This window comes from Corynebacterium sp. LK10, from assembly GCF_008042455.1.
Taxonomy (GTDB): Bacteria; Actinomycetota; Actinomycetes; order Mycobacteriales; family Mycobacteriaceae; genus Corynebacterium; species Corynebacterium jeikeium_D.
The window spans coordinates 1-57,671 of the sequence record NZ_NOVT01000007.1 but is presented as its reverse complement, the minus strand read 5'-3'; the positions used below and the strand labels follow the sequence as shown (position 1 = coordinate 57,671).

Annotated in this window: 47 protein-coding genes, 1 pseudogene and 1 riboswitch (1 of these 49 running past the window's edge); of the genes and pseudogenes, 13 read left to right on the top strand and 35 right to left on the bottom strand. The window is 58.4% G+C overall.

Annotated elements, in window-relative coordinates:
• Together CHU70_RS03160 and radA are read left to right on the top strand one after the other, a co-directional pair.
• Positions 1 to 342, top strand: the final stretch of a protein-coding gene (locus tag CHU70_RS03160; protein ID WP_147719471.1) for a hypothetical protein. Its footprint begins 345 nt before the window's first position; the window shows 342 of its 687 coding nt (coding positions 346–687); its start codon lies off the left edge, out of view; the stop codon is at positions 340 to 342.
• Positions 343 to 631: 289 nt separating this feature from the next.
• Positions 632 to 2,191, top strand: coding sequence for a DNA repair protein RadA (gene radA, locus CHU70_RS03155; protein ID WP_049171872.1), 1,560 nt, complete (start codon positions 632 to 634; stop codon positions 2,189 to 2,191).
• Here the strand turns inward: radA and CHU70_RS03150 are convergent.
• Together CHU70_RS03150 and CHU70_RS03145 are read right to left on the bottom strand one after the other, a co-directional pair.
• Positions 2,188 to 2,907 (bottom strand): hypothetical protein, encoded by a 720-nt coding sequence (locus CHU70_RS03150; RefSeq protein WP_147739755.1) that lies wholly within the window; start codon positions 2,905 to 2,907, stop codon positions 2,188 to 2,190. The genes radA and CHU70_RS03150 overlap by 4 nt on opposite strands.
• Before the next feature lie 4 nt (positions 2,908 to 2,911).
• Positions 2,912 to 3,544 carry a carbonic anhydrase gene (locus CHU70_RS03145; RefSeq protein WP_042388218.1) on the bottom strand — a complete coding sequence of 211 codons (633 nt, stop codon included), beginning with the start codon at positions 3,542 to 3,544 and terminating at the stop codon, positions 2,912 to 2,914.
• A 29-nt stretch (positions 3,545 to 3,573) separates the two neighbouring features.
• Here CHU70_RS03145 and CHU70_RS03140 point away from each other — a divergent pair, with 29 nt between their 5' ends.
• Together CHU70_RS03140 and CHU70_RS03135 are read left to right on the top strand one after the other, a co-directional pair.
• Complete coding sequence (locus CHU70_RS03140; protein WP_049171876.1) at positions 3,574 to 4,506, top strand: A/G-specific adenine glycosylase; 933 nt, start codon at positions 3,574 to 3,576, stop codon at positions 4,504 to 4,506.
• Between the two features lie 137 nt (positions 4,507 to 4,643).
• Entirely contained in the window at positions 4,644 to 5,831 is a 1,188-nt protein-coding gene (locus CHU70_RS03135) for a lipase family protein (RefSeq protein WP_049171879.1), read from the top strand.
• A gap of 60 nt (positions 5,832 to 5,891) precedes the next feature.
• Here the strand turns inward: CHU70_RS03135 and CHU70_RS11200 are convergent, their stop codons facing one another.
• From CHU70_RS11200 to CHU70_RS03125, 3 genes are all read right to left on the bottom strand, one after another.
• The gene (locus CHU70_RS11200; RefSeq protein ID WP_162837151.1) at positions 5,892 to 6,068 is read right to left on the bottom strand and encodes a hypothetical protein; all 177 of its coding nucleotides are present in this window, start codon (positions 6,066 to 6,068) and stop codon (positions 5,892 to 5,894) included.
• The gene (locus tag CHU70_RS03130; protein WP_049194048.1) at positions 6,069 to 8,747 is read right to left on the bottom strand and encodes an ATP-dependent Clp protease ATP-binding subunit; all 2,679 of its coding nucleotides are present in this window, start codon (positions 8,745 to 8,747) and stop codon (positions 6,069 to 6,071) included.
• Positions 8,748 to 9,001: 254 nt separating this feature from the next.
• Entirely contained in the window at positions 9,002 to 9,460 is a 459-nt protein-coding gene (locus CHU70_RS03125) for a hypothetical protein (RefSeq protein ID WP_038626607.1), read from the bottom strand.
• A 231-nt stretch (positions 9,461 to 9,691) separates the two neighbouring features.
• Between CHU70_RS03125 and CHU70_RS03120 the strand changes: the two genes are divergently transcribed.
• Entirely contained in the window at positions 9,692 to 9,886 is a 195-nt protein-coding gene (locus tag CHU70_RS03120; protein WP_016421461.1) for a DUF4236 domain-containing protein, read from the top strand.
• Here the strand turns inward: CHU70_RS03120 and CHU70_RS03115 are convergent.
• The 7 genes from CHU70_RS03115 to CHU70_RS03085 all read right to left on the bottom strand — a co-directional run bounded on the left by CHU70_RS03115 (position 9,883) and on the right by CHU70_RS03085 (position 17,592).
• Entirely contained in the window at positions 9,883 to 10,683 is an 801-nt protein-coding gene (locus CHU70_RS03115) for a hypothetical protein (protein ID WP_224433510.1), read from the bottom strand. The genes CHU70_RS03120 and CHU70_RS03115 overlap by 4 nt on opposite strands.
• Before the next feature lie 46 nt (positions 10,684 to 10,729).
• Positions 10,730 to 12,325, bottom strand: coding sequence for a serine/threonine-protein kinase (locus CHU70_RS03110; RefSeq protein WP_147739754.1), 1,596 nt, complete (start codon positions 12,323 to 12,325; stop codon positions 10,730 to 10,732).
• Positions 12,322 to 12,915, bottom strand: coding sequence for a hypothetical protein (locus CHU70_RS03105; RefSeq protein ID WP_016421464.1), 594 nt, complete (start codon positions 12,913 to 12,915; stop codon positions 12,322 to 12,324). Before CHU70_RS03105 ends, CHU70_RS03110 begins: the two co-directional genes overlap by 4 nt.
• The gene (locus CHU70_RS03100) at positions 12,915 to 14,534 is read right to left on the bottom strand and encodes an Hsp70 family protein (protein WP_016421465.1); all 1,620 of its coding nucleotides are present in this window, start codon (positions 14,532 to 14,534) and stop codon (positions 12,915 to 12,917) included. Before CHU70_RS03100 ends, CHU70_RS03105 begins: the two co-directional genes overlap by 1 nt.
• 115 nt (positions 14,535 to 14,649) lie before the next feature.
• Positions 14,650 to 15,549, bottom strand: a complete 900-nt coding sequence (locus CHU70_RS03095) for a hypothetical protein (protein ID WP_016421466.1) — start codon at positions 15,547 to 15,549, stop codon at positions 14,650 to 14,652.
• Positions 15,536 to 16,837: a hypothetical protein gene (locus tag CHU70_RS03090; RefSeq protein ID WP_049171882.1), complete on the bottom strand. Its 1,302-nt coding sequence runs from the start codon at positions 16,835 to 16,837 to the stop codon at positions 15,536 to 15,538. Before CHU70_RS03090 ends, CHU70_RS03095 begins: the two co-directional genes overlap by 14 nt.
• The gene (locus CHU70_RS03085; protein ID WP_016421468.1) at positions 16,834 to 17,592 is read right to left on the bottom strand and encodes a hypothetical protein; all 759 of its coding nucleotides are present in this window, start codon (positions 17,590 to 17,592) and stop codon (positions 16,834 to 16,836) included. The genes CHU70_RS03090 and CHU70_RS03085 overlap by 4 nt, the downstream gene beginning before the upstream one ends.
• Before the next feature lie 192 nt (positions 17,593 to 17,784).
• Here CHU70_RS03085 and CHU70_RS03080 point away from each other — a divergent pair, with 192 nt between their 5' ends.
• Together CHU70_RS03080 and CHU70_RS03075 are read left to right on the top strand one after the other, a co-directional pair.
• Positions 17,785 to 18,534 (top strand): hypothetical protein, encoded by a 750-nt coding sequence (locus CHU70_RS03080; RefSeq protein ID WP_222865549.1) that lies wholly within the window; start codon positions 17,785 to 17,787, stop codon positions 18,532 to 18,534.
• Positions 18,535 to 18,536: 2 nt separating this feature from the next.
• The gene (locus CHU70_RS03075) at positions 18,537 to 19,250 is read left to right on the top strand and encodes a hypothetical protein (RefSeq protein ID WP_049171884.1); all 714 of its coding nucleotides are present in this window, start codon (positions 18,537 to 18,539) and stop codon (positions 19,248 to 19,250) included.
• 109 nt (positions 19,251 to 19,359) lie between these two features.
• Here the strand turns inward: CHU70_RS03075 and CHU70_RS11195 are convergent, their stop codons facing one another.
• Positions 19,360 to 19,497 carry a hypothetical protein gene (locus CHU70_RS11195; protein WP_160310025.1) on the bottom strand — a complete coding sequence of 46 codons (138 nt, stop codon included), beginning with the start codon at positions 19,495 to 19,497 and terminating at the stop codon, positions 19,360 to 19,362.
• A gap of 373 nt (positions 19,498 to 19,870) precedes the next feature.
• Here CHU70_RS11195 and CHU70_RS03070 point away from each other — a divergent pair, with 373 nt between their 5' ends.
• Positions 19,871 to 21,589, top strand: a complete 1,719-nt coding sequence (locus CHU70_RS03070) for an AMP-binding protein (protein WP_038626623.1) — start codon at positions 19,871 to 19,873, stop codon at positions 21,587 to 21,589.
• Positions 21,590 to 21,701: 112 nt separating this feature from the next.
• Here CHU70_RS03070 and CHU70_RS03065 read toward each other — a convergent pair whose 3' ends face one another.
• The 21 genes and pseudogenes from CHU70_RS03065 to dacB all read right to left on the bottom strand — a co-directional run bounded on the left by CHU70_RS03065 (position 21,702) and on the right by dacB (position 47,328).
• On the bottom strand, positions 21,702 to 22,529 hold the full coding sequence (locus CHU70_RS03065; RefSeq protein WP_038626626.1) for a hypothetical protein: 828 nt from the start codon (positions 22,527 to 22,529) through the stop codon (positions 21,702 to 21,704).
• A 149-nt stretch (positions 22,530 to 22,678) separates the two neighbouring features.
• A complete protein-coding gene (locus tag CHU70_RS03060) occupies positions 22,679 to 24,136 on the bottom strand; it encodes a metallophosphoesterase family protein (protein ID WP_048731772.1) in 1,458 nt (485 codons plus the stop codon).
• Between the two features lie 219 nt (positions 24,137 to 24,355).
• Entirely contained in the window at positions 24,356 to 25,567 is a 1,212-nt protein-coding gene (locus CHU70_RS03055) for an acyl-CoA dehydrogenase family protein (RefSeq protein WP_016421475.1), read from the bottom strand.
• Positions 25,568 to 25,609: 42 nt separating this feature from the next.
• The gene (locus CHU70_RS03050; RefSeq protein WP_048731769.1) at positions 25,610 to 27,016 is read right to left on the bottom strand and encodes an acyl-CoA dehydrogenase family protein; all 1,407 of its coding nucleotides are present in this window, start codon (positions 27,014 to 27,016) and stop codon (positions 25,610 to 25,612) included.
• Between the two features lie 122 nt (positions 27,017 to 27,138).
• Positions 27,139 to 28,632, bottom strand: a complete 1,494-nt coding sequence (locus CHU70_RS03045; protein ID WP_016421477.1) for a metallophosphoesterase — start codon at positions 28,630 to 28,632, stop codon at positions 27,139 to 27,141.
• Positions 28,633 to 28,703: 71 nt separating this feature from the next.
• Entirely contained in the window at positions 28,704 to 30,236 is a 1,533-nt protein-coding gene (gene lysS / locus CHU70_RS03040) for a lysine--tRNA ligase (RefSeq protein ID WP_016421478.1), read from the bottom strand.
• Between the two features lie 50 nt (positions 30,237 to 30,286).
• Entirely contained in the window at positions 30,287 to 32,464 is a 2,178-nt protein-coding gene (locus tag CHU70_RS03035; protein ID WP_147739753.1) for a PhoX family phosphatase, read from the bottom strand.
• Positions 32,465 to 32,711: 247 nt separating this feature from the next.
• Positions 32,712 to 33,134, bottom strand: coding sequence for an aspartate 1-decarboxylase (gene panD, locus CHU70_RS03030; protein ID WP_016421480.1), 423 nt, complete (start codon positions 33,132 to 33,134; stop codon positions 32,712 to 32,714).
• A gap of 314 nt (positions 33,135 to 33,448) precedes the next feature.
• Positions 33,449 to 34,390 (bottom strand): annotated as a pseudogene (gene panC, locus CHU70_RS03025) (pantoate--beta-alanine ligase); the annotation flags it as partial.
• Positions 34,391 to 34,487: 97 nt separating this feature from the next.
• A complete protein-coding gene (locus tag CHU70_RS03020) occupies positions 34,488 to 35,408 on the bottom strand; it encodes a Rossmann-like and DUF2520 domain-containing protein (protein WP_070653291.1) in 921 nt (306 codons plus the stop codon).
• Positions 35,409 to 35,472: 64 nt separating this feature from the next.
• Positions 35,473 to 36,732 (bottom strand): DUF6779 domain-containing protein, encoded by a 1,260-nt coding sequence (locus tag CHU70_RS03015; protein WP_147719468.1) that lies wholly within the window; start codon positions 36,730 to 36,732, stop codon positions 35,473 to 35,475.
• Positions 36,729 to 37,235: a DUF3180 domain-containing protein gene (locus CHU70_RS03010; protein WP_147719467.1), complete on the bottom strand. Its 507-nt coding sequence runs from the start codon at positions 37,233 to 37,235 to the stop codon at positions 36,729 to 36,731. Before CHU70_RS03010 ends, CHU70_RS03015 begins: the two co-directional genes overlap by 4 nt.
• 2 nt (positions 37,236 to 37,237) lie before the next feature.
• The gene (gene folK / locus CHU70_RS03005; protein ID WP_147739752.1) at positions 37,238 to 37,750 is read right to left on the bottom strand and encodes a 2-amino-4-hydroxy-6-hydroxymethyldihydropteridine diphosphokinase; all 513 of its coding nucleotides are present in this window, start codon (positions 37,748 to 37,750) and stop codon (positions 37,238 to 37,240) included.
• Positions 37,747 to 38,151: a dihydroneopterin aldolase gene (gene folB, locus CHU70_RS03000; protein WP_016421486.1), complete on the bottom strand. Its 405-nt coding sequence runs from the start codon at positions 38,149 to 38,151 to the stop codon at positions 37,747 to 37,749. The genes folK and folB overlap by 4 nt, the downstream gene beginning before the upstream one ends.
• Before the next feature lie 5 nt (positions 38,152 to 38,156).
• On the bottom strand, positions 38,157 to 39,098 hold the full coding sequence (folP, locus tag CHU70_RS02995; RefSeq protein ID WP_016421487.1) for a dihydropteroate synthase: 942 nt from the start codon (positions 39,096 to 39,098) through the stop codon (positions 38,157 to 38,159).
• An 86-nt stretch (positions 39,099 to 39,184) separates the two neighbouring features.
• Entirely contained in the window at positions 39,185 to 39,760 is a 576-nt protein-coding gene (gene folE, locus CHU70_RS02990) for a GTP cyclohydrolase I FolE (protein WP_016421488.1), read from the bottom strand.
• A gap of 9 nt (positions 39,761 to 39,769) precedes the next feature.
• Positions 39,770 to 42,454 carry an ATP-dependent zinc metalloprotease FtsH gene (ftsH, locus tag CHU70_RS02985; protein WP_147719465.1) on the bottom strand — a complete coding sequence of 895 codons (2,685 nt, stop codon included), beginning with the start codon at positions 42,452 to 42,454 and terminating at the stop codon, positions 39,770 to 39,772.
• A 269-nt stretch (positions 42,455 to 42,723) separates the two neighbouring features.
• Positions 42,724 to 43,308, bottom strand: a complete 585-nt coding sequence (gene hpt, locus CHU70_RS02980) for a hypoxanthine phosphoribosyltransferase (RefSeq protein ID WP_005510094.1) — start codon at positions 43,306 to 43,308, stop codon at positions 42,724 to 42,726.
• Between the two features lie 122 nt (positions 43,309 to 43,430).
• Complete coding sequence (tilS, locus tag CHU70_RS02975; RefSeq protein ID WP_232250791.1) at positions 43,431 to 44,504, bottom strand: tRNA lysidine(34) synthetase TilS; 1,074 nt, start codon at positions 44,502 to 44,504, stop codon at positions 43,431 to 43,433.
• 10 nt (positions 44,505 to 44,514) lie between these two features.
• Positions 44,515 to 45,795 carry an amidase family protein gene (locus tag CHU70_RS02970; protein ID WP_147719464.1) on the bottom strand — a complete coding sequence of 427 codons (1,281 nt, stop codon included), beginning with the start codon at positions 45,793 to 45,795 and terminating at the stop codon, positions 44,515 to 44,517.
• 48 nt (positions 45,796 to 45,843) lie between these two features.
• A complete protein-coding gene (dacB, locus tag CHU70_RS02965; RefSeq protein ID WP_224433523.1) occupies positions 45,844 to 47,328 on the bottom strand; it encodes a D-alanyl-D-alanine carboxypeptidase/D-alanyl-D-alanine-endopeptidase in 1,485 nt (494 codons plus the stop codon).
• 124 nt (positions 47,329 to 47,452) lie between these two features.
• Here dacB and CHU70_RS02960 point away from each other — a divergent pair, with 124 nt between their 5' ends.
• The 4 genes from CHU70_RS02960 (at position 47,453) to CHU70_RS02945 (ending at position 53,398) form a co-directional block, all read left to right on the top strand.
• Positions 47,453 to 47,926: an inorganic diphosphatase gene (locus CHU70_RS02960; protein WP_005510088.1), complete on the top strand. Its 474-nt coding sequence runs from the start codon at positions 47,453 to 47,455 to the stop codon at positions 47,924 to 47,926.
• A gap of 153 nt (positions 47,927 to 48,079) precedes the next feature.
• Positions 48,080 to 48,376 carry a rhodanese-like domain-containing protein gene (locus CHU70_RS02955; RefSeq protein WP_016421494.1) on the top strand — a complete coding sequence of 99 codons (297 nt, stop codon included), beginning with the start codon at positions 48,080 to 48,082 and terminating at the stop codon, positions 48,374 to 48,376.
• A 157-nt stretch (positions 48,377 to 48,533) separates the two neighbouring features.
• Positions 48,534 to 49,352 (top strand): MarR family winged helix-turn-helix transcriptional regulator, encoded by an 819-nt coding sequence (locus CHU70_RS02950; protein WP_070437796.1) that lies wholly within the window; start codon positions 48,534 to 48,536, stop codon positions 49,350 to 49,352.
• Complete coding sequence (locus CHU70_RS02945; RefSeq protein WP_147719463.1) at positions 49,349 to 53,398, top strand: Pls/PosA family non-ribosomal peptide synthetase; 4,050 nt, start codon at positions 49,349 to 49,351, stop codon at positions 53,396 to 53,398. Before CHU70_RS02950 ends, CHU70_RS02945 begins: the two co-directional genes overlap by 4 nt.
• Before the next feature lie 301 nt (positions 53,399 to 53,699).
• Here CHU70_RS02945 and metE read toward each other — a convergent pair whose 3' ends face one another.
• Entirely contained in the window at positions 53,700 to 56,009 is a 2,310-nt protein-coding gene (metE, locus tag CHU70_RS02940; RefSeq protein WP_147719462.1) for a 5-methyltetrahydropteroyltriglutamate--homocysteine S-methyltransferase, read from the bottom strand.
• 38 nt (positions 56,010 to 56,047) lie between these two features.
• Positions 56,048 to 56,231: riboswitch (cobalamin riboswitch) on the bottom strand.
• Positions 56,232 to 56,440: 209 nt separating this feature from the next.
• Between metE and CHU70_RS02935 the strand changes: the two genes are divergently transcribed.
• Complete coding sequence (locus tag CHU70_RS02935; RefSeq protein ID WP_049190646.1) at positions 56,441 to 57,562, top strand: Dyp-type peroxidase; 1,122 nt, start codon at positions 56,441 to 56,443, stop codon at positions 57,560 to 57,562.
• The last annotated feature ends 109 nt before the right edge of the window (positions 57,563 to 57,671 follow it).

The following is a 57,671-nucleotide window of genomic DNA, read 5'->3' as shown; positions in this document are numbered from 1 at the left end:
AAGGTCGCTGAGACTCCTTCCTTCGCTAAGGCTGCCAAGGGCGAGAACTCCTTGCCGCGCGAGTGCCAGATTGTTGCCGGCCCGAAGTCCGTCATCGATCCGCTGGCTAAGACCGCTAAGGACAACACCGGCTGCATCGCGTACTACACCAATGAGCTGGACCCGGCCACCCTGGTTGGCGACAAGAGCAGCGCTGCTGGCCAGAACCGCGAGGCCACCTTCGAGTTCACTGACCCGCAGGGCAACACCAACACCTACGACCTGGACATCACCGTCTCCGCTGACATTCTGGAAGCTGGCGCACCGAACCGCGGTGCTGACGGCATGATTGAAACCAAGTAAGCGCAGTACAGCGCGTTCCCTGCGCTGTTCGTGCGCAGCGCACTATCAGCGCTGGTACAGCGCAGTCCTGTCCCGCAAATAACGCGAGGAGCTTCATCGAGCGGGCATGGGCGATTGGTCGCTTGATACGGGCCACGGCGGTACAGTCAGTCCTTGACACATGTCATTGACTCTGCCCTGGCCCGTTCTCGCGTATCTGGGGCAATTTTTTAGCGACATTTCCCGCACATCCCGCACCAAACGTTGTCGGGTCTGTCGCCCCCTCGTTTGAAGCAAAGGTGGTTGCACCGTGGCCAAGACCAAAGACGAAGCCTACGAATGCTCGGCATGCGGTTGGCAGGTGTCAAAATGGGTCGGCCAATGTCCCAACTGCAAAGAGTGGGGCACGCTGGAGAAGGTCACTATCCGCTCCAGCAGCGGGAAGTCCGGCTCCACCCTTGAGGACAAAATCGCCGCCCGGGCAGCCAAGCAACGTCGCCGGAGTGCTGCCGCAACGGAGCCCGGCACGCGGGGCGGTCGTCGTAAAGCATCTTCCACTTCCGTCGCGGCTGAGAGCCAGCGTTTAGCACAGCGCGCGCTTGACGACGAGGCGGAGGAACGTTTCCTCGCCGAGACATCCGCAACAGATCGAATCCCCACTTCTTCTTCTGAGCTGACGGCCATTACCGGGATTTCCGCCAAGGCTGCGCACGCGGTGCGCACGGGCATCGGTGAGCTGGATCGGGTGCTCGGTTCGGGTATTGTGCCGGGTTCGTTGGTGCTCTTGGCCGGCGAGCCGGGGGTTGGTAAGTCGACGTTGCTGCTGGAAGTGGCCTATCGCTGCGCGGAAGGCGATTTGGGGCCGACACTTTACGTCACAGGTGAGGAGTCGGTCGGTCAGGTGCGGCTGCGTGCCGAACGCACTGGCGCGCTGTCGGACTCGCTGTACCTGTCGGCGGTGTCGAATATCGAGGACGTCATCGATCTGACGCTAGAGCTCTCCCCCGGTCTGCTCATTGTGGACTCCGTGCAGACGATGCGTGCCGACGTCGAAGGTGCTCGCGGTGGCGTTGCTCAGGCCCGCGCCGTAACCTCTGCCCTGGCGGCGTTGGCAAAGGAGACCGGGACTGCGATTTTCTTAGTAGGGCACGTGACCAAGGACGGCAATGTGGCCGGCCCGCGCACGATGGAGCACCTGGTTGATGTGGTGCTCAACTTCGAAGGCGATAGACACTCGGGGCTACGCTTCTTGCGGGGTCTGAAAAACCGCTTCGGCAGCACCGATGAGGTGGGCTGCTTCGAGCAGACCGCGGGCGGTATTGCGGAAGTTGAGGATCCCTCGGGGCTGTTTTTGCATCACCGAACGCCGACCTCGGGAACTGCAATTACCGTGGCCATGGATGGCCGCAGACCGCTGCTGGCGGAGGTGCAGGGCCTGGTAATCAACACTGAGGCACATAATCCACGACGCAATGTCTCTGGTCTCGACCCGAGGCGCGTGCCGATGGTCGCGGCCGTGCTGACTGAACACGGTAACTTCAAGCAATTAGCCCGCATGGAGATGTACGTGTCCACCGTCGGCGGAATGACGCTGTCGGAGCCTGCCGCGGACCTGGCGATTGCGCTGGCACTGGCCTCATCCATGACTAAGCGGACCTTCCAGGACAAAACCATTGCACTCGGCGAACTGGGGTTGGCCGGCGAAGTGCGGCGAGTGACCGATTTGGAGTGGCGCCTTAAGGAAGCTCATCGAATGGGCTTCGACACGGCAATTGTGCCCAGAGGCGCAAAAGGCCCGGCAGGGATGCAACTGCTGGAAGCAGGCACCGTTGCCGAGGCCATTGAGCTTGGGTTAGGAGCTAAGCGCTAGCGCATGTTGAACGTGTAGGCGTCAGAGTTGTTGTCACCAATCACGCCGTAGAAGATGTACGACCCGGAGGGAACTGGGACCCGGTCTTCTTCGGAGCACTTGTTCGGCGCCGAGGTCAGACGCGACCAGGTGGCGGCATAGTTGACTTCCTCGCCCGGTGCCAATACCAGTTCACCGTGGCCTTCGGAGTCATTGCAGTCCACATCCGACCAGACTCGCTCATACGTTGCCAGGTCGTACACCTCGAAGCGCAACTGCTGCTCATCAAGGTTCACGCGGCATTCACCGCCGGTGGGATTGTGGACGGTAATCGCCAGAGTCGGCTGCTCATCGCCGTAGTTCGGCTGATCCGAGGTGGCCGTCACCTGCAGATCTGCAAGGGTACAGTCCTTTTTGCTCGCAAGCGCCGCCTGAGCGTTATCCTTCGCGGAGTCTTCGCCTTCCTTGTCGCCCTTCTTGGCGTCCTTGTCAGACTTGTCAGACTTGTCGTTCTCCGAGTCCTTGTCAGACTTAAGCGCGTAAGGTTCCTTGGGCTGTTCCGGAGGAGCCACCTCTTTCCCGTCATCCCTGGTGACATTCACCGGTTCAGAATCCTCGCTGTCCCGGTTTACCAGTGCGGAAATACCCCAGCCCAGGAGAACGAGGATGATAACGAGCAACACCGCCGCGGCGATACGCCGACGCCGGTAGATTTCTGGAGGCAGCTTATTGGTCACACATTTAGGTTAGCGGGTTCTCGCTGACTCCATGGGTAACGACGGTCTCAGCGCGTCCGTCCTCCAAGCGGTACCGCATACCGACAACGCCTACCTCGCCGGTCACCAAGCGCGACGAAATCTCCGGAGAGCGATCAATAATGTGATTAACAATCTCGCGCACGTGGCGACGCTCAAATTCGTCGATTTCAGTCTCGCCATCCTTGCGAGCCGCCAGCAGCGACGGGGTGACTTTCTCAATCAGCACACGCTGGAAACCACCCGGCAGTTCGCCACCATCCAGTGCATTCTTCGCCGCAGCCACAGCGCCGCAGGACTCGTGACCGAGAACAATCACCAGCGGAACTCCAAGACCATCAACTGCGAATTCCAGCGAAGCCAGCACCGACAGGTCAGTAATCTCACCGGCAGTACGGATCACAAATACATCGCCCAAGCCCTGATCGAAAATAATCTCCACCGGAGCGCGGGAATCCGAGCAAGCCAGCACAACGGCCTTCGGCTTCTGCCCCTGCGTCAGCTGCTTACGACGAACCAAGTCCTGGCGAGGATGCGCAGTCTTGCTCTCGCAGAAGCGGAGGTTTCCGCGCACCATCGATTGCCATACACTCTCAGGAGTCCTCTCAGAATTGCTCATAGCTATATTGTGCAACGACTCTGCTGTTTATGGGAAAGCGAGAAGGTAGATTGACCTCTGCAATTAACCAATCCGACGACTTCGACGAACACGTCGATGCCGCCTTACGTGATTGGTATCGCACCAACATGCGGCCACTTCCCTGGCGCGAAGAAGGCACTTCACCATGGGCTGTGCTCGTCAGCGAAGTGATGAGTCAACAGACTCCCGTCGCCCGCGTCATCCCCTCCTGGCGCGCCTGGCTGGAAAAATGGCCCACCCCAGCCGATTTGGCAGTCGCGCCCAAGGATGAAGTCCTACGTATGTGGGGAAAACTCGGCTACCCCCGACGTGCACTCCGGCTGCGTGAATGCGCAGAAAAGATCGTCGAAAAGCACGACGGCGAAGTACCAAGCGACGTGAACACACTGTTAGCCCTTCCGGGGGTAGGAGACTACACAGCTCGGGCAGTAGCGGCGTTTGCTTTTGGCGCGCGCACGCCGGTGGTGGACATCAACGTGCGCCGCGTACTCCGGCGACACCGCCAGGGCACGTACCTACCCGGCATCGCCAAACGCACAGACATGACGCTCGTCAAAGAGTTCCTACCACTCGACCCCACGACTGCGGCCGAGACCTCTGTCGCACTCATGGAACTCGGCGCTACTGTCTGTCGAACGACACCCGAGTGCGAGGCCTGCCCCATCGCCACCAGTTGCGCCTGGATTGCCGCCGGTCGCCCCGAACCCGAAGACCACGAAATCGCCGCTGCGAAACGGCGCGTGCAGAAGTTCGAAGGCACCGACCGTCAAGTCCGGGGCTTGCTTCTCGACGTGCTCCGCGCCGCCGACTCCCCCGTCGAACAGACCGCTCTGGATGCGGTCTGGGATGATACGCATCAGCGTTCCCGCGCATTGTTTTCCCTGCTTGACGACGGACTTGCGGAGCAAACCTCCGATGGCCGCTTCCAGTTGCCCCGTTAGAACCCAGACAATGCTCCGGTAAAGACCAGATTCGAACAAGTGCGTTGCCTAGAATTGGGAACATGAATGCCACGCCCCATCGACCTCAGCGCCAGCGCTGTCTCTTTGGGGCTAGTAAACGCAGAATCGCGCTGAGCATGGTACTTGGAGTTGCTCTTCTGAGCTCTAGCGTGGGAACGCTCGGTGGTTGCTCGGCGGTGGATGGTCTAGGAGCAACTGGCTTCGGTTCCTCGGATTCTGACTCTTCTACGGTGAAGCGATTGCCTCCAGGTCAGGTAATTACGAAGACGCCATTTCCGGTCAATGCGCCCGCACGCGCACAGCGGGTCGTGTTTTCCTCCACAGGCGCACGCGACCACCGCCAGACAGCCGTGTCCGGCACGATTTTGCAGCCCTATACCCGCTGGTCGGAGAAATCCCCGCGCCCACTGGCAGTAATTGCACCTGGAACTCTCGGTATGGCTGATAACTGTGCCAGTTCGGTTGCCCTGCGCTACGAAGCGCCTCCGACGCCTCCGGCACCTCAGTTGCTGGCACAGGGATGGAATGTTGCCATCGTGGATTACCAGGGGCTCGGCACGCCTGGGGTACATCCGTATCTCAACCGTGAGGTTGCCGGGAATAACACGCTCGATATGGCGCGAGCGGCTATTGAAACTTTACAACTGCCTACAGACACTCCCATTGCGCTGTTCGGCTACTCACAGGGCGGAGGCGCCACCGCTGCAGCGGCCGAGCTCGCCGATGAGTATGCCTCGGAGCTGAACATCCGCGCTGTTTACGCCGGGGCTATTCCGGCCGATCTCACCGACACTGCACTGCATATTCGCGGCTCGGCGCTGGCGGGGCTCGTCGGTTACTTCATGAACGGCTTGATTGCAGAGTACCCAGAGGCAAAAGAACCAATCGAGCGCATGCTGAGCCCGCTGGGGCAGGATTTCCTGAAGCTCACGGCCGATGAATGCATTGGCGCCACTGTCGAACGTTGGCCTCGCAATGACACCAAGGCATTTACGGCCAACGACTTGGGGATAGCGGAGAATCTGCGCTCGCCGGAGCTCTCCCCCGTCGTTCGGCGCCACGTGGAAGAACAAGCTCTGGGGACAAAGACTCCCAGTATGCCCGTATTCGTTACCCATAACGCGTTGGATGATGTGTTACCCGTGACGTCGGCACGCAAACTTGTGCAGAAATGGCAAAAGGCCGGCGCCGACATCACCTACGTGGAGGTCGACACTGACCTCGGTGATGGGACGCACGGCCTTGCCTACGTGCTCACCCACGACGAGATGCTTGCGTGGGTGAATCAGAAAATGGGGTACTAGTGTGCTAGCGCACTAGCTGTACTGACGGTGAAATGCTCACCGACAGCCATCAGCCACTAACTACTTCTTCTTCCAACGACCGCGGAAGGTCAGGCCCTTGCCCAGTCGGACGGTGTAACCGCCGCGGCTGTTAATGGTCACCGGACCGATACGCTTAGAACCAGAGACTCCCGAACCCGAGTAGTTCAGCCACGTGTCCTTGTCCAGGTTCTGCTTCTTGCGAAATTGGAGCCCCATTTAGTTCTCTCCCTCGGAGTTATCGGATTCGACCTCGGCAGCGGCCTGGTCGGCAGCACCTTCGATGTCGTCGGCTTCAACACTCAGGGTGCCATCAGCGCTGCCGAGAACGTCCTTGTCTTCCTCAGACTCCCCCAGAGCACCGCCGTCGGCATCAACGTTCCCGGCCTTGCCCTTGTTGGTGAAGGTGAACTTCGCCTTGTCGACGTCCTTGGACTCGCCATCCCAGCCTTCGACATCGATGAAGACGGTCTCGCCGAGACCGACCTCACCGTAGAGAATCTTCTCGGAGAGCTGATCCTCAATCTCGCGCTGGATCGTGCGACGCAGCGGACGGGCACCGAGCACTGGATCAAAGCCACGCTTGGCCAGCAGGTTCTTGGCGCGGTCGGAAATCTCCATGGTGATGCGCTTCTCGTCGAGCTGGTCGCTGACGCGGGCCAGCATAAGGTCGACCATCTGGACAATCTCAGCCTGGCTCAGCTGCTTGAAGACCACAATCTCGTCGATACGGTTCAGGAACTCCGGACGGAAGTGCTTCTTCAGCTCGTCGTGGACCTTGTCCTTCATCCGCTCGTACTTGCCATCTTCATCGGCCTCGCCGACCCCCGAGAAGCCCATACCAACAGCCTTGGAAATGTCGCTGGTACCCAGGTTCGAGGTGAAGATCAGAACCGTGTTCTTGAAGTCCACCACTCGACCCTGCGAGTCAGTCAGACGACCGTCTTCCAGGACCTGCAGCAAGGTGTTGTAAATCTCCTTGTGGGCCTTCTCAATCTCGTCGAAAAGCACGACGGAGAACGGCTTGCGGCGCACCTTCTCGGTGAGCTGGCCGCCCTCTTCGTAGCCGACATATCCGGGAGGAGCACCGAAGAGGCGCGAAGCGGTGAAGCGGTCGTGGAACTCACCCATATCAATCTGAATGAGTGCGTCTTCCTCACCAAAGAGGAACTCGGCCAGGGCCTTCGACAGCTCGGTCTTACCAACACCAGACGGGCCGGCGAAGATAAACGAACCGGACGGACGCTTCGGGTCCTTCAGACCAGCGCGGGTACGACGAATAGCGCGGGAGACAGCACTGACGGCCTCTTCCTGACCGATAATGCGCTTGTGCAGCTCATCCTCCATGCGCAGCAGACGCGAGGACTCTTCCTCGGTGAGCTTGAACACCGGAATGCCAGTCCAGGAAGCCAGGACCTCCGCAATCTGCTCCTCACCAATCTCAGCGATGGTGTCGGACTCGCCCGCACGCCACTTCTTCTCGCGCTCGCGGCGCTCTTCGCCCAGCTTGCGCTCCTTGTCGCGCAGACCAGCTGCCTTCTCAAAGTCCTGCTCGTCGATGGCGGCTTCCTTCTGGCGGCGCACATCGGCGATCTTGGAGTCAATCTCCTGCAGGTCAGCCGGGGCAGTCATGCGCTTGATGCGCATGCGAGCACCGGCCTCATCGATCAGGTCAACGGCCTTATCCGGCAGGAAGCGGTCGTTGATGTAGCGGTCGGAGAGCGTAGCTGCGGCAACCAGAGCCTTGTCCGAGATGGATACGCGGTGGTGAGCCTCGTACTTATCGCGGACACCGCGCAGAATCTCGATAGTGAGATCCACACTCGGCTCCGGCACGTTCACCGGCTGGAAACGACGCTCAAGAGCGGCGTCCTTCTCAATGTGCTTACGGTACTCATCCAAAGTGGTAGCACCGATGGTCTGCAGCTCACCGCGAGCCAGCTTCGGCTTCAGAATCGAGGCTGCATCAATTGCGCCCTCGGCGGCACCGGCACCAACCAGCGTGTGAATCTCGTCAATAAACAGGATGATGTCACCGCGCTGGTTAATCTCCTTGAGCACCTTCTTCAGACGCTCCTCGAAGTCACCGCGGTAACGGGAACCCGCAACCAGCGAGCCCAGGTCGAGAGAGTAAAGCTGCTTATCCTTCAGCGTCTCCGGCACACGACCGTTGACAATGTCCAGTGCAAGCCCCTCCACGACGGCGGTCTTACCAACACCAGGCTCACCAATCAGCACAGGGTTGTTCTTGGTGCGACGAGAAAGAACCTGCATAATGCGCTCGATTTCTTTCTCGCGGCCAATAACCGGATCCAGCTTGCCCTCACGTGCAGCAACGGTCAGGTTACGACCGAACTGATCAAGCACCAGCGAACCCGACTGGTGGTTACCCTCCTGCACACGAGCGCCGGAAGTAGCACCGACCGGACGCTGCTCCGGAGAACCATCGGACTCATCGCCCTGGAAACCGCTGAGCAGCTGAATAACCTGCTGACGTACGCGCGGCAGGTCAGCGCCGAGCTTAACCAGGACCTGAGCAGCAACACCTTCGCCCTCACGAATCAGGCCGAGCAGCAGGTGCTCAGTACCGATGTACTTGTGACCCAGCTGCAGAGCCTCGCGCAGAGAGTACTCCAGCACCTTCTTTGCACGCGGGGTAAACGGCACGTGACCGCTCGGCGGCTGGGAGCCACGACCAATAATGTCGACTACCTCAGAGCGCACAGCATCCAGGGAAATACCCATGGACTCCAGCGCCTTGGCAGCTACACCGTCGCCTTCACTAATCAGGCCGAGCAGGATGTGCTCCGTGCCGATGTAATTGTGATTGAGCTCGCGTGCCTCATCCTGTGCCAGGACGACAACGCGACGTGCTCGGTCCGTAAACCTCTCGAACATCACTGCCCTTTCAAGTGTCTATTTTTGCCGTAATTCAATAAAGGTTGTTTCACCTAGCTTAAACGCGACGCGACACAGATTAATCCCTATAGCCGTACGCCAGTAGCGAACAGCCTGGTCGAGAGAGGTATCACTGCTCGTACGGCAGCAAAAGCTCCCGGCGGCAATGCCACCGGGAGGAAACGAATGTTGGAATGAATTACTCCTGCGCGTTAAGCCAAACGCCAGACAAGAAGGAGTATTTGCACGGGATATCAGTCAGTCTCCATAATCTCCCACTCATACGGAGTCACTTCACCGCGCACCTCGTGGTACGGAGAACTGAAGTACAGGGTGCCATTCTTATTCAGGACCACGATCCCGTGGAAGCTGTACTTCTTCCCTTCCTTCAGTCGGAATGGCGGGCGCGAGGCATCCCAATTTCCACCGCTCATTCCGGCTTCCCAACTTCCAGATGCATCCTCGAGATCAAAGGTGACCAGATTGTGGGCGTTCTTCTTGTTACCCCACTTAGCTGTGGTCTGGCAGCGGAACATGTCCTGATTTACCGACCCACCACAGACTACGGTTTCTCCGTCTGTGGAATAGCTGACATAGTCACGGTTGATCTTGGGGTAGTTCGTAGCTGCATCGGCGACGGACGGATTGACAACAGCAAGCGCAGTGGCGGCAGTGATTGCGGCGGCTACAGCGGAAATCTTCTTGGTGAACATGATCTCAGATTAAAAACTCTCGGACACAAAAGAAACGGGAGTTCTCCCCGGGGAGTTCTCCCCTAGCTAAACCATGCTGGACTGCCCAAATCTGGACAGTGGTGCCATCAAACGCACCACGATTTATCCGCTTATGTCACCGGCACAATGCAGTCAGAGAGCGATGCTGTCCAAAGCAGCACGGTCAGAGCGCATGGCAGTCTGTGACGCACCGAGAATGGATTTATATCAATGGCTTTCAAACTATTCAGCTTCCGAAAGACCTTCCGCCCCACCCGCAACTCCCGGGTTACGCTATCGCGTTCTGGCCTCGGATATTCCTATCGCATGGGGCCCGTTCGGTGGACGAAGAATGCCCGTGGCGGCCGAACCACTACTGTGAACACGCCAATTAAAGGATTGACTTATCGCAAGTACCGTCGTTAAGCGAGCAGTTTCAAGTCGTCTGCAGTGACCAATCGTGCTTCGATTGCAGCGACAACTACCAGCTGCAGACGGCTCTTTTGATTAACCCGTTGCCACTCCTTGCTTGAGACCAGCCCCTTGCTCAAAGCGGATTCAAAAAGTGCGGTGCGGTAATGCTCGACTGCCTTTGCGGTCTTGCCTCCCAGCTTTCGGCCGGCCTCGGCATCGGTGCATGAAACCATAATGGTGTCGATTCGGCCGCGCAGATAATCCTCCGCATATGCAGCGATCAGAGCACGCTGGCGCTCCGGCAGCTCCCCAACCGAGATGGTTTCAGTCCCGTCAGTTGGCAGCACGACCTTCGCATCGGCGTGCTCAATATCCTGTTTAATCTGAATTTCGTACTGGTCATCCTTGACGGAAAAGCGGATGAAATACTCCGGGTAGCTCAAATCAAAACGCTGTTGCGGAGCCAGCCGGAATGACCGCGACACCTCCGGAATGTGCACCATTGCAGTCACGTGCTCGCAGTTATTGAGCAGAAACCACATTCCGGATTCCGCATACACATACATTGCTATGCGGTGCATGTAGCGGTTATCTTCGCCCACTTTGAGGTCGGCGTCACGCCCGATGGTCAATCCCTCACTCGGATTGGCAACAATCGCATCCCCACACAAATTATCAACCACAAGTGTTGGGAGCGATGTCACGTTGACCAGGCCTTTCTCTCGCACCACCAGCCACCAACCGCGAATCAGGAACCCTACCCAACGCTCCTGGGGGAATCGCCCAACGACGGCTGAAGTGACTGGCATTCATGATAGTTATCCGAAATATAACAAATATTCTCGGCGTTATCGCTTAATTCGTCGTGGTTTGCATTGCCCACGCCGCCACCGTGTCATAGGCAGCAGGACAAGGATCGCCTTCACTCAAAACGACAAATACCGGACGAAGCACTTCGGGACTGGATGGCGCAGAACTTTCCGCCGGCTGAACCAAGCAGTAATTAATCGGCCGTGTTGCCTCGGAACCTTCGCTGTTCACAGCTTGAAATGAGCCTGACGTTTGTAGGACATCCAGCCGGCGACCATCGGGCTCCATTCGCAGTTTCACCACTTCAGAGCCAGCTGGTTCAGCCACTGACCGGTTCTTGCTCACGGCATCCAGAATTTCACCCCGCCATTTGTCATTTTCAGCCTCTGCAATCGGCTTCTTCTCATCAATACCGTGGCGAAATGGCAGCAAGAATTCATCTGCCGAAGCAAACTGCGTCGCGTGATATGCAGCACCGTTGAATGTTCCCATCCGCTGAATCCCCTGCCAGCTCTTCTCACCGATGGGGACGTCGCTTAACGACGTAAGGGTCCATCGGTCACCCACCGGAATCCGAGGCCCCTTCGCCAAATCGGGAGCGCGAAGTCGCATCGGTTCCGCAGAACCTCCGATAGCTACTGGCTGTGCCAAGTGCTTGGCACTAAAGAGACCGCCATCTCCAATGCCGCTACGTTCGGCAACAACAATGCCACCACCAATAAGGCCTAGACATGCCACTACGGAGAACGCTGCAAGGGCTTTCTTCCGGTTCTTCGGATTGCGAACCTCGACGGCACCACCATTTAGCGCAGCAATGAGATCGCTAATAAACGCATTGCAGGATTCGTAGCGTTCATCGGCGTCAACCGCCAACGCCTTGGCGAAGACCGAATCAACTACCGCACCGAGGTTGGTAACCGGTCGCTTACCGCAGTGCAATTGCCGCGCACTGGCCGCGTCAGTAGCTGGAAATGCCTTATATCCCTGCAACAGCTCGAATATCGTGCACGCAAACGCATACTCGTCACTAGCTGCACTAATGCAACCCTTAGTGAAGATCTCTGGCGCCATGTAGGGCAATGAGCCGGCAACACGATTGGTCACGCCAACACTGTCGATTTCAGTGGCGGTTGATACACCGAAATCCACAAGCGTCGCGCTTAACACAAGCCCCGACAAATCTCGCTCTACGACGATATTTGATGGTTTTACATCACCATGAATCACCGCTGGTTCGTGCTTTGCTAGCCGATCTAGCGCGGTAGCAATCTCCACACCAATCGACATGACCTCGCTCTTATCGAAAGTGCGCGGCGGATATTCGGCCAGTTCAGCGCCCAACGAATTACCGCTAATAAGAGTCATGGTGAACCAAAGCAGGTTCCCGGCTCGCCCGCCATCGAACACGGTCACAACGTTGGGAACGTGAACAGTGGCTGCGATAGAAACCTCGTTCTGGAACAGTGCCTCCATTCGCTTAGAAGCACTGGCCTCTTCCGGCAGTGGGACGATTTTCAGTGCTTCGTTTCGGCCCAGCTTGGGATTTCGTACTCGAAAAACAGTCCCCATATTGCCGGCACCGATGAGAGCTTCAACCTCGTAGCCCTCAAAAATATCGCCTACCTGGGGAAGATTAGTCATCGGTTCCGTTGCCCAGACCCATCGAGATTACCCACCATAATCTGAATCCCAGACTCAGAGCGGCAATCATAATTAGGCGAAACTTCTTGGCATTCCATCGTCAGTGGCTGACCGTCATACTCAATCTCGATTGTCGTCTGCTTTGGCAGTGTTCCTTGCTCTTGCCGCTGTTTACTGAGCGCCCGCACTACCTCGTAATATGCTTCACAGTCCATATCGGAGCCCTGGTTTGACCAGGCACTCTGCAGCATCGGGCACGTCGGATCAACGGTCGACGCTAAGACCTCTGGGTCTACGAACCGATCGTCGGCAGGCGGTGCGATTGTAGTCGAGGTTGGTTCCTGATCATCGCCCACATAGTAGGACGGCGAGACTTCCACTTCGGTGCTTTCAGTGGTTTCAAACAACCCGTCGGCGTTATCCTGCTGGTTAGAGCGGAAATTTAGGATCCAGACCACCATTGCCAGGATGACGACAACCAGAATGGCGAGCACGAACAGCAGAATCTTCCGATTTCGACCATCAGTATCGGAATTTGCACCGCTGTCAATGTCATCGACGCCCGGGATTAGAGTGCGATCGTCGGTCATCAGTTATCTCCTTGGCTGACAGAAACCTTCATCATCGTCGTGCGAGCAGCCGAAATCTCTTCCTCATTCATCACACCAATGCGCACGTGGGATTCGATTGAGCGACCCGATGGAACGTGAGTGCCTTCCACGGTAATCATGCCGTCTGCTGCTACAAAGAACTTAACCTGAATTGGCTGACCCTTGGGCAACGGCGGGATACCTGTCAGCATAGATTCCGATCCACTAATGATGTCATTGAGAGCGACATCTTCGGATGGAACGTCACTGGCCTGCTGATACAGCGTCAAATCTACTTCCTCTTGGCCATCAGCTACGGTCGAATACTCCCGGACCACCGGCTCAGACAGGGGAATCATGTCATTCTGGTTGACCAGATAGTCGATGTACGGGTTGTTCAGATGATCGACAACTCGAATGCCAATCGACTTTGGCAATACATTTGCCACCTTCTTCTCCGACAGCGCGGCTAGCTGCCCGGCGTCAATCCCTGTCTCAGCCGCGATCTGCGCAATTGACTGCTGTTGGACAGCAGGGCTGGACTCAGCATTAACCACTCCCCCGAGCTTGCTGATCATCGCAGCAAGGGCAGCACCCTTAGCAACGGCTAGATCAGGCTCAACCAACAGTGGCTTCTTACCCGTCAGACGCTCCACCAGTTTGGTTACGGCGGTCATTCGCGAAGATCCACCCACCAGGATGACCTCATCAATTGTCAGTCCCGGCTCCTTTTCCTTTGCCGTCTCCAATACACGGGTCAAAGGAATCTCCGTCTGCTCGAGCAATGGCGCCGTGACACGCTCCAAGTCTTCGCGGGTAACGGCAATCTTGGCGCGGGAACCAGAGTCACTGGCAAGTCGCACAGTGGCGCTTTCCGCATTACTCAGCGCCTCTTTACAGTTCACCGTCTGCTCATGCAACTTAGCGACGAAGGTCTCATCGTTTTCCGCCTCCTCGTCACCAGTCTGCTCAATGAATTTATCCAGGATAAATTCACCAAGCGCCTTATCCCAGTCAGCACCGCCCAGTCGAGCATCACCGTCGGTGGCAATAACCCGGAAGGTGTTGTCAATCCCCTGCACAATCGTGGCATCGAATGTACCGCCTCCGAGGTCATACACCAGCAAGGTCTTGTCCTTTAGAGGCTGCTTGGAGTCGTAGTAGAGGGCCGCAGCAACCGGTTCTGCTACCAGCTCCAACACATTGAAATTAGCAATCTGCCCTGCGTTGCGAGTTGCCTCGCGCTCCTTCGCACCAAAATATGCCGGCACAGTAATAACTGCCGAAATCTCGTCGTCAGCTGCTTCGTCTGGAACCAACGAGCGCAAAATCAATGAAGAAATCTCCTCCGGGGTATACGCCTTCCCGCTGAAATTCCATTTCTTATCGGTGCCGATGCTCCGCTTCACCAGCTCGATGACGTCATTGGGGCTGAAGAGCTTCTCTTCACGTGCCAGCTTTCCGACAACGGTATTGGCCTTCGATTCAAACCACACCACACTTGGTGTCGACAGATCTCCGTCGAGGTTTTCTTGAATGACAGGAACACCCAGTGAGTCCACGTAGGAAATTGCGCTATTGGATGTGCCCAGATCGATGCCGTAAATACGTTCAGCCATGATTTTTCTCCTTATTCTGAAATCTGTTGGATTCTTGACTTCTTTTGCCGTGTCAGCGCTCTAGTTGTGTGCTGGCCGGACTCGAGCTGTGCTCTGTTCAGACTCGAGTTTTGGCCTAGTTGCCGCTGTGCCGGTACACCGTGACCGGCGCCTTGGCCACCACAATTGGACTGGTAGAACTGGTGAAGGTGTAGTAGTGCGAGATTCGTCGTGATGGCGCCAGCGTGCGGTGCAGCGCGGGGTTATCCGAATCCGCGAATTTGGTACGACGGTGAATTGAAGAATCAAAGGCATCGCCCACCTTCGCCTCTGTAATTGCCACTCCCATGGACTGAAGCGCATCTGCGATCGAGTCCTGCAGGAAATCCAGGGTCGAATACAGGTCACTGCCATCAGTTTCGGTAGTTTCTTCGAGCCGCGAAAGGTCAGCGCAAATCCCGTCATGGATGGCCGCCAACTTTTCCGCCAGCGGCATCAACTGGGCGTACCAACGACGATCAGTCAGCGCTTCCAACTCTTCACTTTGAGAGCGCAATACTGCGTTCATTGTGTCCAGCCGTGTTTGAATCAAATCCAACTGCTTTACGACGTTCCCGGCCGCAACACCTGCGGTACTTTCAGCATCCGTTTCTGGGAGCTCTTCCACTGTCGCGGGAGGAAAATCCTGCTGGGCTGGAACTCCTTCCGCGGTGTCTTCATCATGGCCAAACTCGGCACCACCAAATTCAACACCGTCAAATTCGACGTTCTCAACCTTGGACCATGCAGCTTCGTCGGTGTCTAGTTTTGGATCTCCGGAATACTCGACCGGCTCCTGACCTGTGGTATCACCATTGTCGACCGTGCCCCGGGGGCCGAAGGACTCATCAAAATTCGGCAGCGGGGCGAAATTATGCGCTCCACCGAAGTCAACCTCCGGATACTTAGGATCTCGTTCCTGATACTCATCAGCACGACCGTCTGAATGTTTAACCGACCTTTTATTTTCATCCTTTTTGTTATTAAAGAACCCCATTTTTATATTCCTTCCCCTTAGCGAATAGATAGGCAATCGACACAAATGTAATGATAAATATAGAAAATAGAACCCATCCTAATTCATAGAAATTATCATTTATAACCCCCATGGCAATGAAATATACGATTCCAAAAACAGCAATCCATCGTTTTGCCACTCGCTTCTTTACCAACGCCCACAAGATACCGACAAAAATAGCCAGAACCGGTACAGCAATAAATCCATTACCCTCCTGCATGAACTGCACTATTAAACCGAGCACAACAAATGGAGAAAGAAATCGTAATAACTCCTTGGCAATCGCATCCCCTTCACCGGCATGGGGCGTCTTAAAATCCGATTTTCCCCTTCCGGTATCAGCCTTCAAGACATCGTCTCGATTGACGTTTTGAAGGACGCGATTCTCAATTGTCGAATCGGAACTAGAACAGTAGGCTCCCTCAGCAATTTGCAATTCTTTACGAAGTCTCGTTGGGTCCAGCGACGATTCGTCGTTAAGCAGACCGAAAGTATGTCGAGTCACTAAATCCGCTGGATCATCGACTGCTTGCAACCTTCGAATAAGACCGGTGCGGGTTTCAGCCTCTGGCGAGCCGGTACGAAAACTCGCACCGATGGATTTAGTTGCACTCTTCAGCATGTCGCTATCGATCGGTTTGCCGTCAATAAAGCCTTCGGACTGTTCACGAAAACCGTTCGCAATGACATCTGCAATCGACCGAATGTCGGTATTTGCACTACTGGCCTCATCAAAGGCCGCCCAGACTCGTTTCTCCGCGTTGTTCGTCGGACCAGTCTCAATTTCCTGGCTATCTTCAACGTCGACGTATTCACGGAGCTCCATGCGGTTAGACGTTGGAACCAATATCCGATCAAAGAACTCTTCAAGCCCGTGCTCGGTAATCGCTTTTCCGCTGCCCTTTGCATACGGCTTCAAGAACCCCTCTTTAACTGCCTTCATCTGCACATCAGTGAAGAAGTACTGAGGACGCTGTACTCGTTTGAGAACAAGTCGAAAAGAAACACCGAACTTCTTTCGCACTGCGTCGACAAAATCTTCGGTGTGCAGCTCATCGATAATGTCCAGTGCGCGCTGGGACTGCTTACCGAAGAACAACAGGTCTCGAATTAAACGGACACGCGCTTCCCAAAAATCCGAGGAAGAGGCATCTCCGCCCATGGGAATGTCAGCAATCAGCTGAGCTAACTTGGCGCCCGTTGGCACTGCGCCTGGTGAAAATAGATTTCCAGCTAGGTTGTCTCGAACTGCGGGATTCAGACTCACATCTGCTCCTGAATCTCACTGATGCGAACACGCTGTTCTGGAGATAGGCCTGTCATAAACCGCCTGGCGGGATCTACTGCGATAAGCCATCCGGGGTCTACATGCTCCGGCAACAGTCGAATCATTGCCCTAGCAGGGCGTCCCGAATCAAGCGCGGAGACAGTTGTCAGAGTCTCTCCGTTGACGTTGGTGTCCTCTCGTTCTTCAAGCTCATAGGCAGTGCCGTAGGTGGAAAGCGCCTGCTTCATCTCTTCAAACGCCGCGGCAGTGTTGTAGTCGAATGCGGCGCGAGCGTAGATGTATTCCACTAGGACTACGAGAGCGAAAAGGATTAATGCTTCGAGCGAAATAAGGACGCTTTTAGACATAAGCGATGCTGCGGTGACTGCCAGCACCGTGATAATGAGGCCGGGAATCCAACTAGTCTGATTTCGCAAGAACCACATCGCAAACCCCATGGCGAATGGAATCAACATCGCCGTATCTGGATATGGCCCACTATTGATGGATTCCAAAATTCCGCCAATTATGAATCCGGCGATAATGAGTACGACTCGAAACATCCAGGGTGCCCACCAAACAAAAAATGGCGGAATGATACGACCTTCTTGATCTACACCAACACGGTTTGGAATAATTCCTTGATCCTCCAAATCACCGCGCCAACCTTTAGTACGATCTGGAACACCCTTCACAATATCTGTGGTTTTTGAGAAGTAGCTTTTGGCCACATCTTTCAGCTGTTGGAGGTTCATTAAACGGTTCTTTCCCTCAATCTTTTGTCCAACGATTAATTCGCTGAACCCGACAGGATTTAGTTAAACCTGCACGGGTAGTGAAAGTCACCGGGAGAACTCCCGTACCGCTTCTGAGGCCTCCGCTATAGCGTCGTCAAGCAGATGAAGAAAACGCTTATTCGGCGCTTAACTCGGAGGTTTTTAACGCCCATGACATCCCAGTTTCATTCAAAGCACGTTTTAGCTGTGGCAGCCGCCGCTGCTACCCTGACTCTGGTTGGCTGCTCAGGTATGCCCACTAACAACGCTGTCCCGGAGTCCCCCGCGGTGGTGACAGTTACAGAAACGTCCCCTGCTTCTGATGCACAATCCGAAACTCCTAGCTCGATTGAGAGCTCGACCGGGTCGGAAGAGCCAGAGCAGGAATATGCCAACAGTTCGCAGGATAAGAATTCTCCCAACAGCGAACTTTCAGACTCGGATGCCGACTCCGGTGCAGTAACGCTGAATAGCTCGATGGAGCTGACCAAAATTGGCGGCATGGAGCCCGGCAGTGCCAAGCGCCAAAACGTCAAGATTGACGCAACTGCTCACCAGAAAGAATTGGGCGGCTTCGACACTGCTCGGATCACGTTTCCTTTCGAGGGGGCCAATAGCCTGTTGACCTATCCCCTGGTTGATGGCGAAGCAAACGCGAGGTTGCTGTGGAATTTCAGCCAGTCTGGTGGTACGGAAACCTGTGAAAACAAGGTGGATGTCTACGATTCTGAGGGCAAACCGACTGCAAGTGCCAGCGCAGGTGTGACTGGACAACATACTCCTTGCCAGATCGTTCGCCGGTTTGGGGAGAAGGCCTACGCAACATTTACAGAACCCGGTGAATACATCGTTGCTGTGACAGCTCAGCAGCCAGGATTCGAACCAATCACAATCGCACAGAAGGTGAAGGTAGTCGGTTAAAAATGAACGCTCACGAACCCATCGATCCGTGGAATAGCAACCAGTCGGGCACTTCCGAGAAAGTGTCGGAGAGAGCTTCCGGCACTAAGTCCGGAAAGAGTAAACCTTTGACGCTGCCGCTCATCCTCGGCGCAGTCGGAGTGATTGTTGCCGGCGCGGCGGGGTTTGCCATGGGCGGTAAGAATGCTGAGTCCGAACTTGCAAGCGCGAGTGAAGAGATTTACTCGTTTCAACAGCAGGCAGAGGAGCGGGAAAGCGAGCTGCAAGCAAAGATTGATGAGCTGGAAGAAGCAAACTCGGAATTGGAAGACAAGAACACCAATTCCGACCAGGCCTCCATAGCCTCCTATTACTACAAAATGGCGCTCAGCTGGCTTAACGTCTGTGATGCTGGCGACTACATGCCGGAAGAGACTCACGCTGTGCCGACTAGCGTGAAGGACTTAGGTATTGGCTGTGGCTACAACTTTGAAGATTCCAATGGAACAATTCTCATTCTTGTTGGTGGAGCAGACGAAGACGCCCAGTCTCGTGCATCTACCATTAACGACCAGGACGGATACCTAGAAACCATCCGAACCGGGCATATACAGCTCAATGTGTGGGTATCCAATTCTGGCCCGTGGGATGATGCCGAACAACTGTCAACAGATATCGCCGACAATGTCAGCCATGCCGCTAAGCAGAATATGGCACAGGACACCGCAGGACAATAAATAGCGTCCCTGCCATAAACGCCCATGAACCCCCGCTCACTAGTGAGCGGGGGTTCATGGGTTACGTGGGGGCCGATGATTCACAAAATCTACGGTGCCGATTAGAAAACTAATTGTTCACGCGGTCATCGTCATCGTCGTCATCAAAGTCATCGTGATCATCGTCGTCCATGCCATCGTCACGGTCATCATCCGTGTCATCAATGTCATCGCGATCATCGTCCAGCTCCTCAGTCGACGTCACCATAGTGGTCTGGACTGGAGTCGTATCGGATAGGTTCGCCCTTCGCCACCGAGTCGAGAGCGCAACTGGATAAGAACAGGTTTCAGGAGCTTTCCCCAAAAGAATCAGATCCAAACCAGAACCCCTCCCCGGCTAAGGTCAGCACCCATTGAGCTGCGAAAGAGAACTGATACTTGACTATCTTCACTGGTCACGCCACATATCTTCACAACTATTCGTTTCTGATAAAAAAATTTTGCAAAAAGCTACGCAAAAGTGACCTAGGACACTTATTCTTACTGTAAAAGAAACTAAATCGGCAGTCCTACCGATGAGGTTTCGCCTGATTAGGCCTCTCCGAAGACCACAGGACATGAACCACGGAAGATGAGTGACTATGACATCTAATCCACAGACCTCGATTCTCAATAAGGTGCGCAAAGCTTCGCGAGCTACCTCGGACCTCGTTCTCGGACTCGCACCGGTGACTCAGGCTGGCGTCCTCGGCTCGATGGGGCCCGGCGCGGCTGGTAAGGCATTAAGTTCCATCTACCGCTGGGACTTCCTGCCAGCTGGTCTCCTCGGCATTGCAGCCGGCCGCGATCCGCACCACACTGCGATTATTGATGATGGCGGCTCGCTGACCTACGAGGAGCTGCACGAGCGCTCCACTGCCCTGGCGCGAGCACTCCGTCACGGCGATATTCAGCAGCGCGACCGCATCGGTGTGCTGGCTCGCAACCACCGCGGTTTCATTATGGCTCTGTGTGCCCACGGTCGTCTCGGCACCGACCTGGTGCTGCTCAATACCGGCGCCTCCGCCGAGCAGACTCTGGCCGTAATTCGTGAACAGAAGATTGACTTCCTGTTCATTGATGAGGAATTCACTCACATGCTGCCGGAGGACTTCGATGAGTGCCCGGTCGCCGTGTCGTGGTTTGAAAACTACGGTGACACCTCCTGCGTTCGCGAGGGCTGGACCTCCATGCAGGAGATGCTGAAGACAGCACCGCCGGCAAAGTGGCCGACCGCCGAGCTGCCAACCCGCCCGCGCCGTGGCCGCGTTATTATTCTGACTTCCGGAACCACCGGCACTCCAAAGGGTGCCAAGCGTCCGGAGCCGCGCAGCTGGATGCCGGCATCTTCCATCATGAGCCGAATTCCTCTGCGTCAGCGTCGCCCGGCTTACCTTGCGGCTCCGCTGTTCCACACCTGGGGATTCGCGACTGCGCAGCTGTGCATCGCACTGCGTTCCACCATGATTATGCGCCGCAAGTTCGATCCAGCCGACAGCCTGCGCATTATCGAGCAGCACTCTCCGCACACCATCTTCCTGGTGCCGACCATGCTGCAGCGCATGATTGAGATTCTCCCGGACAACTACGACATCGGCGCGACATCGCTAAAGGTCATCGCATCCTGCGGTTCGGCTATTCCAGAGGGAATTGTCACCAAGACCCTCGAGCGCTTCGGGCCGGTTCTCTACAACCAGTACGGTTCCACGGAGGTCAGCTGGGCAACCATTGCTAACCCGGATGAGCTCAAGGCAAACCCAACCACAGCTGGTCGCGCACCGCTGGGCACTCGTGTCCAGATTCTCGACGAAGACGGCAACCGCGTCGCCGACGGCGAGACCGGTCGAATCTTCGTCGGCAACAACATGTTGTACGAGGGCTACACCCGCCCGGGCGCGGACAAGCAGGTCATTGACGGCATGGTCTGTACCGGTGACCTGGGTCGCATGGAAAACGGCTTGCTCTACATCTCCGGTCGCGAGGACGACATGATTGTCTCCGGTGGCGAGAACGTCTTCCCACGCCAGACCGAAGATGCACTCAGCCAGCTCGAGGGTATCCGCGAGTGCGCAGTCGCAGGTGTCCCGGATGAGCGCTTCGGTCAGGCCCTGGTCGCCTGGGTTGTCCGCGACGACTCCCCTGAGGGCCGCGCCCTGACCAATGAGCAGATTCGCACATACGTCAAGCAGCGCCTCAGCCGATTCGCCGTTCCGCGCGAGACCGTGTTCCTCGATGAACTGCCACGCAACGCAGTCGGCAAGGTGGTTCCTCGCCACCTGCCGAAGCCGTGGGAGAATGTCACCGAGGAGAAGGTGGCTTAGGGCGCAGGGACCGTCGTAAAGCGAACGGCAGACACGAAAAGGACGCGGTAAAAACTTCCGTTATGGAAGTTACCGCGTCCTTTTTGCGTGTCCTAGGAAGAACTAGAGCTGATTAGCCAGCGTTCAAAACACCGTAGTCCGTGACGGGCTCACGGAAAATCTCTTCGCCGTCCTGGGTCACGGTTACCGCATTCGGAGTGACGGTATACGTGTAGCCACCATTTTTCGCGACAGCACGGTTCCCGGAGAAACTATCTACTGTGTACGCATCCGGGGTATCCGAAATCTCACCGAAGTCACCAATGTAATGGCGCTGCTGGCGGTTATTGGAGTTCTCACAAATCACGGCCTTACCCGAAGAAGTCTCCGCCAACACACGCGCGTAATACCCACCCGAGCAGCGAGCGGTACTGCCAACCCAACCTTTGGCATCGATATCATCGCGATTCATACCGAACGCGCGAAGACCAAAATTTCCCCGCTGCGTAGTGGTAGGAGCGCTGCTCTCCGGCTGCTTCGTCGTTTCCGGCTCGACGGTCTGGGTATAGGTTTCCGTGTACGTCTCCACCGGCGCCGGGGACGCAGTGCTTGACGACGAGTCCCCTGCCGCAACCGTATCGGGAGACTGCGGGGAATTATCGGAGGAATTATTCAGGTAGTACGCGCCACCGATACCGGCGACCGCTGCAAGTGCGACACCGACGATGCCCAAAACCACGTACAGACCGTTGTTGCTCTTCTGCTCAGGTACCGGAGCCTGCTGATAAGCCGGATACTGCTGGGGTGAACCTCCCTGGTTCGGCCCCTGCGACTGGTACTGGTACTGAGGCTGGTACTCGTCTTGAGCCCCACCCTGCGGCTGCTCCCAGGCAGATGTTGCATAACCGTCCTGCTCCCAATCCTGCGGGGAGGACGAACGCGGGTTGTACTGGTCGGTCATCGCTAAATTCCTTATTACTTCAGAGCCACACTTGTGCTCGGCCAATAACGTGGTGGCTTGCGACTTCGCCCACAGCGGAACTTGCCACTACGTATTTTCCATTAACACTATGCGTTGCCCAGCGTACCCTGCTAGAAGCTAGCACTAGCTCAGAGTGGCACTTTGTTCTTGAAGAAATTGACGTAGTTCCGATCGGAGATCTTTCCCAGCATAAACTCTGGCTCCAACCCGAACATCGACCAACGAGTCTTCGTTGACCAGGACAGAGACTGAGGTGTCGTAGTGCGGTGGTAGCTAATTTGGTAACCGTCAGTGTGAACTCGAATCTGTGTGTATCCACCCGGATAGCCGAGTGCCGCACCCCGCTCACAGAAGTCCGTATCCCCGTAGTCAGCGATACCACGGCGGCTGCGGTGCGTATGACCAGCGAACACGCCTTTGGCACCCGGCGTGGCGGCCAGAATCTCCTGAAAAATCTTGGCCTGCTGCGCCTCGACCATGAATGCCTCACCACCGAAATGCGAACGCACCGCATCCTGAGTAAACGGGTGATGCGCAAACAAAATTGTCGGACGCTCTGGATCGTCTGCGAGTTCGGCACGCAATGCACGCATCTGCCGCTCATTAATACGTCCACCTGCATAACCAAACTCGGCGGTATCAACACCGATGAGGCGCACTTCGCCGACGCGAGTCGACCAGTGCTGCTGCGTCGGCACAAGACGCTGGCTGAAGTAATCCGGAACCGCGGTCTTGCCTTTGCGGATTCCGCGTCCCCGGAAACCATTGATATTGGGTAGCCCGGGCGGGTGCACATCGTGATTACCACGGGTGACAAACCAGTTTTTCCCAAACTCACCGAAAGTATCCAAAACCCTGATGAGTTCGTCATACTCCTCAGGGCGGTTGCTATCCGTGCAATCGCCATTGATGACGAGAGTGTCTAACCCGGCAGCCTTTACCGTGTCCACCAGACCCTGCAATTGCATAGAGGCAAAAGGCTGCTCTCCCGGACCGGAGGAAAGACCGAGGTTGCCAATGCGAATGCCGTCATGATTGGGCTTACCAATGTGTGTGTCATTCGTCAGCGCGAACGTCGCCAAATGTGCACCCTCCAGCGCTGGCAGAGTGCTTACGACGCCTGTCTTCTCCGGTGCCGTTTTGCTCATGGTGATATTCAGCGACGGAACCGCGCGACAGTTGTGTGACCAGCACTCAAAGCGGTACTCCCGTCCCGGCTCCAACCCGTCAATGACCACATGGTGGTAGCCCGACTCTGAGTACCCCTCGTGCACGAGCTCTAACTGCGTTGAATCCGCAGGACCAAGCAGCACCCGCTCATCCGAAGGAACGGTCGGCTTAATGAAGCCATACGCTGTCTGCACTCCCGGAGCATATGTTGCCCATGTAAATGCCACTGACGTGTCTGTGACAGTGATGACCTCCAAGTCGCTAGCCAGTACCTGCCACGACTTGGAATCCGACTGGGTAAGCCCCAGACCCGACGTGACGTACTCAAGGCCGTACGCTCCCGAGGTTTTCGCGACGGCCATTGAACTTGCAGCAAGAGTTGCAACAGAGAGGTAGGCCCGGCGGGAAATGCTCATGGCAAATAAGCCTAGAACCTAAAGATGAAAATTAGATGAACTCTCCCTCTAATCTCAGAAAAATAGGAACGCAACGACAAGAGACACACGGCCAAAACAGCGCAAAATAAAACACCGCCTACCAAGTCATGGCAGGACGGTGTTTTAGGAAAATGTGGCTTGAGCATCTTTGTGAGCTTTTACCGGCTCACCAGTATGTAGATTGCTCTGAAACTGTAACTACTTCAGTTCCTTGGAGGACAGGCCCAGGGTGCGGCGAGCAACGACCAGCTGCTGAATCTGCTGGGTACCTTCGAAGATGTCCAGGATCTTGACGTCGCGGGACCACTTCTCCAGCAGGTTACGCTCAGAGTAACCGAAGGTACCTGCCAGCTGAACGGCACGGAGGCAAATCTCGGTGCCTGCACGGCCGGCCTTGGCCTTACACTCGGAAGCTTCCAGAGTGTTCGGCTGCTTGTTGTCAGCCATCCACGCAGCGCGCAGAGCCAGGAGGTATGCAGCCTCCCAATCGGACTCCAGCTTCAGGTACTCAGCTGCAGCAGCGCTCTGGGTGTGTGCCGGTGCATCGTAGTCAATCTCGATGCCAGCCTCTTCCAGGATGCGACGCAGCTCTTCCAGCGAAGCACGGGAGACGCCGATGGCCATACCCGCAACCAGCGGACGAGTGTTGTCGAAGGTCGCCATTGCGCCGGCGAAGGACTTCTTAACATCAATGTCCGGGGAACCCAGCAGGTTCTCCTTCGGAACGCGGACATTGTCCAGGCGGAGCACTGCGGTATCCGAGGAACGAATACCCAGCTTCTCCTCCAGGCGCTCAACGGTGAAGCCCGGAGTGCCCTTCTTCACCAGGAAGGACTTGATGGCAGCACGGCCCTTGGACTTGTCCAGGGTCGCCCACACAACGACGGAGTCGGAACGCTCACCAGCAGTGACGAAGATCTTCTCACCGTTGATGACGTACTCATCACCATCGAGCTTGGCGGTGGTGGAAACTGCGGAGGAGTCAGAACCGAAGGACGGCTCGGTAATTGCCATGGAAGCCCAGGTCTTACCGAAAGCCTCCAGCTGCTCATCGGTAGCAACAGCTGCGATAGCTGCGTTACCTAGACCCTGGTACGGCAGGGACAGGGTCAGACCCACGTCACCCCAGCAGGTCTCAATAACGTTGAGCAGCGAAGCCATGTTGCCACCGTTTTTTACACCGGTGCGCTTCGGCTTCTTATCGTCACCACGTCCACCGGAAGCACCGGAGAAGCCACGGCCACCATCTGCCATGCCGTCCATCATGGAGGCAAGGGTGTCGAGTTCCTTCGGGTACTCGTGCTCAGCGAGATCGTACTTACGGGAAATCGGTCGGAAGATCTCAGCGGCGGCCTGATGCGACTGGGACGCGCCCGCCTTGAGGAACTTCGGCAGTTCGAGGTTAATCATTTTCTTTCCTCTTAATTCTTTTCGGCTGAAGTATCTAGCGGTTTACAGAACGACGATGCCTTCGGCGACACCAATTGCGCGGAGGTCACGGTACCAACGCTCAACCGGGTGCTCCTTGGTGAAGCCGTGGCCACCGAGCAGCTGCACACCGTCGGAACCAATCTTCATACCCTTTTCAGTGGCGAAGGTCTTAGCCAGAGCTGCCTCGCGAGCGAAGCCGCGACCCTGGTCAGCGCGGGAAGCACCGCGGAGAGTAATCATGCGGAGACCATCGAGCTCAATCTTGATGTCGGCGACCATGAAGGCCACTGCCTGGCGGTGGGAAATCGGCTCGCCGAATGCCTGACGCTCATTGACGTAAGGAATGACGTAGTCGAGAACTGCCTGAGAAGTACCCATTGCAAGAGCTGCCCAGCCGAGGCGGGAACGACGCAGAATGTCGAGGTATGCCTCTTCACGGTCTGCAGCCGAGGTGCTAGCGCCGCCGAGAATGTTCTCGGCCGGAACCTTGACATCCTTCAGGATGACGCGACCCATTGCGGCACCGCGCAGACCCATGGACGGGTCAGCCTCAACGTGGAGACCTTCAGTGTCGGACTCAACGATAACCAGAGCCGGCTTACCCTCGAGCTCAACACCGATGATGAACAGCTCAGCTGCGCCGGCGTTCGGAACGAAGGACTTAACACCGTTGAGGACCAGCGAATCGCCCTCGCGCTTTGCGGTGGTTTCAGGCTTGCGTGCGTCGAAAAGCGGGCGCGGCTCTGCGAGAACAACAGCGGCGGCCGGGACGTTCTCGCCAGCGAATGCCGGCAGGTAGGTCTTCTGCTGCGAGTCGGAGCCGTGAGCGGTCAGGGTGGCAGCGACACCGGCCGGAGCCAGCACTGCCAGAGCCAGACCCATGTCACCGTAGGACAGAGCCTCCGCGACCAGCGCGTTGGTGGTGACGTCCTCGCCGGTAGCGATGCCCTCGAAAGCCTCCGGGACGTTGATCATAGTGACGCCCAGCTCAGAAGCCTCAGAGACGAGATTCTCCGGGGGAGTTGCCTCGTGGTCGGACTTGTAAGCAGCCTCGCGCAAGCGCGACTCAGCAAACTCCTTAACCGTCTCGACGATCATCTGCTGATCCTCGGTCGGGGTGAGGTCGAAGAGCTTCTTTGCCTTCTCCTCGGCTGCGGCCTCCTGTGCAGCCTGGGCTTCCTCAGCCGGACGCTCCGGCTTACCGGAACCGGAAATCTTCTTAAACTGACGGTTCGCGGCACCAAGGGTCTTAAAACCGGACTTGGTGGACTGGTACACCACGCGGTCGATCTTTGGCTGAAGGTCGTACTTCTGGGCGAAGTCCGAACCAGTAATCGACGTGATGAACCGCATTGCCGCTCCGATAGCGTCGCGACCAGGGTTATTGCGGCCGACAGTCGAATCTTCGCGGTTCTTCTTCTCGCTCATGTGATCATGGCCTTTCGAGTCAGAACTATTACTGGCATAACAATAAAACAATCACGTGACCGTTGTCACAAGAATTGAAAAAACATTGCCAAGTAACAGAAAACTTTCAGGCTTCTAACTTGTCAGGCGATAACGCGGTTAACAACGTAGTTGCGATCAGAGAGCTCACCAAGCAGAGCCTCGGGCTCGAAACCGTACATCGCCCAACGGGCACGCGCAGTCCACGCAAGCGCATCTTCGCTGCTCAAACGGTGAAAGTTAACCTGGTAGCCACCGGAGTAGACATGCAGCAGTGTGTAGCCACCGGGGTATGCTTTGCACGCGCCGGTCTCCAAATAATCAACGCCGGCCCCAACATCACCGCGAGTACGCTTTGCACGGTGGGTGTGACCTGCCCCCGCAAAGAATACACCCGGAGCGTCGTTAAGCATCTGCTGCAAGCGTCGTGCATCAGCGCTGTTGAGAATGAAGGTGGGCCCGGCAGCATGTGTCCAACCAGCCTCGGAGGTAATTGGGTGATGAGCCAGCACAACTGTCGGCTTACTGGGGTCACGCTGCAATTCCCGCTCCAGTGCATCGAACTGTTCCGGGCTAATTTCGCCGCCGGACTCATCCAACTTCGATGAATCCAGCCCTATGACACGGACCGGCCCCTGCTGAGTGACCCACAGTTCCTGCCGCGGACGCCCCAGGAGAACACCGAAGGGATCGCGATGATTCTCGGTACCCTCCAAAACCGGGAATTCGTCGTAGCCAGCAGATGGATCGGCATCCGGCTTATGCGGACGATCATGATTGCCGCGGGTGACAAACCACTGCCGCTCCTGAGCACCAAAAGTATTCATAATCTCGGCAAATCGACGCACCTCCGCCGGACGTGCTTCCGACGTGGCATCACCGTTGACGAAAACCTTTTCAATCCCCATCCCCCGCAGCTCGGCGAGCGCAGCCGTCAGCATGACCTCGGGATACGGCGCGGCACCCGGTTCAGAAAAGATAGGAGCGGGGAAATCGCCGGTGATAATACCGTGCCCATTTTCGCCAATATGCGCGTCATTAAGGATGGCAATCGTGGTCAGGTACTCCCCTTCCGGAGCGACCAACGTCGTGAACTGTCCAGTTTGCTCGGGTGCATTGGGGAGGTTTCGGGTAATTAATCCCGGCTCGGCGACCAGTCCATTCGATCGACATTCGAAACGGTACGTGGTTCCAGGGCGCAGCTTATCGACGGTCACAAAGTGGTAGCCAACCTGCGTCTCGTCCTTATGTACCACGGGTAGCTCGCCGCCCTCATCGGCATCGACTGGCACTAGCGCAACTTCAGTGTCGGCCGGCGCCAGTGGAGCCAGCTTCCCCCACGCTGGATGTGGGCCTGCATACGTCGCCCACGAAAATGTCACCGACGTATCGGTCACGGTCACGACTTCCAGGTCCGTCACAACAAGGCCGCTGGTCAACCCGGTGAATGGAAACGGCGACTGGTTCGGGGCCGCCGATGCAACTGCTCGCGTCCCGACGCTATTGACGGCAACCGCTACAGCCCCCGCACCCGCTACTGCTCCCAAGCGCAATACGGATCGCCGATCAATTTTCTTATTCCCATTTACCGAATTCACGGGTGAAGAAATTACGGGATAAAAATAATCCCGGTGATAACACCGGGATAACTACACATGAATTCAGTCGCTTACGCTTCCGGCTTCACGATCGGGAACAGCACGGTTTCGCGAATGCCAAGGCCGGTCAGGGCCATCAGCAGGCGGTCAATGCCCATGCCCACACCGGTCGTCGGCGGCATGCCCTGCTCCATTGCGTGCAGGAAGTCCTCATCCAGAACCATGGCCTCGTCGTCGCCGCCAGCGGCCAGTCGCGCCTGATCCTCAAAGCGCTCACGCTGGACAACCGGGTCAACCAGCTCGGAGTAGCCGGTAGCCAGCTCGAAGCCACGGACGTAAAGATCCCACTTCTCGGTCACGCCAGGCTTGGAGCGGTGCTGACGAGTCAGCGGAGAGGTCTCGACCGGGAAGTCGCGGACAAAGATAGGACCGTCGAGCTGGTCTTCACAGAGCAGCTCCCAGATTTCCTCAACCAGCTTGCCGTGGCCCCAGCCGCCCTTCTCCGGAACCTCAAGGCCAATCACATCGGCGATTGCCTTGAGCTCCTCGACGGTCGAGTCAATAGTGACTTCCGGCTGACCAGGGAACTTGCGAGCAAGTGCCTCGTTCAGCGACGGGTACATCTCAATCTGCTTCCACTCGCCGCCAAAGTCGAACTCCGTACCGTCGGCAAGCGTAACAGTCGTCGAACCGAAGACCGCGACGCAGATTTCCTGAATGACCTCGCGGACGGTGCGGGCGGAGTCATCGTAGGTGCCGAATGCCTCGTAGTACTCCAGCATCGCGAACTCCGGGCTGTGCGAGGAGTCGATACCCTCGTTGCGGAAGTTACGGTTGATCTCAAAGACTCGCTCCATACCGCCGACGACGCAGCGCTTGAGGAAAAGCTCCGGCGCGATACGCAGGTAGAGATCGATGTCCAAAGCGTTGGAATGAGTCACGAACGGACGTGCAGCTGCACCGCCGTGCAGAGTCTGCAGCATCGGGGTTTCGACCTCGAGGAAACCGCGACGCTCAAGTGCGTGGCGCAGCTCGCGGATGACCTTGATGCGAGTCAGTGCGTTAGTACGAGCCTGCTCACGCATAATCAGGTCCGTGTAGCGGTGACGCACGCGGCTGTCCTCGGACAGATCAGCGAACGACACCGGCAGCGGACGCAGAGCCTTCGAGGCCATCTGCCACTCGGTAGCCATCACAGACAACTCGCCGCGGCGCGAAGAAATTACGCGGCCAGTAATGAGGACGAAGTCGCCCATATCTACGTCCGACTTCCAAGCAGCCAGGGCGTCCTCGCCGACCTCAGCCTTGGAAAGCATGGCCTGCAGGGTCGTGCCGTCACCCTCCTGCAGAGCGGCAAAGCAGAGCTTGCCGGTGTTACGAATAAACATGACACGACCAATGACGGTCACGACATCCTGAGTCTCCTCGCCAGCCTCGAGGTGGCCCCACTCTTCACGGACATCCTTGAGAGAGTGAGTACGGGGAACCTCAACCGGGTACGGCTGAATTCCAGCCTCGAGCAGGCGGTCACGCTTCTCGCGGCGAATGCGCAGCTGCTCAGGAACGGTGGCGGTGTTTTCAGGGGTCTTCTTCGCGTCAGTCACGGCTATAAAGGTTAGCCGACTACACCGCCGACCTGCTAGTTGAGTGCCCTTTAGACGCCAATCTTCTTGCCATCAGTGCGTACAACCTGAACGACGGCCGGGCGTGGCTGCTCCTTGCCGCCGTCCGGCCAGTGCGAGGTCGGGTTGGTGGTCGGGTCCGGGTTGTCGCCGACTGGATGACCCTGATCCGTCTCGATTTCGCCCGGGTGCTGGACGTTGACCATCACGCGGTTGGAGAAGATCTGCGGACCACAGGTCTCTGCAGCAACCGGAACAGTCAGGAAGCACTTGGTCTCACCACGACGCTCGCCTTCGACGGCAACGGCGAAAAGGCCGTCGTTGGAGTCCAGCGCGTTGCCGTCGGTGGAAACCCACAGGTTGCCGTACTCGTCAAAGGCGACGTTGTCCGGGCAGGAAATTGGCGAGACCGATTCCTTGTCGAAGCCACCGAAGTAGGTGTAAGCCTCGTTCGGGTCACCACAGACCAGCAGGAGGTTCCACTTGCCCTTGGTACCGGCGTGGTCATCTTCCATCTCCAGAACAAGGCCATTCTTGTTCTCGGTGATTGGTGCGACCTCGACGGCGTCGGCAAGCGGGCGCCCTGCACCATCCTTGCGTTCCTTGCCCTTGTCGTCCTTCGCGCCCGCCTTACCGCGGTACTTGTTGTTGGTCAGCGCCGCGTAGACCTTACCGGTCTTCGGAGACGGCTCGATATCCTCCGAGCGGTCCATACGGGTCGCACCGACCTTGTCACCGGCGATGCGGGTGTAGATGCAGACCTCTTCGGCGGTCATGCCATCAACGTGGGACTCGTGCTTGCCGTCTGCCTTGGCGGTCATCAGCGGAAGCCACTCAATGTCACCGTCGAAACGGCCGTCCTTCGGCAGCTCACCGGAGCCGTCAATCTCGGACTCGGAATTACCGTTGAACTTACCGACGTAGAGAGTGCCCTCGGACAGAATGCCCATGTTGTGCTTGAGGTCCCCCTCCTTAATCTTGCGGGAGGAGACGAACTTGTAGATGTATTCGAAACGCTCGTCGTCGCCGGAGTAGCACACGACCGTGCCGTCGTCGGTGACGTAAATCTGACCGGCTTCATGCTTGAAACGGCCCACTGCGGTGTGCTTGACCGGGGTGGAGTTCGGGTCAGATGGGTCAATCTCTACCAGCCAGAAGAAGCGGTTCGGCTCGTTCGGCTCCTTGGAGACATCGAAGCGGTCGTAGTACTTCTCCCACGCGCGGTCGGACAGCTCTTCATTCTTGACCGAGTAGCGCTTGAGCTTCTTAACTGCGTCCTCGTCCTTGAGCTTGCCAACGTTGCCGAAGTACTGGTCAACGTTCTCCTCACCGGACAGGTAGGTACCCCACGGAGTAACACCACCGGAGCAGTTGTTCAAAGTTCCCTCGACCTTCATACCGGTCGGGTCAGCCTTGGTCTTCAGCAGATCGTGACCAGCAGCCGGGCCGTCAACTGTGAATTCGGTGAAGCCAGTGATGCGACGGTTACGCTTGTCGCTGAGAATTGGCTTCAGGAATCCCTTGTCATCCTCTTCCACAGCAAGGATGGTCTGGCCGTGGGCAGCCAGTCCGATGTCGACCTGCTCCTTAGTGGCATCTTCTTTCTTGTAGGCACGGAACATCATCGGCTCGGTGGTGTACTCGTGCGAGCAAACGTACAGCAGTGTGCCGTCTTCAGCCTTAATCAGGCCAGCGAAGTCATTGTTGAAGCCGAACTGCTTCAGCTGGTTTTCCGGAGTCTGCTTGTCAAAGTCGAACTCCGGGCCACCCTCGTGGATTGGGTCGCCCCAGCGAATCAGAACATTCTGCTCGTAGCCGTCCGGGATAACGACTGCGTCTTCCGTGTTCGGCTTGACGGCTTCGAAACGCATACCCTCCGGCGATTCGTCCTTGCTACCGTCACCGGCAGCAGCGGTACCGGAGGCGTCGGAGCCACCTGCGGCGCTGCCCGAATCATCAGAGGAGCAAGCGGCCAGCACGGCGCCACCGCCGACCGCAAGAGCACTAGCACCAGTGACCTTCAGTGCCGCGCGACGGGAGAATGCGCGCTGGGAGAACGCCTCCTTCGCAACATCACCGAAGTACTGGTTGTCCGAGAACTCGTTCGGAGCATCGTCAGCACAGGCATTACCACACTTGTAAGTGCAGGTCAGAGAGCTGCGAGAGGTAGCAAAAGGATTTGTCAGCAGATTCTTGCCAATACGAACCACGGGGAGACCGCCTTTGTATAGCTTCGACTAGGTGAGGAAATGGAAAACTAAAACTTTTAGATCCTCTAAGAAGCTAAGGACGTTGCGTTACCTTTCGGTTTCTAAAAATCAACTCGCCAATGAGCTTTAGCTGACGGTCTAATGACTTGCGCTTTAACGCAAAGTGAACACCCTGGTGTTGCGGTTCTCCGGCTCGACTCTTCTCTCCAACTACGCAGTCGAGCCCCAGCTCTGCGGGCTACGTGGACTAGCCCTGGTTCTCCGGGCTACGCGGATTCTTCAAATCAGAACCCTCCGGCACATCCGCCGGGTCATTGCCACTTTCCAGAATCTTGTTGTCCTCATCGACGAAGATGACATTCGGCTTGTACGTACGCGCCTCAGCGTCATCCATCATTCCGTAGCCGATGATAATAACCAGATCACCCGGCGATATCAGACGAGCGGCGGCACCATTGATAGAAATGATGCCCGAGCCGCGCTCTCCGGTAATGCAGTAAGTAGTAAGCCGGTTGCCATTATTGATATCGACGATGTCGACGGCTTCACCTTCAAGCAGGTCGGCCGCTTCCATCAAATCAGCGTCAATCGTGCACGATCCAACGTAGTGAAGATCAGCCTGAGTCACCGTGGCACGGTGAATCTTGGACTTCAACATAGTGCGAAACATGAAAAAGGTAGGTCCCTTCCTGGATTCGTCCCCTGGATGCTTGCCTACCGCGGCACCCCTTAGCGTGGCAGGTTGTTAGTCGGCACACTATAATACGACAACTTCCCAGCCACGAAAAACTACTTCGAAAAGCCGTCCTACTCGCTGTCCTGCTCAACGCCAAAGCCGGCGTTCTTCAGGTTTTCTTTGCTGGACTCATCTTTCAGGCGGGCATCCCGAGCAGCGCGGACCTTTTCCTGCAGCTCAGCCAACTCAGCAGCCTCTTGCTCAGTCAGCTCGCCGTCCAGCCCCGCAGCCGACAGGGCCGCTGACGCAATTTCGGCGTCCTTCTGCCCGAGCTGACCGAAACCGTTTGCCGAATCCGGGCGCGGCGCACCCAGAATCAAGCCAACATTATCAATGAGACGAGTAGTGCCGACCTTCGCAGCAACCAGTAGGCGAGCTTCAGTCTCCTGGCCGTCGCCGCGCAACACCTCGTCGGAAAGCGGGGCGAGCGCAGCGTCACGCAGCTCCAAATAATCCAACTCGACCTCAGGCTGGCTGGCGAGCACGCCACGCGCGGTTTCCAGCACAGCATCCGCACCACGGTCCGCGACAAAAGCGCCGGCAGTCAGCGCAGCGGACAGGGTTACTGCGAGATTGCGCTGCTCCTCGGAAAGATAGCGGTTGCGGGAGCTCATAGCCAGCCCATCGGCCTCGCGAATCACTGGCACACCGTGCAGCTGCACCGGCATATTCAGGTCAGTGACCATCTGCTGCATCAGGCACAGCTGCTGGTAGTCCTTCTCACCAAAAACGGCATCAGTGCAGTTGGTGATGTTGAAAAGCTTGTTAACCACTGTCAACGCACCGGCGAAGTGCCCCGGGCGAGTAGCACCTTCGAGCTCAGTAGCCAGCGGCCCCGGCTGCACGGTCGTGCGGAAACCGTTGGGGTACATCTCCTTCGCGTTCGGCGCAAAGACCAGCTCAGCACCGACAGCGCGGAGCTTCTCCACGTCTTCATCCAGAGTCCGCGGGTAGGCATCAAAGTCCTCCCCCTCACCGAACTGCAGCGGATTGACGAAAATCGACACCACCACAACAGCGCGCGGCAGTGTCTTCGCGGCCTGTACTAGTTCAAGGTGCCCCTGGTGTAGCGCACCCATCGTAGGTACGAGCACCACCGGCCGCCCGGTCTTCCGCAACGCACGGGTGACCTGCGCGATTCCCGCAATAGTCCTGTGAACAGTTGTCTCTCCGGCGGTATACCCCGTCATGTTTCCTCCGCGTTCAGATCTACCGGACCAAACTTTTCGTCCGACGGCAATACCTTACGCCACATCCCGGATGACCAGAACAACCAGCCCGCTCAGCTCATCGGCGCAGGTACCGCAAAACTTCGTTGGCGCCGCGCAGCTCGGCGATGCGCTCGGCAAGAGCCAGGTAGGCGGTTCCCATTTCCGGCGCCACCGCTTCAATTTCGCGTTCATGCTTGACGACGGTTCCAAGGTCGTCCCGCGTCACCGGGCCGGTCAGCCCCCGGGAACCCCACCTCAAGGCATTGTCCAATGAAGCTTCAAGCAGTGGTCGGAGCAGTTCGGCGGCCTGGCCTCGACGCAGTTCAGCTAGGTCGGTGTCTTCGGCTGCCGCATCTCCGCCGATAGTGGTTGCCAGCATTTCTACTGCATCGACCACAACTGCGCCGAGACCGTTTGAGCCGTGGGCCATAGCCGCGTGATAGAGGCCGCGGTGCCGTTCGTTGATGAACACCGGACGACCACCGAGTTCACCAATGAGCAGTTCACTGACTGTTTTCGCGAGCTCATCCCCAACCGTGATGCCCCATGGGCAACCGGTCAGAAGCTCGGAGTCGTCGTCAAGCCCTGCGAACGTCATTGCGGGATGGGCTGCGATGGTCAGCGCGCCGGTGAGCGCGACCGGATCGAGCACGGCACGCCCGAGGGATCCAGAAGTATGCATGACGATGCGTCCGGGGCCGACGTGGCGGGCAACTTCCTCGGCAACCTCGGCGATGGCGCGATCCGGCACGGCGATGACGATGAGCTCGCAGGTGGAAGCTGTGTCGGCAATGCTACTGACCTGGGCGTTCGGGAGGCGTAGATGTGCTCGTGTGACCGATTCTGGTGAGCGCGCGACCACATGGGTGACACGATGCCCACAGCGCTCTAGCGCTTGGCCGAGCGCAACCCCGACTTTTCCGGCAGAAATAATCCCCACCGTCAACCGCGGAGCGGTTGTCCGATGGGGATGGGAATCATGCTGGCTTTGCGTCATGACTGACTAGGTTAGACCAAACCAGCTATGTGCGGTGAGTAGGCCGCGCATACGCAGCTGGCGGCTAGGCTTCTTCGTCCTCGCGCTGCTCCCTCTTCTTGCGCATCTGCGCCATCAGCTCGGCGACAGTGAGGCTGCCCTTGTTGTCCTCAGCACGGCGCCGACCGTGGCTTGCAGGCTCTTGCGCCGTTTTTTGAGCTGACTCTTCTGCAAGGTCCTCATCGCGAATGGCCTGCAGCTGGCGAGTCGGAGAGTCCGAGGCATCGTCCGATTCCGGTGCAGCGAATGGGTGGCGTGCACCGTGTGCCTCGTGAGCGCCGCCCTGAGATTCATCCTCTGCGGCATCCTCCGCCGGAGTTTCCTGCCAGTTGATGGCGCGGAAAGAGTTAGTGGAGAATTTCTCCTTGGAAACGGTTTCGTCATCCTTGGAATCGGCGACTTCGTGGACGTCAACCGGCTGGCCAGACGGCGAGAATGTACGGCGCATGTCGGTGGCCTCGGCATCTTCAACCGGCGAAGCGGAGGAAGTGGAGCCAGTGCCGCCGTGCTGGGTATGAGCGCCGACAGTGCCGTTAGCGGTCATCTCAGCGCGGTGGGAAGTCGCGCGTGGTGTCGGCCGGTCGTGACCGGTCGGATCCTTCATCGGCGAGACCTGATGTGGCGAGTCGAGCTCACGCAGACGCTCGGCCTGGGCGCGAAGAGCAACTTGCTCGTCGTCGAAATCCTCCCCCATGAACTCAGCAAGCTGGGCACGCAGTGCAAAGACCTCAGCGCGTAGCGCCGCAATGTTGTCATCATTGTTGCCCTCAAGCGAATCCAAGTAGTTCTGCTCGAGAATCAGTTCCTGCTCACGGTGAGTAGCCAGCTCGCGGTCAAGCTCCACCTTGTGCAGCTCCTCGATTGTCTCCAACCGCTTGCGCTCCAGCGCAATGGTCTTGCGGTATCGAGTCACCAGCACAGCCCCGATAACTGCCGACCACAACGCCAGCAGCACGGCAACCTTCATCCACCCGGCAGAGGTGGCAAAGAGCATGACGATACTGGCAATCACCGCGAGCACCAGCAGCACAACCATGAGAATGACGGCGGTTTTCTCCGTCATACCATCGGTAGAACTGAATTTCGTCACATCATTGCTCTGCTCATCTGCATATGCCGCATCAGCCCCGGAGTTAGCCCCAGCGGAGTAGCTTTCGAAGGCTGAAGAAGGCGACGGAGACGGAGACTCGGCCATATCCGACGAAGTAGCTGCCGCGTCGCTCTGAAAATATGCGGCATCACCCGAGCGCTTCGGGTCATTACCGGCGTTGGAGAGGTCAGTCATAACTCCCACCCTACCGAGTTAGTTCCCATTTCCCCGCTAGGAGGCGAAGAATTTTCGCCATCAGTTGGCAATTGGCAAACTTTTTCCAGCCACAGCCCCGCCGCAGCGAGCAAAATGCTGGATACTGTGCCGACAATCATGATCGGCCCGTCGGCCTGTGCGGCCGCAAGCTCCGTCCACTTCGGCACGGCCCACAGCACGCCACCGGCGTACAGTCCTCCGAGAATCGCACCCAACCACGCGGATGCCGTACCGACCACCAACCATCGCGACAACGTTAACGGCTGCACCTGGCTGCGATCCTGCCCGACCTTCCCCTCTTTCAGCACCGACTTAATCCACCGCGCTGCCGCCACACAGACAGCTGTGAGCAACCAGGGAAACCCCAGGTCCCACCAACTTCGCGGTCCGAGCGCACCGAAAAACTGTGCCAGGATCATCCATGACGCCAGCGCGAGAACCAGCGCAGATGCAGCCAACGTAATCGGTGAGGTCGGTTTCATCTCTAGGCCTCTTCTCCATCCGCGCTGTCTGCTAGACGCACTGCGTTTACGTCTTCAGGTGCCAGCTTATCGACGAGTTCCGCGACCCGAACTCCCTCCAATTCGGCATCCGGGTCGGCATCGAGCCACGGCACCAGTACAAAGGCACGCTCGGTTGCCCACGGATGTGGCAGGGTCAGAGTCGAATCGTCAGAGATGATCTCCTCGCCGGTGTCCTTGTCGATGACCTGCACAATGTCCACGTCGAGCGCCCGTGGCCCCCAGTGAATTTCGCGCACTCGACCAGCGTCATTTTCCAGTTTCCAACCAGCTTCCAGCAGCTCCATTGGTGTCCGGGACGTATCGACAATGAGCACGGCATTGAGGAAGTCACCCTGCTCTACCCCACCCCAAGGTGGGGTGGCATAAATTTTTGAGGCTGCGACCAATTCATCGGCGAAGAAGGCCTGCACACCAGTTAGGTTTTCTCGCGCGCGGTCCATGTTCGCGCCGATAGAAAGAACGGCGCGAATCATGCCAACCGCTTCTTCCGCGAACGGCGGGCTGTTACCGCAGCGTCATCAAAGTCGAGCGGAATGGGCGCATGCGGTTTGTGAATGGTTACTTCCACCGCATGTAACAGTGGGGACAATCCGCGTTCGGCGCGGCCATCGTCGTCGGCAAGCACTGCTTCGGCAATCTCGGTCGCGACGGTTTCGATGAGGTTGCGCGGAGTGCCGGTCAAAATTCCGTGCGCTGTGGCTGCGATGTCGGCGTAGTTGACGGTGTCGTCCAGCTCGTCGCTGGCAGCGGCACCGGAGAAATCCAACCACAGGGTGACATCACAGATGAAGTCCTGGCCATCGCGGCGCTCGAAGTCGAGACAGCCGTGGTAGCCGCGGGCTTTCAGACCTTTGAGTTCAATGCGATCAGCCACTGTTTCTACTCGTCTCCTTCCAGAGCCGCCTCGGCTGGCGATTCAGCAGGAGACTCATCGTGCTGTGCAGCGCGGTTAGAGCCACCTTCCGGATAGTCGCCGGCCGCGGTGTAACCGGTCAGTGAGCGGCCAAGGTTCCATGCCTGCGCCACCCGCACTGCGTCGAGGTTGTCGGCCACATTGTGAACTCGAACCGCCCATGCGCCCGCCGCTGCGGACAGCGCGGAAATTGCGGTAGTCGCAGCATCAGCCTGCTTTGGCGCGCGAGCCTCACTGCCGACGGCGGCGGCGAAACGCTTGCGGGAGGCACCGACCAATACGGGGAAACCGAGGTCAATAAGCTCCGGCAGGCCGTGGAGGAGCGCCCAATTGTCATCGGCGTTTTTGGCAAAGCCCAGGCCTGGATCCAGGACAATATTTTCCTCGACGATGCCGGCGCCCATGGCACCGTCGACAAGCTGAAGCAGGTGCTCACGGACATCGGCGACAATGCCGTCCGGGTGAGTTTCGGCGCGTCCAGAAGCGGAGCCGAAGCGATCGGTCTTCCAGTGCATCAGGCAGATGGGCACATCGGCATCGGCGCAGACTGCGTACATGTTGGGGTCTGCGAGACCGCCAGAGACATCGTTGATGAACACCGCGCCCTCGGCGATTGCTGCCTCTGCGACACTTGCGCGCATAGTATCGACGCTGATCAGGTGCCCGTCTGCCGCGAGCTCACGGACCACCGGTACGACTCGGGCAATTTCCTCATCCTCGGAAACGCGGTGTGCGCCGGGGCGAGTGGACTCGCCACCGATGTCGAGAATATGTGCGCCTTCAGCGAGCAGCTCGTGCGCATGGGCAATCGCCGCGTCGAAGGTCTTGTACAGGCCGCCATCGGAAAAGCTGTCCTCGGTGACGTTGACAATGCCCATCACTTTGCAGAGCTGATTCTCGATACCCATCTCCGCCGGCTGTCCTGCCTGCGCTTGCAAGGGGGATTCAGTCACCTTGTTGTCCAGCCTTTCCAATCGACCATTTAACTGTTGCGTTAGCTCTTGCGGATGAGCGCCATTGCCTCTGCGCGCGAACGGGCATCCGTCTTGAAGCCACCGCGGACGGCTGAGGTCACCGTGCGCGCACCCGGTTTGCGGATACCGCGCATGGCCATGCAGAGATGCTCCGCTTCAATGACGACGATCGCCGAGGCCGGATCCAGCCGCTCCACCAAGGCATCCGCAACCTGACTGGTCAGCCGCTCCTGCACCTGCGGGCGCTTCGCATAGCCATCGACTAGACGAGCGAGCTTGGACAAGCCCGTCACGCGACCGTCCTTGCCCGGGATGTAGCCAATGTGGGCAACGCCGAAGAACGGCACCAAGTGATGCTCACAGGTGGAGTAAATCGGGATGTCCTTGACCAAAACGAGTTCCTGGTGATCCTCGTTGAAGGTCTTTGCCAGCACCTCAGACGGATCTTCAAACAGGCCCGCGAAAACCTCACGGTAGGCTCGCGCCACTCGCGCCGGTGTCTCTTTCAGGCCTTCCCTGTCGGGATCCTCACCGACGGCAATCAACAGTTCACGCACCGCAGCCTCGGCCCGCCCCTGATCGAATTCGCGCTCCATGATGTGTACTTATCGCTCCTCGTTGGTGTCCGGCTTGTCCTGCCAGGCGCTGTTGTCTTCGTTTCGCTTGACGACGCCGTCCTTATCCGAATCGTGCATCTGTGCACCCTTGTCATCGGAGTTGTCGGCGTTCTTCGCGTTTTCCGGACGTTCTGTGTATTCCGGCTGCTCGTTATCCGGCAGGCGGAATCCGCGCAGCTCCTGCTGTTGTCCTGCCGACGGCATCACCGTAGTCGGGGTGGCATCGCTGCCAGAGTTGTCCTGGCGGTGACGTCCACCCTGCCTATCCCACGGCATCTTCGGAGGGGCAGGGATATTCGCGGGGCCGTTGCCACCGCTGCTACCAGTACCGGTTGCCTTCGAGCCGAAGTCCGGCGAGCCTGCCGGGTAGTTAGCAGTGCCCGGGTGCTGGCCACGCGCATTGCCCTGACCTTCCTGCGAACCCGGCTGGCTCTGCCCCTCCGGGCGAGGAGCCGGCGCCGGTGCCGGTGCCGGTGCCGGTGCGGGAGCCGAACTGTGCGTGCTGCCGGTATCCTTCGGCGGCCAACCTGGGGCGGTCCAACCAGCCGGCGGTGGGGTGCCGCCGTACACCGGAACATTCGGTCGGTCCTGCTGGGTGCCCGGCAGACCCGGGACACTAGCATTACCGGCACCAGCGGAGCCTGCCGGTCCCTGATCATTGCCGTTGTTGCCCGCGTCCTGGTTCTCCGGTTCGCGGCGACGCACCGGCGCGAAGATGTTGACACGCTTCGGTGGTTCCTCGCCGCGCTCGATTGCCAACTCCACCGGGGTCTTCACCGGTTCGCGGCCATCGGCCGGGTGCTTGGTGTCGCTATCGAAGAAGTTCAGGCGCTCACGCGGAACGACATCGGTGAAGATAACTTCCAGATCCGGACGACGCAGGGTCTCCTTCTCCAGCAGTTTCTCAGCCAGAACATCGAGAGTGTCGCGGTTTTCCTTCAAGATGGCGTAGGCCTCATCATGAGCCTTATTGATCAGCAAACGAACCTGCTGATCAATGGTTGCTGCCACCTCCGGAGAGTAGTCCAGAGAGCCGCTGCCACCGCGGCCGACGAACGGGTCGCCCTGCTCCTCCCCGTACTTCACCGGGCCGAGCTCCGGCGACATGCCGTACTCGGTCACCATGGCGCGAGCAATCTTGGTGGCCTGCTCGATATCGGCAGAAGCACCGGTAGTCGGCAATCCGAACACCAGCTCCTCGGCAGCGCGACCACCCATGGCGAAGACCAGACGGGCAAAGAGCTCTGGCAGGTTATACATGCCCTTGTCGTCCTCGGGGACGGTCAGCGCATGTCCACCAGTGCGACCGCGAGCCAAGATGGTGACCTTGTAAACACGCTCAATGTCCTTCAGCGCCCACGCAGCCAGGGTGTGGCCACCCTCGTGGTAGGCGGTGACCTTCTTCTCCTGCTCGGAAATCACCTTGGAGGTACGGCGCGGACCGCCGATAACTCGGTCGACTGCCTCTTCCAACGCATCCGCAGTAATGATGTTGCCGTTGACGCGAGCAGTCAGCAGCGCAGCTTCATTCAGCACGTTCTGCAGATCAGCACCGCTCATACCGGCGGTGCGCTTCGCCAGCGACATCAGATCCGCATCCGGCCCAAGCGGCTTGTTCCGGGCGTGGACCTTCAGAATTGCCTCGCGGCCCTTCAGGTCTGGTGCGCCCACCGGAATCTGTCGGTCAAAACGGCCCGGACGCAGCAGCGCCGGGTCGAGAATATCCGGACGGTTGGTCGCAGCCATGATGATCACACCCTGACGATCACCAAAACCATCCATCTCCACCAGCAGCTGGTTCAGGGTTTGCTCACGCTCATCATGGCCGCCGCCCATACCGGCACCACGCTGGCGACCGACGGCGTCAATCTCGTCGATGAAGATAATGCACGGGCTGTTTTCCTTGGCCTGATTAAACAGGTCACGGACACGAGAGGCACCGACACCGACGAACATTTCAACGAAGTCCGAACCCGAGATGGTGTAGAAAGGCACTCCTGCCTCACCAGCGACGGCGCGGGCCAGCAAGGTCTTACCGGTACCGGGAGGACCGTAGAGCAGAACACCACGCGGAATCTTCGCGCCGAGCTCTTCGTAGCGAGCTGGGTGCTGCAGGAAATCCCTAATCTCGTCGAGCTCCTGGACGGCCTCATCGGCACCAGCAACATCCTCGAACGTATTGGTCGGGGTCTCCTTGTTCAGCAGCTTGGCGCGGTTGCCACCAAAGCCGAACATGCCGTTCTTGCCGCCTTGCATGCGGCTGAAGAAGTACATGATGACGAAGAAGAAGATCACCATCGGCAGCAGGAAGCCCAAGGTGGACATCAGGAAGGAATCCTGCGTGACCTTGGTATCGAACTTCTCCATACCCTTGGCGGCGGTGACCTTGTCAAAGACTTGGTCGGTCGCACGCGCTGGGTACTTGGTCATCACCTTCGTGACGTCCTCAGTACCTTCGACCTCCACGCCCTTCTTCAGGGTGAGGCGAATTCGCTGTTCACGATCGTCAATCTGAGCTTCCGTGACATTGCCCTTATCCAACTGGGTCAGGGCAACGGACGTATCCACCTCGCGGTATTCCCGGGAATCATCCGCCAGCTGAGTAATAGCAAAGAGGATAATCAGGATGATGCCGGCAACGGTGGCAAACCGGAACACCTTTTTCTTGTCCATACAGTGGGTTCGCTTTTCGCTCTCTACATCTATTAGTTGCTTTTATTAATTGTACGCATCAACGAGTTCTTCTCGAAGACACATCAATGACACAACGTGGGGCCAGGGCTCATGGCACCTGACCCCACAGTAGGCATAACGCATCGCAACCGAAAAAAGTTTCCAACTCCTACTTTTCACAGCTAGAAGACAGCTAGAACTGCGGGAGGGTAAGCGCGCAATGCCCGTCGTCAAGCATCGGCACTGTGCAATAAGCGCCGAAGACAGACCTAGCCCTGGTAAACGCGCGGGTGAAGCGTGCCGACGTACGGCAAATCGCGGTAGCGCTCGGCGTAATCCAGGCCGTAACCGATGACGAACTCGTTCGGAATGTCGAAGCCAACATCCGCAACATCCAGGCTGGTGCGCACAGCCTCTGGCTTACGCAACAGCGTAATGACCTCCAGGGAGCGCGGATTACGGTTGCGCAGGTTCTTCATCAACCAGGACAGGGTCAGGCCGGAGTCAATGATGTCCTCGACAATCACGACATCGCGTCCCTCAATATCGCGATCCAGGTCCTTCAAAATACGCACCACGCCTGACGACGAGGTGGAGTTTCCGTAACTGGAAACCGCCATAAACTCCATCTGGCTGGGAATGCTGAGCTGACGGGCGAAGTCAGTCAGGAAGAACACCGCGCCCTTGAGCACTGCGACCAGAATCAGATCGCTGTCGGCATCCTTGTACTTCTCATTCACACGATGCGCCATCTCGGCAATGCGAGCATGCAGCTCCTCTTCGCCAATGAGAACTGCCTCTACCTCATCGCCGTAGGGGTTTGCGGGGACGTTGAAATCCTTCACATCATGCATCGCATTTCCTTTCCGCACTTCTATGGCGGCGTGTCGATGGAGCGTAACTGCCCCAGTGCAAGTTCAGGGTTAAGGCAACCGATAGTTCTCAGCCGCCGAAAGTTGGATTGCGGCACCTTTTCTTAAGACACCGCGGGACGATTCATTACCAATTGTAGAGTGCCATCTTTTCGCTCAACGACCAACCTGGCATTTCTGTCAGCACCATCGCGCCCGCGGGTCACCGGCACTTCCCCCTGGCCGTGATAGCGGTGCACGAGCGCCATAACCATGTCGATCTGTTTACTGCTGGGCTCGGCACCCGCTTGCCTCAACCAACGAGCGAGGACGCGCACCGCGATGGCGTCGTCAAGCTCAGCGACCCCTCGCACAGACAGGCTCCCGCTTGCCGACGCCACTTCCTCCCCCAGCAGCGCATCCAGAGCCGACTCAGCGTGAGCGTCCAAAAAGTCATTGTCGACTGCTGCAATCCCCGCGGTCTTAGCAAGGTTTTCCGCAACTCCCGGACCCAGCTCCTGCTCCAGCAGCGGCAGAATCGTCTTTCGAACCCGGACGCGGGCGTAATGGTCGTCCTGGTTGTGTGGGTCATGCCAGACTTTTAGGCCCAGCTCTTCACAGCAGCGCTGAGTGTCGGTGCGTCGCACACCGAGCAGCGGACGCAGAATCCGAGTCCCGTCCGACCACGTGAGATTGTCTCGGATAGCGGACAGCGCCTGCGGGCCGCCCCCTCTGGCCAGTCGCAGCAAAACTGTTTCCGCCTGGTCGTCCAACGTGTGGGCGAGCATCAGTGCCGCACCTCGAGATTGGGCGATCTGCCGTAGGACTCGGTGTCGAGCCAAACGCGCCTCGTATTCGGGACCGCGGTCGGAATCGTTATTGATATCGACCGCGATAACCTCGGCCGTAGCCCCCATCCCCCGAGCTATGTGGGCGGCGCGCTCAGCGACTTCTGCAGAGCCCTGCTGAAGCTGATGATCAACGACGACGGCGTGAACGTTGCGGCCGGCCAGTGCCCCCTTGGACCCGAAAGCTTCCGCACAGGCCCCGGCGGTCAGGGCGAGCGAATCCGCACCGCCGGAAAGCCCAATGACGATACCGCCGCCCAACTCCTGCCCCACCTGCGGCACTATCGCGCGGACAGCTTGCCGAATGATGAGGAAATGAGGGCTGCGGTCCGGCCAAAAAGGCCTAGCCAACGTGGAAGGTCTAGCCAACGCGCCCACCACTTGCGATGGTCTCCATCGCCGTGAGCAGAATTCGCTCCTGAGTCGGGCGGGCAATCAGCTGCACCGGCAATCCAGAAGTCGGCTCCACAACGATGCCGGCCGGGAAACCCAGGTAATTCCACGTCGAAACGTAAGGAGTGAAGCGCAGATTGGACAACAGGTTCACAATCCAGGGCATGCGATGCCATGCGCGGATCCGCGGTGGATTCTTGGCCAAAGCTGGGGTAATCAAAATGGTGTCACCCGGCAGCTCACGCTCGATGCGGGCGCCATCGCGTGCCACTTGGCGGCCATTGATTGTGAAACGCAGCAAGCGACCAATGCCGGCGTGGACTCGGTTGCGCCACTCCAGGTGATCAGGGCGCGGCTCGTCGCGCAGCTGATCCGCCACCCCCGCAGTCCAGCGCGCGAGCATCGGCAGTGGGTTCAGCGGGTACGGCATGTTCTTTTCCGTCACCGCAAAGCCCTTGTCCGCGAATACTCTCGCCGCCTGTTGCGCCGCATCGGCGTACTCCGGTGCAGCCTTTAACCCGAATACGGGCGCAGTGGTGTCCACGCTGACGGCGAAGTTTTCAGGCAGGGTCTTCGCCGGATCCTCCGCATCCACCATGCCATTTGTGAGGATCTTGGTAATCAGGCGCAAGTCCTCGTTGTTGACTGTGAGCACCCCTTGGACAGACATTCCGTACCAGTCATTGCCGCCCACGCGCCCCGGCATTGTTCCCGGGGTCGCCTTCAGGGTCGAAAGCCCGCAGCACGCTGCAGGGATACGCAGTGACCCCATGCCGTCGTTGCCCTGCGCAAACGGAACCATCCCAGCGGCGACAGCCGCTGCGGATCCGCCGGAGGACCCACCCGGAGTGTGCCCCGGCAGAATCGGATTGTCGACGGCCAGCCCCGGCAGCGTCGTCGTCCCCCACGTACAGAACTGCGGATTCACCGTAGTTCCCACTGCGATTGCACCGGCGCTAGTCAACTGCTGGACAAACGGGTTCTCTAGAGCGGTGTTTTCCTTCAGCGCGAATGGCACACCTGCGAGCGGCAACTCCGAGAGGTTCTCGCTGTGCTCGAGTTCCCGCGCAGCCTGCAGAGCCCTATCCACCCACACTTCACGGAAGGCATGAATCCCTCCATCCAGTCTGGCGATAGCGTCGAGACTGCGCTGCACGCTGTCCACCGGGCTTAGCTTTCCCTCGCGAACCAGTGCGGCAATCTCGTGAACGGTTGGCAAGTTCCTAATCGCGGAAGTGTGAGAGGCCATTGCGGATTCATCTCCTCAAATTATTTTCAGTGGTAAATGAATCTCAGTTTAGATATCTGCCAGTGCGCTCGCTGCTTTATCCGCCGCAGCTCTTGCTGGCAACAGGCTCGCTTCATTGGAAATAAATGCGAACGTCAGCACCTGCCCCGACTTCGTCACCACATACCCCGCCAGCGCCGAGGCTTTATTCAGCGTGCCTGTCTTCGCACGGACGATGCCCGCCCCGGACTGACCAGCAAAGCGCGTCGCCAGAGTGCCGGACACTGCCGCCACCGGCAGGCTGTCCAACAGTGGGCGCAACCGCAACGCAGTGCTTTCCGACGACTCCTGCGACTCCGCCAGTCCTCCCTGCTCAGCCGATTCCACCGGCCCCGCGGCGGAATTGAGCACCTCGGAGAGATGCTGCGGAGAAATACGGTTATCCGTGCTCAGGCCGCTGGAGTCCGACAGCACCGCACCATCGAGAGGAAAACCGTGCTCCGCGAGAGTGTCACGCACGGCACGTGCGGCCCCCTCAAAGGTCGGCGGCAGACCGCGAGAGATAGCCACCTCACGGGCAATGGACTCTGCGAGCACGTTGTCGCTGTAAATCATCATCTCGTGCACACGGGTAACTAGCGGAGCCGACTGCACGAGCGCAACAATGTCTGGGTCCAGAGGTAGTGACTGACCATCCTTGGCTGCATCCCTCAGGCTGCCTCCGTTTTCCGCACCAAGCGCCTTGGCCAGCGCATCAGCTGCATCCGCAGCGGGCGTGGCGCTGCGCTGCGATTCTTCATTCGTCGGATCGATACGACCGGCATCCATCATCACCGACTCCACCGGTGCGATGTAGCCGTCCTCCAACCCCTCGCGCTCCCAGGTCTCGTGGAAACTCTCGGTGAATAGAGAGTTGTCGAGATAAACCTTGCCGACCCCCTCCGGAATGACCACGGAAATCTTTTTCGCCAACTCAGCGATTGAAGCCGAGTCCTGGAAGAACCCTTCCCCGTCCTTGCTTAAGGTAGGGTCGCCCCCGCCGTGCAAAACGATGTCATTAGTCCCCGTAACCCGGGAGACGCGGGTGGAAACCCGATGATCTTCACCTAAGTCCAACAGTGCGGCAGACGCGGTGAGAATCTTCATGCTGGACGCCGGCAAGGCCACCGCGGTGTCATTGATCCCCCACAGTTTCTGGCCGGTCGAAGCATCGCTGACAATTCCATGCAGCTCACCGAAGGCTGGATCAGCCGCAGCAGCGTCCATGATGGCGCTGACTTTTTGGGCCAGAGTGCCGTCGTCAAGCGAAGACTGCGCAGCCGTCACGGGAACAGAAGCTTGACTGACGGCGGGCGGCGCATCGACCACAATCTGACGATTGTTATTGACGACAACCGCTACGCCGCTGCCCGCTGCGATAACGAGAACACCGGCGATGGCACCGCCGATTTTCAGTCCACGCGACTTCTTGGACTTGCCGGATTTTACGGAACTGGGCGATTTTTGCGTGCCCTTAGCGGCGGTTTTGGAGCTGTCAGAGTCGGTACTACCCACGGTCACAAACACCTTCTTCCTGGAAACAAAACCTCACTTAAGGTGCACAAATAAACGATTTTGAGCGGGTTTCGCATAAGATAGCCGTCAGAGAAGTGTACACCGATTATAAGGAGTCATCGCCGTGAGCGTTGAGGTCACTATTGAGATCCCGAAGGGTCAGCGCAACAAGTACGAAGTCGACCACGAGACCGGCAAGGTCTACCTCGACCGCTACCTGTTCACCCCAATGGCCTACCCGGCCGACTACGGCTTCATCGATGAAACCCTCGGCGAGGATGGCGATCCGTTGGACGCTCTCGTGATTCTGCCGGAGCCGGTTTTCCCGGGCGTTATTGTCAAGGCTCGTCCGCTCGGCGTTTTCAAGATGACCGACGAGGCCGGCGGCGACGACAAGCTGCTGTGCGTCCTGGATGATGTCCGCTTCGACCACTACCAGGACATCGACGATGTTTCCCAGTTCACCAAGGACGAGATTGAGCACTTCTTCGTCCACTACAAGGACCTGGAGCCGGGCAAGGAAGTTTCCGGTTCGGGCTGGGGCGACAAGGCTGAGGCTGAGCGCATCCTGGCTGAGGCTATCGAGCGCCACAAGTAAGAGCCACAAGTAAAAATTGCGCTAGCCAATCTCCCTTTCTGGGGCTCGCACCTTTGACGCAGTTCCCGTGATTCAGCGCTACGGCCGTCGGAGTTTTCCTCCGGCGGCCTTTGTGCTTCCGGCGATAAGGCCAGATTGCGTATAGTGCGCACTATGGAAACCGTAAACGTATCCGAAGTACCCGAAGACGCACAGATCATTGACGTCCGCTCACAGATGGAGTGGGATGACGGCCACGCCACCGGCGCCGTTCACATCCCCATGGAAGAGATTCCGTCCCGCTACGGCGAGCTGGATTTGGATTCCGACATTTACCTGATGTGCCGCTCCGGTGGACGTGCCGCTCAGGTTTCTTCCTGGTTGGAGAAGAACGGTATCGACACCATCGTCATCACCGGCGGCATGATCGACTGGGAGCACTTCGGCCGCCCAATGGAGAAGGCCAACTAAATCAACTACAACTGCCCTGCCTACCTGCAGGGCAGTTTTTCTTTTATCTACCCACCCCAAAGCACCGACCTTCTAACAATCCGCAGGCAAACAGGGACATTATTAGTTGGCCATGTCCCATTATTGATGGTTCCCCAGATTGTCTAGTATGGGAAGTATGTCTGATTCATCCGTACTTTCCTCGGCGGACTCAGCCGACACCAGCGGTGGTGTGGCACCCGACGTAGACGCGAAGGTGCCTGCTGTCGACGCACAGAGCAGCACCAAGGCGAAGAAGGCTCGCAAGGGAGCGAAAGCGAAAAACAAGGCCAGCGCTAAGTCCAAGTGCAAGCCCGGCTCCGCAAGCGAACTCGCCGTCACACCGGCCGCCCTGCGCAAATCCGCGTCCTGGTGCCTGGCACAGCTCGATGCGGCTGTCCGCGCCAGTGTCAACGCGGCTCTGGGCCGCACTCAGATTGAGTCGATTTCCATCCGCGGGTATTGGGTTCTGGAGGCTATCGCCGATGGCGGCGACATGGCTCAAACCGAGCTGAGCGCGCTGCTCGGCATGGACCGCTCTGACATGGTTCGCCTGATTGACTCTCTGGAGTCGGCAAATCTAGTCGAACGCACCCGAGACTCCAAGGATCGACGCCGCCAGCTCATCGCGCTGACAGAAACGGGCAACACCACCCGCGCATCTCTGCGACGCTCACTCCGCAGAGCCGAACGCGCCGCCGTCGCCGAATGCGCACCCGAGGTACGCGCGCTGCTTGCATCGCTTGCCGACGACTCCGCTGCAAGCCCCGAAACCGATGCCGGCGCGAAGAACCCCGAGACCACTACCCCAGAGGTCACGGCCACTGAGACAGACACCAAGGACATGGCGGAGAATAAGACGCAGGCGACGTCGTCAAGCGATGCCCCGCGTCCTAAACGTAAGAAGTCGAAGAAGAAAAAGCGCAAGAAGAAGAATAAGAAGGGGTCTTCTAAGTGACAACCACTGAAGCGAAGTTCCTACGCGCTACGGAACAGCCGCTTGAGCGCACACTCATTGACATTGTCCGGGCGACCGCGCGAAGGTTCCCCGAGGCTGAGGCCATCGATGACGGCGAGGTTGTCGTCACGTATGCGGAGTTGATCAACGAGATTGATTCCACAGCTACGTGGCTCTACGAACAGGGCATCCGTCGCGGCGACCGCATTGGTGTGCGGATGCCGTCGGGAAGCCGCGAGCTCTACCTGGCAATCTTGTCCATCATGGCCGCCGGAGCCGCCTACGTTCCGGTGGATGCGGATGACCCCGACGAGCGTGCAGAAATGGTCTTCGGCGAGGCCGGTATCGCCGGTTACTTCGATGCTGAAGGCCTGCATTTGGCTGGCTCCACGGCACGTAATCGCCCCCGCCCGCTGGACTCCGATGCCGACTCCGACGAGGAAGAGACGGAACCGACACCGCCGAGCGCACGCGAGATCATCTCGCAGGAGCCCACTCCGGACGACGACTGCTGGATTATTTTCACCTCTGGCTCCACCGGCAAGCCCAAGGGCGTGGCGGTCACCCACCGCAGCGCCGCCGCTTTTGTCGATGCGGAGGCCCGCTGGTTCTTGGCGAACCACCCGGAAGGACCGCTCGGCCCGGATGACCGCGTTCTCGCCGGCTTGTCCGTCGCCTTCGACGCCTCCTGTGAGGAAATGTGGCTGGCCTGGCGAAATGGAGCTTGCCTGGTGCCAGCCCCGCGTTCACTGGTGCGCTCCGGCGTGGACCTGGGGCCATGGTTGATTTCCCGCCACATCACCGCTGTTTCCACGGTGCCGACACTGGCCGGCCTGTGGCCTGCCGAGGCGCTCGACAGCGTGCGCCTGCTCATCGTTGGCGGCGAGGCCTGCCCGCAAGAGCTGGTCGAGCGTCTGTCCACCCCAGAGCGCGAAATGTGGAACACCTACGGCCCCACCGAGGCCACCGTCGTGGCCTCCGGCATCGAGCTGAAGCCCGGCAAGCCCGTAACCATCGGTTTTCCTCTGGACGGCTGGGACCTCACCGTCATCGACGAAGAGGGCAACCCCGTCCCACCGGGCACCAAGGGCGAGCTGGTCATCGGCGGCGTGGGACTCGCACGCTATCTGGATCCGGAGAAGGACGCCGAGAAGTACGCACCGCTGCCAGCCCTCGGTTGGGAGCGTGCGTACCGCACCGGCGACCACGTCATCATGGACGAAGACGGACTGTACTTCACCGGCCGCGTCGACGATCAGGTGAAAATCGGCGGTCGGCGAATTGAGCTCGGCGAGGTCGAGGCGCACCTGGCTGCCCTCCCCGGCGCTACTCAGGCGACTGTCGTGGTGCAGAAGACCGGTGCTGGCGATTCCATCCTGGTCGGCTACGTCGGCGCCGGTGGCGACGCCGCAGCCATGGACTACGACAAGTGCATGGATACTCTCCGCGATGCCATGCCAGCCGCGATGGTGCCACGCCTGCACATCATGGATGAGCTGCCGGTTCGTACCTCCGGCAAGGTCGACAAGGCGGCGTTGCCGTGGCCACTGCCTGCGCGTGCGGGTGAGGGCGACGTCGACAAGCTGAGCCCTGTAGAGAAGTGGCTGTCCGATATCTGGGCAGACGTGCTGTCCGTACCTGCGCCCGGCGCGGCCTCGGACTTCTTCGCCCTGGGCGGCACGTCCCTGGCGGCGGCGAGCGTCATTGCGCGCATTCGCCAGCGCGCCCCGCAGGTCGCCGTGCGCGATCTCTACGACCACCCGCGCCTGGGCAATCTCGCCGAGGAGCTGGTCGCGCGCGGTTTCATCAGCGACGACATGCTTGCCGACGACACCAGCGACCCCACCGCGCACCTGGAAAAGGTACCCGAGCCGACGCCTGTCTCCCGCAAGACCCGTTGGGCGCAGGTCGGACTCATGGTGCCGCTGCAGTGGGCACGTGGCATGCGCTGGGTAACGTGGCTTGCGATTATCAACTGGGTTATCGGCGGGCCGCTGGCGCTACCAGGCTGGTTGGTGGCCGTACTGGCCGTGTTGTTCCTGACCCCGCTGGGGGTCATGCCCATCAACGCGGCGACGACACGCCTGCTCACGCGCAACATCACCCCGGGTGATTACCCGCGTGGCGGTTCGGTACATCTGCGGCTATGGGCGGCCGAACGTCTGGCAGAGAGCTCTGGCGCCCACTCAGTGGCGGGCGCTCCGTTCGTGCTGTGGTACGCCCGCATGCTGGGCGCCCGCATTGGTAAGGGTGTGAATCTGCACGCGCTGCCGCCGGTGACGGGTCTGGTCAAACTGGATGATTACTGCTCGATCGAGCCGGAGGTAGACCTGTCCGGATACTGGGTCGATGGCGATGTCGTCCACGTCGGCGAGGTCACTATTGGCAAGCACGCCCGCATCGGTGCCCGTTCAACGCTGCTGCCCGGCGCGCGTATTGGCAATGACGCTCACATCGAGGCGGGCTCCACCGTCACCGGTGAGAAGAAGGTCAAGGCTGGCGCGCGCTGGTCGGGTTCCCCGGCTCGCAAGGTCGGTCGGTCCAAGCACCGCTTCCCGGAGGAAGTTCCGCCGGCTCGCCGCCACTGGGTGGCTATCTACGGTCTCACCGCTGTCTTGCTGACATTGGTGCCGCTGTCCGCTGCGGTCGCGATGGCTGCTGTCATCGGTTGGGGCACGGGGCTTATCGACGGCACCACCGAGCTAGCCACCTCGAATCTCTGGTCAACGCTGGGCAGTGCCGTGCTGTGGACTATTCCCGCCACCTTCGTCGGTGTTGCGGTGTATGCCCTGCTGACGCTGATTCTCGTGCGCCTGTTCAGCATCGGTCTGAAGCCGGGAGTGTTCCCGGTGCGTTCGCGCGTGGGTTGGCAGTCCTGGGCGACAATTCGCCTGATGGACGCTGCCCGTCACGACCTATTTTTCATCTACGCCTCCATGCTGACGCCGCTGTGGCTGCGTGCACTGGGCGCCCAAATTGGTCACGACAGCGAAGTCTCCACCGCGATCGGTATTCCGAAGTTCTTGCACGTCAAGGACGAGTCCTTCTTAGCTGACGACACCATGGTCGGCAGCTACGAGCTCGGCGGCGGTTGGTTGCTGGTGGGCGACTCCCGCATCGGCAAGCGCGCCTTCCTGGGCAACTCCGGCATCACGCTTCCAGAACGCAAGCTGGCGAAGAACTCGCTGGTGGCCGTGCTGTCCTCTACCCCGAAGAAGACCAAGTCCGGCTCCAACTGGTGGGGTTCGCCGCCAGAGCGCATGCGCCGCGTGGGCACCGTCTCCAGCGATGAGTCGGCGCAGACCTACCGTCCGACTACGGGATTGAAGGTCGCCCGCAGCATTGTGGAGACGCTGCGCGTCCTGGCACCGATGGTCTCTCTCATGCTGGCGACAATCACGCTGTTGAGCCTGCAGGGAATTGGCATGTTCACCGCGGAGTTGGTCACTGCAGATGGCGTCAACGCTGCCCTGCTCGGCCTGGTGGTCGCGTGGCTGCTCTCCCCTGCCGTGCTGCTGATTGTTGGTGTGCTGGGGCTGTTGGTCACGGTCGTGGCCAAGTGGGTGTGCGTCGGCAAGCACAAGCCCGGTGATCACCCGCTGTGGAGCAAGTTCGTCTGGCTCAACGAGCTGCAGGATGCATTCGTCGAAATGGTCGCCGCGCCGTGGTACCTGAACCCGGCGATGGCCACCGGCGGTATCGCACGCGCAATGCGTCTGCTCGGCGCGAACGTCGGCCACGGCGTGTGGCTGGAGACCTACTGGCTGCCCGAGACCGACCTGGTCACCATCGCGCGGGGTGCCTCTGTCGGCCGCGGTTGTGTCGTTCAGACGCACCTGTTCACCGACCGTGTGATGACACTCGACACCGTCCACATCGGACACGGCTCCGTGCTGGGACCGCACTCAGTCGCACTGCCGGCATCTGTGCTTGACGACGGCTGCCGCGTCGAGCCCGGTTCCCTCGTGATGCGCGGTGACCATGTTCCTGCGCACACCTCCTGGCGAGGTAACCCAATTGAGCCGGTGGTGGCAAAGAAGAAGTAGCCCGGATTGAGTGGGGGGGGCTTAGGTAGGGGCCTTGTAGGAGCCTGGTAGGCACAACGGGCTGCAAATGTGAAACTGTGCAAGCTTATAGCACTTTCAAGCCATTTTTCGGACAATTTTTGCTATAAACGCAGTCAGTAACTCACATTGGCCCGCTGCCGCCACCATAAACGCAGTCAGTTACTCGCATTGGGGCTAAGTAGGGCTAAGTAGCAAAAGGTGCCCACCCGGCGACACGCCGAGCGGACACACTTTTTGCTACTTAACCCACTATTTATTTTGTGGCTATGCAGTTCGCGACTTACTCTGCTAGCTGCAACCGAGCCTGCTGAGCTGCGGCCACCAATACTTTCAGTGAAGCCGTAACCTCGTCCCAACCTCGGGTCTTCAGACCGCAGTCCGGATTGATCCACAGCAAGCTGGGGTCAACACTTTCGAGCGCATCTTCCACGAGCTGGCTGACTTCTCCGTCCGTCGGCACGCGAGGCGAGTGGATGTCCCAGACACCTGGACCAATCCCCCGAACGTATCCCTCATCCTTCAGCGCTGCGAGCACCTGCATACCGTTGCGAGCTGCTTCGATGGACGTGACATCGGCGTTGAGATCATCGACGGTGTCGATAAGCTCATTGAAGTCCGAGTAGCACATATGCGTGTGAATCTGAATGTCGTCAGCCACACCAGAGGTAGCCAGACGGAAGGAACCTACGGCCCACTTCAGGTAGGCGGGCTGGTCCGCTTCATTCAGGGGCAGCAACTCGCGAATGGCTGGCTCATCGACCTGCACGATTTGCGCTCCAGCGGCCACGAGATCTGCAATCTCATCGCGCAAAACCAGCGCAACGTTATCCGCAGTGTCACCGATGGGCTGGTCATCACGGACAAACGACCATGCCAACATGGTCACCGGCCCGGTGAGCATTCCCTTGACGGGAAGGTCAGTCATGTTTGCCGCTGCCTTGTACCACTGCACCGTCATTGGCTCTGGCCTGGTGATATCACCGTAGAGAATCGGCGGCCGCACGCAGCGGGAACCATAGCTTTGGACCCAGCCATTGGCGGTCGCGAGGTAGCCGTCCAGCTGCTCCGAGAAGTACTGCACCATGTCATTGCGCTCAGGTTCGCCGTGAACCAGCACATCGAGTCCCAATTCTTCCTGCTGCTCAATGGAGCATCGAATTTCAGCGAGCATTGCTGATTCGTAGTCGACTGGGGTGAGCTCTCCCGCGCGCAACTGCGCACGTGCACGACGAATGCTATTGGTCTGCGGGAAGGAACCGATTGTGGTGGTCGGCAGCGGAGGCAGGTTAAGGGCCTCAGCCTGAGCCGCCTGGCGAGCCGCAAACGGGGAACGGTTACGGTCGCTATCCTCGATTGCCGCCAAAGCTTCACGAACTTCAGGCTTAACAATCCGCTTCGACTCTGCCCTCGATGCCAGTGCTGCCCGGGACTCCCTCAACACCTTCAAATCCGCGGCATCGAGTTGGCGGTCATTCAACTTGGCATCAAGCGCCCTCGCCAAAAGGGTCACCTCGGCAATTTTCTCATCGCCGAAGGCCAGCCACTGCAGCACCTCGGCATCTTCTTCGCTCGGGTTTTCCGAGGTCAGGGAGTACGGGACATGTAGCAGCGAACAGCTAGTCGACACCGCGATGGGGCCTCGGGCTGCCAGCTTCTCCAGCGTCGCCAGAGCTGCATCCAAGTCGGTGCGCCACACATTACGCCCATCAACAATGCCCGCAACCAGCAGTTCCTTGCCGGTCCAATGCGGCAACTCAAAGCTACCTGCTACCAGGTCGCAACCAATGGCCTGCACGCCTGTGCCAGAAAGGGTTTCCAGCGCCTGATCACCATCACCAAAGTAGGTCTGCACCCACAACTTGGTATTCGCAGACTCCGCCACGCCGGCCAACTTCTCGTAGGCCTGGCGAGTCCTAGCAAGAGTCACTTCATCGAGGTCAGTGACCAATACTGGCTCATCGAGCTGAATCCACTCAAAGCCCTTATCCCCCAGTTGAGCGATGATTTCCGCGTACGCATCGGTCAACTTTTCCAAAAGGCCAAGTGGGTTCGAATCATCGTCGGTACGCGACAGGCTCAAGTAGGTCACAGGACCAATCAAATGAGGGCGCAGCATGGTGGTGGCGCCATTGTTTAAGCTGCAGGAATCATCCAACCAGTCAGTGAGGTCAGAGGTAAATTCAGTATCGGCTGACAGCTCCGGAACAATGTAGTGGTAATTGGTGTCGAACCACTTGGTCATTGCGGATGCCGGTTGCGTCTTCGTACCGCGAGCGGCGGCGAAGTAGTGGTTGATCCATTCCGGTAGGTTGGAACCGTCCGTTTTCGGGACATTCTGGAAGCGGGCTGGAAGCACTCCGAGCAGCGCCGATGTATCCAGCATAGAGTCGTAGAACGAGCGCCCAATTGTCGGAACCGAGTCGATTCCTGCCTTCAGCGCTGCGCCAATGTAGCTATTGACAGTGTTGCGCGCCGTCGCGGCCAGCAGGCCGCCGGTCGCCGGGTCGCGCCAGTAGTTTTCCAGAGCTCTTTTGAGCTCACGATTACGCCCTATCCGCGGAATGCCCGCGAGGGTTGCGTGAATTGCCATGATCTCGTGATTTCCTCGTCAGTCGTGATCAGCATCGGGTATGAAATTGCACAACCGGCAGGCATTCGGACTTGTCATCACTGAAAAGATTGGTTATCAACGCGTCGGATAAACCAAAGCTCTGGCAGTGATGCTTACCGTTGCGGGACAGTTCCGGACTTGCACCGGGATTCCCCTGCATAACTCGAAGGCCTTATGCGCGCTAGGCTCAAAACACACCTTGCGCGGAAAACGTGCGATATGCAGCACTTTCCTTAATGAACACCTTCGAGGCGGCTGTGGATGTGAAGTATATCGCAATATACAAATATCTCATTCACTTAGCCCCCTCCCCGAGCCTTTGCTTTGATGCTCTCCTGCTGGGACCAAAGTGATTAAGCTCGTAGTCATAAAAGCTATTTATTCTACCTCTTTTCAAGGAGTGACCTCGAGTGACACAGGCTTCCGGACCTTCCCTGAGGGGCGCCAAGATTCCGTTCGATGGCCCGGTCCAGTCAGGCGTTGAACAGCCCGGCCAAGCACATCTCCGCCTCGTCGCATTCGATTTGAAGGACGGCATCGACGCAGCAGATTTGAAGGAACTGTTCTCCTCGCTTACCGACGTTGCCCGCCGCCTCACCCAAGGCCAGGACATCGAGGGGTATCTGGAACCGGAAATGGTTGCAGCCACTGCAAACCTGACTATCACAGCCGGTTTCGGTGAGCGCATCTTCGACGTCCTCGGCAAACCAGGGCGCAAGCCGGCTGGTCTGCACGATATCCCGTCATTCCAGCATGACATGCTCCGCCCTGAGTGGGGTCAGTCTGACTTCGCTCTGCAGTTGTGTGGTGATGACCTCGTCACCGTTTCGGCCGCGTCCCGTCTACTGGAAAAGAAGGCGGCTCCGTGGGCTCGCGTGAAGTGGTTCCAGAAGGGCTTTTCCTACGCCTGGGGTTCGCAGCCTCACGGCGCTACCCCACGCAACCCGCTGGGCCAGCTCGACGGCACCGTCAACCCGTCCACTCCGGAGGAATGGTCCGAACAGGTGTGGATTGACTCCAAGGACAAGGCGATTAACAACTCGTGCGTGATGGTTGTTCGCCGTATTGCGCTCGACTTGAACAATTGGGATGAGCTCAGCACCGACGATCGTTCCATCGTTATCGGTCGTGACTTCCACACCGGTGCTCCTCTTTCCGGCGGCAATGACGAGTTCGATGAAGAGGACATGGACGCCGTCGATGACCAGGGCGAGTACCTCATCCACCGCCAGTCTCACTTGGCGCTTTCCCGTGAGCAGGATGGTCAGCCTGACGACGCCCTGCGTCGCCGCGCCTATGCCTACGAAGACCAGCCCGGTGAGCCGGCCTTCCCGTTCGAAGGACCGAACGTTGGCCTGGTCTGGGTTGCATTCCAGAAGAACCCGGACAACCAATTCAGTGCAATCCAGGCCCGTTTGGATCGCGGCGATTTGCTCAATGAGTGGAACCGTCACATCGGCTCCGCTGTGTATTGGATCGCCCCTGGCACTACCCCTGATTCTTACTGGGGACAGGAGTTGATTGAGGGGTAGAGGCTGCAAGCTGGCGGCGAAAAACTGACTTGGCGGGCTAAGGCCTGACGGACTAAAAGCTGACGGGCTGCAAATGTGAAACTGACCTAGTTTATGACACTTTCGGGCC

Excerpts from the sequence above, each read along its gene's own strand:
- CHU70_RS03145 (WP_042388218.1), bottom strand. The coding sequence starts at position 3,544 with ATGAGCAATTCTGAGAGGACTCCTGAGAGTGTATGGCAATCGATGGTG.
- CHU70_RS03140 (WP_049171876.1), top strand. The coding sequence starts at position 3,574 with ATGGGAAAGCGAGAAGGTAGATTGACCTCTGCAATTAACCAATCCGAC.
- CHU70_RS03135 (WP_049171879.1), top strand. The coding sequence starts at position 4,644 with ATGGTACTTGGAGTTGCTCTTCTGAGCTCTAGCGTGGGAACGCTCGGT.
- CHU70_RS11200 (WP_162837151.1), bottom strand. The coding sequence starts at position 6,068 with ATGGGGCTCCAATTTCGCAAGAAGCAGAACCTGGACAAGGACACGTGG.
- CHU70_RS03130 (WP_049194048.1), bottom strand. The coding sequence starts at position 8,747 with ATGTTCGAGAGGTTTACGGACCGAGCACGTCGCGTTGTCGTCCTGGCA.
- CHU70_RS03125 (WP_038626607.1), bottom strand. The coding sequence starts at position 9,460 with ATGTTCACCAAGAAGATTTCCGCTGTAGCCGCCGCAATCACTGCCGCC.
- CHU70_RS03120 (WP_016421461.1), top strand. The coding sequence starts at position 9,692 with ATGGCTTTCAAACTATTCAGCTTCCGAAAGACCTTCCGCCCCACCCGC.
- CHU70_RS03115 (WP_224433510.1), bottom strand. The coding sequence starts at position 10,683 with ATGCCAGTCACTTCAGCCGTCGTTGGGCGATTCCCCCAGGAGCGTTGG.
- CHU70_RS03110 (WP_147739754.1), bottom strand. The coding sequence starts at position 12,325 with ATGACTAATCTTCCCCAGGTAGGCGATATTTTTGAGGGCTACGAGGTT.
- CHU70_RS03105 (WP_016421464.1), bottom strand. The coding sequence starts at position 12,915 with ATGACCGACGATCGCACTCTAATCCCGGGCGTCGATGACATTGACAGC.
- CHU70_RS03100 (WP_016421465.1), bottom strand. The coding sequence starts at position 14,534 with ATGGCTGAACGTATTTACGGCATCGATCTGGGCACATCCAATAGCGCA.
- CHU70_RS03095 (WP_016421466.1), bottom strand. The coding sequence starts at position 15,549 with ATGGGGTTCTTTAATAACAAAAAGGATGAAAATAAAAGGTCGGTTAAA.
- CHU70_RS03085 (WP_016421468.1), bottom strand. The coding sequence starts at position 17,592 with ATGAACCTCCAACAGCTGAAAGATGTGGCCAAAAGCTACTTCTCAAAA.
- CHU70_RS03080 (WP_222865549.1), top strand. The coding sequence starts at position 17,785 with ATGACATCCCAGTTTCATTCAAAGCACGTTTTAGCTGTGGCAGCCGCC.
- CHU70_RS03075 (WP_049171884.1), top strand. The coding sequence starts at position 18,537 with ATGAACGCTCACGAACCCATCGATCCGTGGAATAGCAACCAGTCGGGC.
- CHU70_RS11195 (WP_160310025.1), bottom strand. The coding sequence starts at position 19,497 with ATGGTGACGTCGACTGAGGAGCTGGACGATGATCGCGATGACATTGAT.
- CHU70_RS03070 (WP_038626623.1), top strand. The coding sequence starts at position 19,871 with ATGACATCTAATCCACAGACCTCGATTCTCAATAAGGTGCGCAAAGCT.
- CHU70_RS03065 (WP_038626626.1), bottom strand. The coding sequence starts at position 22,529 with ATGACCGACCAGTACAACCCGCGTTCGTCCTCCCCGCAGGATTGGGAG.
- CHU70_RS03060 (WP_048731772.1), bottom strand. The coding sequence starts at position 24,136 with ATGAGCATTTCCCGCCGGGCCTACCTCTCTGTTGCAACTCTTGCTGCA.
- CHU70_RS03055 (WP_016421475.1), bottom strand. The coding sequence starts at position 25,567 with ATGATTAACCTCGAACTGCCGAAGTTCCTCAAGGCGGGCGCGTCCCAG.
- CHU70_RS03050 (WP_048731769.1), bottom strand. The coding sequence starts at position 27,016 with ATGAGCGAGAAGAAGAACCGCGAAGATTCGACTGTCGGCCGCAATAAC.
- panD (WP_016421480.1), bottom strand. The coding sequence starts at position 33,134 with ATGTTTCGCACTATGTTGAAGTCCAAGATTCACCGTGCCACGGTGACT.
- CHU70_RS03020 (WP_070653291.1), bottom strand. The coding sequence starts at position 35,408 with ATGACGCAAAGCCAGCATGATTCCCATCCCCATCGGACAACCGCTCCG.
- CHU70_RS03015 (WP_147719468.1), bottom strand. The coding sequence starts at position 36,732 with ATGACTGACCTCTCCAACGCCGGTAATGACCCGAAGCGCTCGGGTGAT.
- CHU70_RS03010 (WP_147719467.1), bottom strand. The coding sequence starts at position 37,235 with ATGAAACCGACCTCACCGATTACGTTGGCTGCATCTGCGCTGGTTCTC.
- folK (WP_147739752.1), bottom strand. The coding sequence starts at position 37,750 with ATGATTCGCGCCGTTCTTTCTATCGGCGCGAACATGGACCGCGCGCGA.
- folP (WP_016421487.1), bottom strand. The coding sequence starts at position 39,098 with ATGGGTATCGAGAATCAGCTCTGCAAAGTGATGGGCATTGTCAACGTC.
- folE (WP_016421488.1), bottom strand. The coding sequence starts at position 39,760 with ATGGAGCGCGAATTCGATCAGGGGCGGGCCGAGGCTGCGGTGCGTGAA.
- ftsH (WP_147719465.1), bottom strand. The coding sequence starts at position 42,454 with ATGGACAAGAAAAAGGTGTTCCGGTTTGCCACCGTTGCCGGCATCATC.
- hpt (WP_005510094.1), bottom strand. The coding sequence starts at position 43,308 with ATGCATGATGTGAAGGATTTCAACGTCCCCGCAAACCCCTACGGCGAT.
- CHU70_RS02970 (WP_147719464.1), bottom strand. The coding sequence starts at position 45,795 with ATGGCCTCTCACACTTCCGCGATTAGGAACTTGCCAACCGTTCACGAG.
- CHU70_RS02955 (WP_016421494.1), top strand. The coding sequence starts at position 48,080 with ATGGAAACCGTAAACGTATCCGAAGTACCCGAAGACGCACAGATCATT.
- CHU70_RS02950 (WP_070437796.1), top strand. The coding sequence starts at position 48,534 with ATGTCTGATTCATCCGTACTTTCCTCGGCGGACTCAGCCGACACCAGC.
- metE (WP_147719462.1), bottom strand. The coding sequence starts at position 56,009 with ATGGCAATTCACGCAACCCTCGCGGGCATTCCGCGGATAGGGCGTAAT.